This window comes from Candidatus Competibacteraceae bacterium (genome assembly GCA_016713505.1).
In the GTDB taxonomy this organism is placed as follows: domain Bacteria; phylum Pseudomonadota; class Gammaproteobacteria; order Competibacterales; family Competibacteraceae; genus Competibacter_A.
In genome coordinates this window covers 2,338,408-2,394,675 of record JADJPA010000001.1, presented here as the reverse complement: position 1 = coordinate 2,394,675, position 56,268 = coordinate 2,338,408, and the positions used below count along the sequence as shown (strand labels likewise).

The window sequence follows — 56,268 nt, the reverse complement described above, 5'->3', positions numbered from 1 at the left end:
ACGTTGTTTGTCGCCGGAAGCGCAGGAGGAACGGCGCCGTCAGGCGCTGCGGCTGCGGGAAGACTTGCAGTGGAGCTGGAAGGAAATCGCGCGGGTGGTCGGGGTGCATATCAGCACGGTGATCGGGTGGGGCCAACGCTTTGGTCGGGACGGAGAAGCGGGCCTGAAATCGCGGCGGCGGGGACGGCGGTACTTGACGGGCCGGACGCTGACGTTGGCCCAAGAGTGGCGGGTGCGCTCGATTTTGGTGGACGAGACGCCGGGGCGACGGGGATTGCCGTTTGCGCTGTGGAACCGGCGGGCGGTCATGGAATTGATCGAAACGCTGTTTGGGGTGGCGATGCCGATTCGGACGGTGGGCGAGTATCTGTCGCGGTGGGGCTATAGCCCGCAACGACCCCTCAAGCGCGCCTTGGAACAACGGCCTGCCGAGGTGCAACGGTGGTTGGACGAGACTTACCCCTCGATTCTCGCGCGAGCGAAGGCGGAGAAAGCGGTGATTTACTGGGGCGATGAGACGGCCGTGGTGGAAGATGGCCATTGGGTGCGCGGTTATGCGCCTCAGGGGAAAACGCCGGTGCTTGCCACCTCCAGCCGCCGGTCTGGATTGGCGCTGGTGTCGGCCATCAGCAACCAAGGCCTCGTCCGGTTCCGCTTTATCGAGCAGGCCCTGAACGCGGCCTTGTTCCTCGAATTCCTCGGCCAGTTGATCGCCGACCAGCCCCAGAAAGTCTTTTTGATTCTGGACAACCTCAAAGTCCATCACGCGAAGCTCGTCACCGAGTGGGTCGGCGAACACGCCGAGCAAATCGAGCTAGTCTACTTGCCGCCCTATACCCCAGAGCGCAATCCCACCGAATACCTCAATCGCGATTTCAAAACCCAGTTGCGGTTATCGGCCCGTTCCTCCACGCCCCAGGCCTTGCGGCACAAAGCAAACGCCTTCCTCCAATTCCTCATCAATACCCCAGAGCGTATCATGACCTATTTCAATCACCCCGCCGTCCACTACGCCGCTTAATCGCCTATTTCATTGCCGGGTTAATAATGCGAGGGTGAGCCCGCCACCAGCTACGCTCAAACATCTTCCGTAACCAGCCGGCGCAAACCATCGCACAATTTGCCGAAGCTGGGTGATGCATTGCAATCCGGGTCAAGTAAAGGGCCAATCTTCTCTGCCCACTCATGTTTGACTTGTCCCGGTAGCGGCCAGCCCGTTTTCTTGATCGCGGCTGAGCCACCAGGATAAACCGCATCGGCTAATAATTCCCATGTGTCGCAGGCACTATCTTGCACATAGCGGTTCAACACATCAGCCTTGGCGCGTGGATACGCGCTGACCAATGCCTGCCTGTCACCCAGATACCAAGCTTCTATTTCCTCGATGGCCAACCGGAACAGCGTGTGTGGTGCCGGGTTGCAACCCGCAGCCAAGGTTTGGAGCTCAGCTAGAAAATCCACGCAGTTGCGCTTATCGGTATCCAACACAACCACCACTGCATCTATGCCGGGCGTTTTGCCATAGCCCTGCAACAGGCGCGGCAATCGATCAAGCAGAATCCGTTTTGCCGGGTCTGCGCGCGCATCCAAGTTTTTTGGAATGTGGCCTGCCCCTTTGTAGGCATGCACGCGCCAACTATATGGATCACCTTGCGCCCCTAGTAACTTCGGTAACATCGCAGCTAGCAGCTTCTCTCCGGAGCTATCTTCTACCAGTATCTCGATATGCACGCTCACCTCGTATCAAGATAGTCGCTATACCAAAGCCCACCGAGCAGCAACCCCTCGGTAACTAGGTTCTTGACCACTTCCAGCTCGGAAACCCGGCGGATGGTTGAAAAACCATCCTGCTCTTTCTCCAAAATCCACACCTCCTCCGGTGACAGCGCATCCACAAAGTATGGCTGATGGGTGGTCACAAAAATCTGCGGTGCGTTCTTTTTGCCCGTGGCATGAGCGCGGAATTCCTGTGCCAGCGACTCCAATAGCTTGTGATAAAGCCCGTTTTCTGGTTCCTCGATGCAAATGAATGGCGGCGGGTCCGGGTCTTCCAATAGCAACAGATAAGCAAACACTTTCAGTGTGCCATCCGACATTTGCTGCGCGAAGAATGGGTCATTGAAAGCCCCATCGTTGAAGCGCAGCAATACACGCTTGTCCGCTGTCACCTCAGTATCAATTTTGGCAATTCCCGGAATCTTGCTGGCAATACGTTCTAGGATGCTCTTGAAACGATCTTTGTGCTCGCGCTCCATAAACTGCACTACGTTGCCAATGTTGTCGCCGTGTACGTTTAAATGCCGCTGAGGGCCAGCGCTAGGCAGGCTACGCGCTGCATCGGGGTAAAAATAGGAGAGATACCAGCCCTTCAAAAAATCACGGAACCGCTTAATGCGTGGATGCTCTTTCAGCGTCCCTAGAGTGGCAATACCTAGCTGGCGCGGATCGGTCAGCTCAACTATAACCTGTGATCGATCTTCTTCTCCTTCAATTTCTACTGCTTCTTCACCCGCCCAGACTAGCCCCTTGCCGCGATCTAGTCTTAGGAAAGGATAGGGACGGCCATGTGTTTGGCCTTTGCGGCGTTGCTTGAGCAGTTCTGATTCCACATATGGGCGACCCGCGCTATCAAGGTTGATTGACAGCTCATACGTGATGGGCCGCTCGTTGGGCGCTTCACGGTAATATATTTCGAAGCGGATGGACTCATCGATATCTTTCGACCGCAGGCGATCAAAACCTCCTCGCTGTTTCATGTCACAGGCGGTCTCTACATCCGTCGCCAAGCAATCAGCTACAAAACCGAAGGCATCAAACAATGATCTCTTCCCCACGCCATTCTTGCCGATCACGACAGTAAACGGCGTCAGTGATTGGCCGTGAGATTGACCAGAAAGTTTGCCCAGTGAAATATCCCGCAATGCCCGGAAGTTCTGAACACGGAAACCTTCGATAATAGCCATTGAGTGCTCCTTGGTAAGGGGCAGCGCCAAATCATAAAGGGCAACTCTGGCGATGCTGAGTTGTCCTTGAAACGGCTAAATCCTATCAGGTGCACGTTGAAGCCAAAACGTCACCGGGCCGTCGTTGGTCAAGCTGACCTGCATGTGCGCGCCGAAGCGGCCGGCGACGACCGGCGCATGTCGGCGGCGGGCTTGCGCGAGCAGATAGTCAAACAGCCGCTCGCCTTCGTCGGGCGACGCGGCCGGCGTGAAACTGGGGCGCATTCCCTTGCGGGTGTCCGCCGCCAGCGTAAATTGCGGCACTAGCAGCAAACCGCCCTCGATCTCCCGCAATGAGCGATTCATTTTGCCGTCCGCATCCGCGAAAATCCGATAACCTAACAGGCGCTCCAGCAAGCGGTTGGCTTGCGCTTCCGCATCGCCGCGCTCGACCCCGACCAGCACCAACAGGCCGGCATCGATTTCGCCGACCACCGCGCCGTCGACCTCGACCCGCGCCGTGCTGACCCGCTGCAATAGCCCGATCATTTGAAGCGGTCGGCGAAGCTCTGGGTGGCGGTGATCAGCGCGTCCACGATGCCCGGTTCGCTGGCGGCGTGACCGGCCGGAGTGACGATGCGAATTTCCGAGTCCGGCCATGCTTGGTGGAGCGCCCAGGCGTTATCGAGCGGGCAGACCACATCGTAACGGCCGTGGACGATCACGCCCGGAATGCCGCTCAACCGTCCGGCGTCGCGCAGCAGTTGATTCGGCTCCATGAAGCAGTGATTGACGAAATAATGGCACTCGATCCGCGCCAAGCTCAGCGCCATCCGCGCCTCGCCGAAGTGCTCGACCACGCTCGGATTGCTTTCCAGGGTCAGGGTGGAGCCTTCCCACACCGACCACGCCTTGGCGGCCCGCAGTCGCTCCAACTCGTTGGCGCCGGTCAGCCGCCGATAGTAGGCGTTCACCATATCATGCTGCTCCACCGCTGGAATCGGAGCCAGAAAATGTGCCCACAGATCGGGAAACAGCCGGTTGGCCCCGGCCTGATAGAACCAGTGGATATCCTCGTCCCGGCATAGAAAGATGCCGCGCAGGATCAAGCCCAATATCCGTTCCGGATGGGCTTCGGCGTAAGCCAGCGCTAGCGTTGAACCCCAGGAGCCGCCGAACACCACCCAACGGTCGATGCCGAGCCGCTCGCGCAATTTCTCGATATCGGCGATCAAATCCCAAAGCGTGTTATCGCGCAACTCGGCGTGCGGGGTAGATTGACCTGCGCCGCGCTGGTCGAACAGCACGATGTGATAGCGTTCCGGGTCGAAGAACCGCCGGTGCATCGGCTCGCAACCCCCGCCCGGTCCGCCGTGCAGGAACAGCACCGGCAACCCGTTCGGAGTGCCGCATTCCTCGACATGCAAGCTATGCAAATCGTCCACGGGTAACTGAAAGGTGGAATAGGGTTTGATATCGGGGAACAGCACGCGCATGACAACTCCAAAAGCGGTACGAGTCAAAAGGGAGGGAGGCGGATAGAGGATTTTACGCGTAATGGGCGACGAGCCGAGATCGGCCGCACCTTTCAGAGAATGTAATCCACCACGGCGTCGAGATTGTCGAACACCCGCCCGCCCAGTGGTTCGACCTTGGACTCGTCACCGTGACGGTATTTACCGGTCCGTACCAGCGCTCCGCGCAAGCCGGCGGCCAGCGCGCCGCACACGTCCATTTCGGCGTCGTCTCCGACCATCACCACATCTTGCGGCGGGAGTTCCAAACTGTTGACGGCGGCCAGGAAGAACACCGACGCTGGCTTGCCCAGAATCACCGCTTCCAGTTCGGCGGCGTATTCCAACGCCGTAACGAAGGACCCGACATCCAGATTCAAGCCGCTGGAGTCGCGAAAGTAACGGTTGCATCCCATCGCCAGCAGCGGCAGACCCTCCAACAGCAACCGGAAGCACTGATTGAGGGCCTGGTAATCAAATCCCGGTCCGGCATCGCCGATCAACACCACATCCGGCGGCGGACCGAGCAGGTCGGCGAATTCGCTCTGGATATTCGGATGCACCAGCAAATGCGGCGTCAGCTTGCGGGCGATCAGATAATTGCGGGCGGCCACCACGGGAGTGAACAGGTGCTGCGTCGAGACTTCCAGACCCATCGATTCCAGGCTGTTGACAATCGCGCCGCGAGTCATCCGGGTGCTGTTGGTGATGAAACGCATCGGAATGCCGGCCGCGCGCAAGCTGAGCAACGCTTCGCGGGAGCCGGGGAGGGGATAGCCGCCGATGAACAGCACGCCTTCCAGATCGAATAAAACACCGTGGATCATCTTTTCCTCGCCGATTCGCCTGGAACCACATGGAGGCTCGATCATCGGGTGGCCGACTTGGGCCACCCTCGCTTCAGTCAGTATAGAAGGTGCCCTGATAAAGAAAGCGGAGATTTCACCCGGCGGCGGCGGGGCGATGGACCGTGCTGGGGCCTGCCTGATAGCAGGTTTGCGTGACTGAAGCGGCTCGGAATGACTCACGCGTCCGCCCCCAGGGCCAACGCCCGCTGGCGGCGGGTCGCGCGCTCCGCCGCGGCGAGATCGGCAGCGCCAGCGGCGGCGAATTCGGGCCAGCCGGCCGCGTGGCGACCGATCAACTCAGCCAGAAACTCGATGTGGGCCGGGCTGTCGTTCAACGCGGGCAGATAACGGAACCGTTCGCCGCCGGCATTCAGGAACGTCCGCCGGTTTTCGATGGCGATTTCCTCCAAGGTCTCCAGACAGTCAGCGGCGAAACCGGGGCAGGCCACATCCACGCGCTTGATGCCGGCTTCGGCCCAGTCGGCCAGCAGCGCGCTGGTGTAGGGTTGCAGCCATTCAGCGCGGCCGAAGCGCGACTGAAAGGCGATGGCCCATTGCTCGGCGGCTAGGCCCAGCCGTTCGGCCAGCAGTCGAGCGGTTTTCTGGCAGTGACAGTGATAAGGATCGCCGGCCAGCAGATTGCGTTTGGGCAGCCCGTGAAAGGAAAACAGCAACCGTTCGCCCGGCTGCTCGCCGCGGGCGGCGCGAATGTTGTCCGCCAGCGCGTCCAGATAACCGGGTTCGTCATGGTAGTGATTGATGAAGCGTAATTCCGGCAGCCAGCGCCAGGTCCGCAGTTCGGCGGCGACCGCATCGAAGGTCGAGGCGGTGGTGGCGGCCGAGTATTGCGGGTAGAGCGGCAACACCAACAGGCGCTGCGCCCCGGCCGCGCGCAGCTCCGCCAGCGCCGCCGCGATGGACGGGTTGCCGTAGCGCATTCCCAACGCCACCCGCGCCGGACCGGAGCAACGCTCCGCCAACGCGGTCGTGATCGCCGCTTTCTGCCGCTGGCTGATGGCCAGCAGCGGCGAGCCGTCCGGCGTCCAGATCGCTTGATATTTACGCGCCGATCGGGCGGGCCGCAGCCGCAGGATGACGCCGTGCAGGATCAGCCACCACGGCAAGCGGGGGATTTCCACCACCCGCGCATCCCACAGGAATTCCGCCAGATAGCGGCGTAGCGCCTCGGGCGTGGCGGCGTCGGGCGTGCCGAGGTTGGCCAGCAGTACGCCGGTGCAAGCGGCGCGATCGTGCGTGAAGGGCGGTGCGGTCGGTTTCATGGGCGGCGCTTTCCTGTCGGTAGTGCGCTAATTTAAGGGCATCGAGCCGGCCAAAGCCCGGCTGACGGCATTGCTGCCTATAATGAGATGAATCATTGCGCGGAGGTTCATGACTCATGCGGGGTGTTTTTCTCGATCGGGATTCACTGGATTGCGGCGATCTGGATTTCAGCGACCTTGAGGGTATTTTGCCCGATTTGACCTATTACCCGGCCACCGCGCCCGAGCAAATCGCGGCGCGGATCGCGGACGCCGAGGTGGTGATCAGCAACAAGGTGTCGCTCGATGCCGACGCGCTCCAGCACGCCCGGCGCTTGCGGCTGATCTGCATCGCCGCCACCGGCGTCAACAACGTGGATTTGGAAGCGGCGGCGAAGGCGGGGATCACGGTTTGTAACTGTCGGGGCTACGGCGTGGCGTCGGTGGTCCAGCATGTTTTCGCGCTGCTCTTGGCGCTTTACACGCATCTGCCCGACTACCGGCAAGCGGTGCGCGCCGGCCGCTGGCAGCACGCCCGCCAGTTTTGCTTGCTGGATTATCCGATTCGGGAACTGGCCGACAAGACGCTCGGCATCGTCGGTTACGGTCAATTGGGTCAAGGCGTGGCGCGAGTGGCCGAGACCTTCGGAATGCAGGTGTTGCTGGCGCAGCGGCCGGGTACGGTGGAGCCGGAGGAAGCGGGGCGAATCCCGCTGCCGATCCTGTTGCCGCAGGTCGATGTGCTCAGCCTGCACTGCCCGCTGACCCCGGACACCCGGGGCCTGATCGGTCCGTGGGAGCTGGCGCTGATGAAGCGCGACGCGGTTCTGATCAACACCGCGCGCGGCGGTTTGGTGGATGAGGCGATGCTGGCCGATGCGTTGCGCAAGGGGGCGCTGGGTGGCGCGGGCGTGGACGTGCTCAGCCTGGAGCCGCCCGCCGACGGCAATCCGCTGCTGGCGGCCGACATTCCCAACCTGATCGTCACCCCGCACAGCGCCTGGGGCAGCCGCGAAGCCCGCCAGCGGCTGGTCGGGCAACTGGCGCAGAACCTTCAGGGGTTTTTCGGCGGCGAGCCGGTGCGGGTGGTGGGGTGACGCCTACGGCAAATGCGGTCGCTCCAGATACTCGTGCGACTGCATTTCCTGCAAGCGGCTGACGGTGCGCTGGAACTCGAATTTCAGCTTCTCGCCCTGATAGAGCTGTAACAGCGGCGCGGCGGCGGACAGCGCCAGCTTGACGCCCCGGTCGTAAAATTCATCCACCAGATTGACGAAGCGCCGCGCCTGATTTTCCATCTGCCAGTCCAGCACCGGCACGTTGGAAATGAGCACGGTGTGGAAGCAGCGGGCGATTTCGATGTAGTCGGCGGTACCGCGCGGCCCGTCGCAGATCGCCCGAAAACTAAACCAGACGATGCCATCCGCTTCACGCAACGTGGGGATGTAGCGGCCCTCGATTTCCAGATCGCCGCCGCGGTGGCCGGGTTCGGGCGCGATGTGATCGAACAGCTCGTTCAGAATCTGTTCGGCCCGATCATCCAGCGGGCAGTGATAAATCTCCGCCTTTTCCAGATAACGCAAGCGGTAGTCGACGCCGCCGTCCACGTTCAGCACGTCCAGATGCTGTTTGATCAGTTCGATGGCGGGCAGAAAGCGGGCGCGTTGCAGGCCGTCCTTGTACAAGCCGTCCGGTTCGATGTTGGAGGTGGTGATCAGCGTCACGCCGCTGGCGAACAGCTCGCGCAACAAGCCATCCAGCAGCATGGCGTCGGTGATGTCGGCGACGAAGAACTCATCCAGGCAGATGACGCGGGCTTTCTCGGCGAAGCGGCGGGCGACGACCTTCAACGGGTCTGGCTGGTTTTTCAATTCCTTCAATTCGGCGTGCACCATCCGCATGAAGCTGTGAAAGTGAATCCGTAGCTTGCGGTCCAGCGGCAGCGCGTCGACGAAGGTATCGACCAGATAGGTTTTACCCCGGCCCACGCCGCCCCACAGATACAGTCCGCGCACGGCCGCAGCGGCGGTGGTCTCCGCTTTGTCGCGGCCCGACCAGCGGGCGAACAGCCCGGTTTTCTTGGCCGGCGCGGGCGCCGTCGGTTGGGCGAGCAATTGATCGTAGATTTTTTGCAGGCGCTGGACCGCTCGTTCCTGAGCGGGATCGTGTTGAAAACCTTCTTGTTGCAAATCACGGCGGTAGCGTTCGTAGGGCATGATGGGCCTCGAAACTTTATTGTTCTAACAGCGGGACACTCAAACGGGCCATCCTTCCAGGTGGCGTTGCGGCAGATAGCGGGACCAGTCGCGGGTGGCGTCGCCAAACGCGAAAAAATCCGGGTTGATCAATACCGGTCGGGCGTTGTAACGCAGCGGCCGCAACTGCATGTCGGTCATGTAACCGCCGGCCTGCTCCAAGATCACTTGGGCGGCGGCGGTGTCCCACTCTCCGGTCGGACCGAAGCGGGGATAGAGATCGGCCATGCCCTCGGCGACCAGACAGGACTTCAAACCACCGCCCATGCCGAGATGCTGATGCGGCCCGAGCTGGCTGAGATAAGCTTGCAAGCGACGGGTGCGATACGATTCCAAGCTGCTGGTCACCCGAAGCGGGTAATGGAAGACCCGCGCGGCTTGAATGCGTTGGGCCGGCTGGTCGGCGGCCGGTTGCTTGTAAGCGGCGCCACCGCGTTGAGCGTAGTAACAAACGCCGCTCACCGGGACCAGCACTAGCCCGAAAATCGCTTCATGACGGTGGATCAGCGCGATGTTGATCGAAAATTGGTCGTTGCGCTTGATGAATTCCCGCGTGCCGTCCAGCGGATCGACCAGCCACAACCAGTCCCAGCGGCTGCGTTCGCTGAAGCTGGCATCGGGGGCCTCTTCGGACAAGACCGGAATGGCGGGGGTCAGCTGCTTCAGGCCGCGCAAAATACAATCGTGCGAGGCGAGATCGGCGGCGGTGACCGGGCTCTGGTCGGCTTTTTCGGTCACGCCGAACGTCCCGGCATACACGTCCAGGATACGGCGTCCCGCCTCCCTGGCGATGGCCTGAACGGGCCTCACCAGGGCGGACAAGTCGATGTCGGGGGCAGCGGTCATGACGCGGCAGCCTTTTGGTCGGGTCGGATGATGCTGAACGACGCTTTGCGATCAGAATGGCGTTGCCCTGGCGCCGGGCGCTGCGGTCTGTCGCGAGGCAGCAAGCCGGATTCTGAGCAAACCCTCATAAATTTGCTTTAATTTTACACGAGTTTGCTCGTTCTAAGCGTTTACTGTGCGGAGTCCTTGATGAGCGTGCGATTGCCCTGGGCGCAAATTCAGACCATCTTGCTGGATATGGATGGGACTTTGCTGGATTTGCGCTTCGACAATCACTTCTGGCGAGAGCTGGTTCCAGAGCGTTATGCTGATCGCCACGCTCTATCGCTGGAACAAGCCCGCGCCGAGGTGGCGGCCCGCACCCGGGCGGTGGAAGGGACGATGGAGTGGTATTGTCTGGATTATTGGAGTCGGGAACTGGCGTTAGACATCGTGATGCTCAAACGCGAGATCGGGCATCTGATCGCCGTGCATCCGCACGTGCTGGAGTTTCTGGATGCCTTGCGCGCGGCCGGCAAACGCGTGGTGTTGGTGACTAACGCCCATCCGCAAAGCTTGGCGCTGAAAATGGAAAAAACCCGGTTGGCCGAGCGCTTCGATGCGACCGTGTGCGCGCACGCCTTGGGCTCGGTCAAGGAGCAGCCCGGATTCTGGCCGGGCCTGCGCGAAGTGGAGCCGTTCGATCCGGCCACCACGCTGTTGGTAGACGATAATTTAGCGATTTTGCGCGCGGCGCACGCCTTTGGAATTGCTTATCTCGTTTCCGTGCTGCGGCCGGATTCGGCCGATCCGCCCAAGCCGCCGGGTGAATTTTTCGCCATCGGCGATTTTTCCGAATTGCTGCCGGTCGGCTGAACCCGCTAACCGGCCAGGATAGAGCGCGCTCATGCAAGAACTGCAACCCGGACAGAACCGCCCGATCGGCGGCGGCCGGGTCGTGATCGGCGTGAACGGCGAGCCGGAGAACGAGTTCGCCAGCTGCTTGCAGGTCGGCGTTGTGTTGCTGGGCGCCGACGGGCGAATCGGCGGCTCGGCTGACTTGGTCAGCGTCGAGCAGCCGCGCTCCCGCGACGGTGCGGTGGCCTTGCTCAGAGCGCCGGGCGAGTTTCAGGTCGACCTGGACTCATTGCCGGCGACCATCGCCCGGCTGGCGGTCGTGCTGACCGTCAGGCCTACTCTGCCGCGTGGCGCCACCTTCGGGACTTTCAGCGCGATCCGGGCTTGGCTGGCGAGCGGTTCGGGCGAGCTACAATTACTGTTTTCGTTACCGCTGGCCAGCCGCGGTGAGACCGCCATGATCTTGATCGAACTCTACCGCTATCAGGAGCGCTGGAAGTTCCGGGCGGTGGGACAAGGCTTCGCGGCGGGATTACCGGCGTTGGCTGCCCATTTTGGCTTGGACTTGCCGGAAACGGCCCGCGAGCGCCCGGCGGCCGGCGGAACGGAGCAGCGACGGGAGCTGAGTTCTGATGGCGTCTCGTCCAGCGGTACCGGTTTCTGCGTGCATCCTGAAGGTTACATATTGACCAACCATCACGTTATCGAGGATGCTGGCAAGATCCTGGCCCGTTCGCCCCGGTACCGCTGTGCGCTGGAGTTGGTATTCGCCGATCCCATCAATGATCTGGCCTTGCTGCGGGCCGATGCGCCGCCGCCCGGCGTGGCGTTGTTCCGTGATGGGCTATCGGCGCGGTTGGGCGAGTCGGTGGTGGTCGTCGGCTATCCGTTGGGGGGGCTGCTCGGCTCGGGCCCGCAAGTGACCACGGGTAACGTGAGTTCGTTGATCGGTCCGGGTGACGATACCCGCGCTCTGCAATTCACCGCGCCGACCCAAGCCGGTAACAGCGGCGGGCCCCTGCTGGATTCCGAGGGTGCGGTAATGGGCGTGGTCAGCGCCAAACTGAATGCGGTCCGCGTTCATGAGATGACAGGAGACGTGCCACAAAACGTCAATTTCGCCATCAAAGTCGCCTTGGCGCGCGGGTTTCTGGAGGCGGCCGGCGTGGAGTACCAGAGCCGAAAGCCCGGCGGTCCGCGCGCCGCTACCGCCATCGCCGCCGAGGCCCAAGATTTTGTCATGAAAATTGAGTGTCGGGGGTGACCGGAGGTTTAATCTTGATTCCGCCATACGAAGTAAGGAGAAGATCTTGACTATAAAACAAGAGCTTATGGATTTATTCGAGCAATATTTTGAGGTGGTTCACGCGCGCGCGCCGGAGCAATTGCGCGAGTGCTATCGGCTGCGCTATGAAGTGTATTGTAAAGAAGGGCTTATTCCCGGCTTTCACGCTGAAGACTATCCGGAAGGCTTGGAATACGATCAATATGATGAACGGTCGGCGCATAGCCTGCTCGTGCACAAACAGACCGGACACATCGCCGGCACAGTGCGGGTGATATTACCCGATTACGCCGAGCCGGAAGCCCAGTTTCCCCTTGAAAAATTCGCCGGCGCGTCTTTTTATGCCGATGGTTTAGCGTTAGAGCGTCTTCCTCGCACGCGGCTGGGTGAAATTTCTCGCTTGATCCTGACGCCGCAATTTCGTGGAAGGCGGGGGGAGAGACAACACCCCTATGGTCTGCCGGATGATTTGGAGCCCTTGTTACAGTCGGATGACCGCCGTAAAGCCAGCCCTTCGGGAATTGATTCCGAGCGCCGCAGGAACGCACGGCGGCGCGTGTTTCCTCATACGGTCTTGGGCTTGCTCGTTGCGGTCGCACAAATCAGTGTCCGCTATCGATTGGCTTATTTATATATGGGAATGGAACCCTCATGTGCGAGGCTGTTGCAAGGATTCGGAGTCTGCTTCACTCCGATTAGCCCGCTCATCGATTATTACGGTCCGTGCCGGAGTTACTTAGGCTCGGTTTCAGAGATTGAGGATAGCACGCATCAGACTAACCCAGAAATATGGAAGCTGCTGACCAACGATGGCGCACTCCAGCCGAGTTAATTTCCTATAGGCTATATGACTGACCATGGCAAACCAGCCAGGCTGATTTTCAGTCGAGCGCTAAGATTGATTTCATGCCAAATAGATTTTTAAGGGAATGAGTACTCGCGACATCAAACGTCTGATCGGTATTCTCACGCTTTGTATCGCCAGTGCAATACCCGATATTGGCGATGCGGTGCCCATGGAAACCTCTCCCGTTATAATCGTCAACCCCACCGCTCACTCCAAGGCATTGCTTTCGAAAACGATGTTGAGCGCCATCTTCGGGATGCGATTGAGAAAATGGGAGGATGGCTCGCCGATCAAAGTTTTCGTCTTACCCGACGACGATCTTTTACATATCGAGTTTTCAAAGTATATCCTTCATGTTTTCCCTTATCAATTACGTGCGGCCTGGGACCGCCTGGTTTTTTCGGGTACGGGTGAAGAACCGATCAAAGTCAATTCAGAACAGCAGATGCGAATGCTGGTCGGTTCGACGCCTGGAGCAATCGGTTATTTGCGGGGCTCGATGCTCGATGAAACCGTTAAGGCCGTGGTCTTGAAGTAATCAGAAGTTGAATGGTTTTCTCTAAATTACTTTCTAAGCTTTGCCATTATGAACTGGATAAAAATACATTGGATTGTTTTTCGGTGTGCGATTCATCTAATGGGCTATTTGCCGCTAACTTCAACCCAAAGTCATCGGGCTGTTATTGGGGTTTTGTGTCTTGTTCTAGGCGGGATTTCACCCCAGCAAGCGCGGAGCCTTAACGTCGGGGACAGCATTCAAGTCCATGGCTTCTTGACTCAGGGCTATTTTTTAACCTCCGATAACCGGTTGTTCGGGACCAGCGATACCGGCGGTAGTTTTGATTATACCGAGGCGGGATTGACCGGGTCTTGGACGCCTGCTTCCGATCTTCGCTTGGCGTCGCAGGTGTTGTTTCGGCGCGCTGGCGTAGGCCATGAGAACGATGTCGAGCTGGATTTTGGGCTGCTCGATTACACCGTTCTTTCGACGCCAGACTATCGCCTTGGGCTGCGTCTCGGGCGCGTCAAGATTCCTTTTGGACTTTACAACGACACGCGCGATGTCTTGTTCACCAGACCGACGATCTTGTTGCCCCAGTCGATTTATGCGGATGCCCAGCGCGATTTGAGCCTGTCCGCCGATGGTGGGTTGTTATACGGTGAATATCGAAACGACTGGGGCAATCTATCGTTCGAATTGGGTGTGGGAATCCCTAGAAGCACCAGCGTCGATACCGAATTGGGAATCTTGGGTTTTAATTATCCGGGACGTACTGATCCCAACCGCTCTTACATAGGCCGGTTGAGCTATGACCTACAGGGTGGTAAATACCGTCTCAGCGTCAGCTCGGCCCGGGTGGACACCCGCTACGATCCCTCGTCTGAGCCAGGCGATTTACTGGCCGGAAGAGATCTATTTTCCCCGGTTATTTTTTCGGCTCAGTATAATTTGGAAAAGCTCAGCCTGACGGCTGAATATGCGCTACGGCCGGTTAAAGATAAGGGCTTTGGAGAAGAATTTGATCGAGAGATCATCGGAGAAAGCTATTATTTGCAAGGCGAATACCGATTCGATGAAAAATGGCAGGCAACTTTGCGTTACGACGTGTTTTATAATGATCGCGAAGATCGTCATGGTAAAAAATTTGCTACAAAAGGCTTATACCCATCCCACACCCAATTCGCTAAAGATTGGACTTTCGGAATTCGCTATCACCTTAATTCTTCTTTCTTGATAGCCACGGAATATCATTATATCGACGGCACGGCTTGGATAGTGCCGCTTCAGGATAACGCTGATCGTCAAGGTTTGGAAAGGCGGTGGCATTTATTTGCCGTGGTGGCAGGGTTTCGCTTCTAGCATTCCTGCGATTTCGAACAGGGTGCTTTTCGCTGAGCGATGTTTTCTTGGTTCGGTTATTGATAAGGTTTGCAGCCCGTAACGATGATCTGCAATACCGTGGCAAAATACCGACCTTCAGAATCCGCTTTCTCAAGTTCCGCATGGAATTCTTCAAGCTCTTTTTCTGAGAGGATTCCCGCTTCCAAGGCCGATTTTTCAGTCACATCATACCAAGTGACGAGGCGGCTGACTTGGTAATCAGTTACAAAGGTCGGCGCGAGCTCGACACGAACATCGTCCAAGCCGCTTTGAAGGAACAGCCGGTATAGCTTCCTTCCTGAAAAACCGTTTTTAATGACGGTTTCGACATGAAACTTCTTTAGTTTTTGTTCGATATCGATTAAATCGGTATCGATGGACATCGTGCTCCAATCGGTATCGACCACCACCACCCGGCAGCCCGGTTTTGTGACTCTTATGATCTCTTTCAGAAGCCGTTTGGGGTCGGTGTTATGTTGAAAAACCCGCTCGCTGCGCGCGGCATCAAAATAATTGGGGTCGAAAGGAAGCTGCTGGCCATCAACGGATAGATGGGTCACCCACTGTTCCACACCCGCTTCGGCCGCTCTTTGTTGTGCGCGGGCAATTTGCTCCTCATCGATATCGACGCCGACCACTTTTCCCGCTTCCCCAACGAGGGACGCTAAAAAGATGGTATCGGTTGCCGGCCCGCAGCCCATATCCAGCACTTTATCGCCGGCTTGTATTTGCATTAATTCATAAGTGCGTTGTTTATAGGCGGAAACCATTTTGGCTATTAATGCAAGATAATCTGATTGTGAATGACCATGCTCATTTTGCATGGTAAACCTCCTCGACGTTTAATGGGTGGCGGCCCCTGCTGGCCGGATCAGCCTTCGCTCATCAGCTGACGCGTTGAGTTGGCTCCCTTGCCCTGCATTCGAAAGATACTGTCACCTTAACATACTCTTGATCTGGCGGTGTTAGTTTAAAGGAGTAACTGTATAAATTATGAAAATAATTGGCGGCCTTATGTTGAAAATATCAACCCCATTCTAATAAAAAAATGTAATTAAATTATTACTATAATTCCTTAAACGCCTTAATTAAGTTGATATTTTGTTCCATCTTGGCGATGGTATCGAGATAAGCTATTCTGTAAATTAAATTTATCGGAAATTCTGTGGGCGGCTCGGCCATTGTGCCGAAAAGGTGGCCGCCCAGAACGCTGTTTGAATGGGTTTATTTGTATAACTTCATGATTTTATAATAAAAATAGGCGCTGTGCGGCAGTTGGTTTAAGCCGCTCAGCCAAGTTGCCCGTTTCCTTTAGGAAATTATCCGTATGCAGGCTTTCTCCATCCGCTAGCTAGTTGGAAAGTACAGGCGTTGTAGCAAATGCTCCCACCCCCACGCTTCGGCTTTTTTCTGAGCCTCAAGTGGAAAGCGCTGTTGTTAAGCAGTATTGCGCTGATCGCCGTGACCGGCACGCTGGTGACTCTCAATTACGTTGAGTTGCGCAATCAGTTCGAGCAGCGGCGGGCGGAGCTGCAAATCCAATACGTGCGCCAGGTCCAGGGCTTGTTGGATCAGTCGGACAAACGCTTGCGGCAGTGGGGTACGGCGGTGGCTTCCTTGCTCGGCGCTCGGAACGCCGAGCAAAAGTCGGTTCGGGGGAAGATCGCTGAATTCGAGCGCTTGGCGGCGATTCTGGAATTGGACATGGGGGTGGAAAACGTCGCGCTCATCGCCGCCGATGGCCAGCCTTTGGCCACGCATGGCTTGGACGCCCAATTCGACCGACGGGCCGCCTTGGCGGAAGCGAAGCGTCGGGTCTTGGCCGCGGAAAGTCCGGCCAGCTTGATCGATTGCTTCGATACCTGTCTGCAATATGCCATCGCGCCGGTTTTAGGGACCGGTGATGCGTTGCTGATGGGAGTATCGCTGGCGGATGTGGTCCTGGATTTTCAGCGGGTTTCTGGAACGGATCTGGGGTTGCTGGTCGGAAAAAGCGGGACCGCGCTTCAGACCGACGGCGATGACGGTGACGAGCACCGCCTCCAGCCGTGGAACGCCAAAGTGGCGGCGCTGAGCAACGCCCAGGCCAACCTCGAAATCCTGCGGCTGGCCGCTCGGGGCAAGACGCTTGCGGAGAGCGCGCGCCAGTCGATTTACGTCGGTCTCAACGAGCGAGAGTACGATATCCGGTTGTTTCCCCTGGCCGGTTTCGACGAGCGTGAGGATGCGTATTTGGTCGTCGTGGCGGATATCAGCGACGCGATGAAGCGAATCCGCACCGCGCTCCGGCGCAATTTAGCGCTGGGCGCCATCGGTTTGGTGCTGTCGGAACTGCTGTTGCTGACCATTCTGTGGCCGCCGATGTCGCGGTTGCGGCGCGCGGCGGCCAATCTGCCCTGGCTGGCCGAAGGTGCGTTCACCAAAATACGCGCGGCGGTCTCGGAATCTCGGCTCACCCATTTTTTTCGGGACGAGGTGGACGTTTTAAACGATACGGCGGTCGCGCTTTCGCACCAACTGGAAGCGCTGAATACCGAAGTGGCGAAGCAAACCCAGGACCTCTCCGAGCGCGTGAGCGAGATTATCCAGCAGCGTAACTTCGTCACCCACATTCTGGAAACCGCTCAAGCCATCATCCTGACCCAGAATCGAAGAAATGAAATCTTGATGATCAATCCGTACGGGCTGGCGATCACCGGTTATACGTTTGCGGAATTGCAAGGACAGCCTTTCGTCACCCTGCTGCTTCAGGATGAGAGCGCCGATAAAGCCAGGGATCATTTGGCGGAACTGGTCACGGGCGATCTGGCGCACCTTGAGGAAGAATGCGACATTCGCTGTAAGGATCACGGTTCGCTCAAGGTCGTCTGGCAGCATTCGCGCCTCAAGGGCGAGGGGGACGCCGCCGCTTTGATTTTATCGGTCGGCATGGATATCACGGCCCGCAAGAAAGCCGAGCTGCGGCTGGCGTGGCTGGCGGACCACGATCCGCTGACCGGGCTCTTCAACCGCCGCCGTTTCACCCAGGAGCTGAACGATGCGGTGGCCGCGGCCAGACGGTATCGCCGCTCCGGCGCGCTGCTGTTTCTCGATCTGGACCAGTTCAAGTACATCAACGATACCAGCGGCCATCATGCGGGGGATCGCCTGTTGCAGCGGCTGGGTGAGCTGCTGCCCTCCATTTTGCGCGAAGTCGATGTGATCGGCCGCTTGGGAGGGGACGAATTCGCGGTGATCCTGAACCAGGCCACGGCCGAGGAAGCGGTTCAGGTGGCCAAAAAAATTCTGGCGCATATTTGCGAAATCGAGTTTTCCGTGGAGGAACGCATTCACAAGCTGTCGGCCAGCATCGGCATCGCGCTTTTTCCAGAGCATGGCATCAGGATTGAGGATCTATTGTCGCGGGCTGATCTGGCCATGTACCAGGTCAAGGACAGCGGCCGGGGGAGTTGGTATCTGCTCTCCAGCGAAGATCAAAGCCAGCGGCTGATGCGCGAGCGGGTGTTTTGGAAACAGCAAGTCGAACATGCTTTGAAGGACAAGCGCTTTTTGCTGTTCGTGCAACCGATTGTTGGGATTCAAAGCCAAACGGTTTCGCATTATGAGGTTTTGCTGAGAATGCAGGGGAACGATGGCGAAATCATCGGCCCGACCCAGTTCATCGAAGTGGCCGAGCGCTCCGGGCTCATTCATTCGATCGACCGCATGGTCATGGCCGAAGCCATCCGTTATCAGGCCTTGGCCATGACCCAGGGGGTGCGAATTACCTTGACGGTGAATTTGTCCGCTCATGCGTTCAACAATCCCGATCTGTTGGAGCAGCTCAAACAGCTTTTGAAAGACACCGGACTCGACCCCAAGCAACTCATTTTTGAAATGACCGAAACGGCCGCGCTGGCGGACATGGTGGCTGCCCAGCAACTGATGGAAGCGATCAACGATATCGGTTGCCAGTTCGCGCTCGACGATTTCGGAACGGGATTTTCCTCGTTTTATTACTTGAAAAAGCTGCCGTTCGAATTCATCAAAATCGATGGCTCCTTCATCAGCAAGCTCGCCGAACGGGTGGACGATCAGGTTCTGGTCAAGGCCATGGGAGAGATCGCCAGGGCTTTCGGCAAAAGAACCATCGCCGAGCAGGTGGAGGATGAAAAAACCTTGGCTTTACTGGCCCACTATGGCATCGATTACGCCCAGGGCTATTACGTGGGACGGCCGGTGCCGATTACGGACATGCTGGAAGTCAGAGCCGCGCGCGTCGTCGATGCGTTATCGACACGGTGAGCACAAGGTATAATCGGCCGGCCGACCGGCCAGAGCGCCTAAAGCGAGCGAGCTCTGGTTTTCCAGGGTAGGGATACTATCCTTAGTCAACGCCGGAAGGGGCACGGGTGACGCGACAGGCGGTTGCTCCCGCACTCAGATCGATCTGAACGCTTGTGCCGTGTCCGCTGCCTCTCCCGCCAAGCACTCCACCATTCTGAGAATCTAACCATGACTACTTCAGCAATCGTCGACCGTCCGGCGGCGCGCACCCAACCACCGGCGGTCCATCCCGCGCCGGCCTGGACCGTCGATGCCGTGCTGGCGCTGTTTGAACTACCGTTTGCCGATTTGCTGTTTCGGGCGCAAGAGGCGTTGCGCGCCCATTTCGACCCCAACGCGGTGCAACGCTCCACGCTGTTGTCGATCAAGACCGGCAACTGTTCCGAGGATTGCGGTTACTGCTCGCAGTCCAAGCGCCACCAAACCGGCTTGGAAGCGCAGCGGTTGCTATCGACCGACGAGGTGCTGGCGGCGGCCAAGGCGGCCAAGGCGCAGGGCGCCGGCCGGTTCTGCATGGGCGCGGCCTGGCGCGGTCCCAAGGAAAAAGACATGGCCGCCGTCGCCGAGATGGTGCGCGAAGTCAAGGCACTCGGTTTGGAAACCTGCGTCACGCTAGGCATTCTCAAGGACGGTCAGGCCGAGGCCTTGAAGGTCGCCGGACTGGATTACTACAACCACAATCTTGATACCGCCCCGGAGTTTTACGGCGATATCGTCACCACTCACACCTACCAGGATCGGCTCGATACCTTGCAAAGCGTGCGCGAGGCGGGCCTGAAGGTCTGTAGCGGCGGCATCGTCGGCATGGGCGAGACGCGCCGGCATCGCGCCGGGTTGATCGCCAAGCTGGCCAGCCTCGACCCGCCGCCGGAATCGGTGCCGATCAACAATCTGGTGCCGGTTCCCGGCACGCCGCTGGCGGACAGCGATCCGGTGGACATCTTCGAATTCGCCCGCACCATCGCCGCCGCCCGCATCACCATGCCGCGCAGCTACGTGCGCCTGTCGGCCGGTCGCGAGCAGATGAGCGAAGCGGAGCAGACCCTGTGCTTTCTGGCCGGCGCCAATTCGATTTTCTACGGCGATCAGTTGCTGACCACCCGCAATCCCCGGATCGAAGGCGATAACGCGCTGTTCGAAAAATTGGGCCTGCGCGGCGTTTGAACGATCCGCGTCGAATGAGCAACCGTGAGTGGCTCGACCGCAGCCGCGCCGCCGTTTGGCATCCCTGCACCCAGATGAAGCAGCACGCCAGCGGCGCGTTGCCGCTGGTGCCGATCGCGCGCGGCGAGGGCGCGTGGCTGTACGATTTCGACGGCCGGCGCTATCTGGACGCGATCGGCTCGTGGTGGGTCAATCTGTTCGGCCACGCCAACCCGCGCATCAACGCCGCGCTCAAGGACCAACTGGACCGGCTGGAGCACGTCCTTCTGGCGGGTTTCACCCACTCGCCAGCGGTGGAACTGTCGGAGCGATTGGCGGCGCTGACCCGAGGTGAACTGGGCCATTGCTTCTACGCCTCGGACGGGTCGTCGGCGGTAGAAATCACCCTCAAGATGTCGTTCCACTATTGGCGCAACAGCGGCCAGCCTGAGAAAAATCAATTTCTGTGTCTGGCCGGCGGCTATCACGGCGAAACGCTGGGTACGTTGAGCGTGGGCGATGTCGGGCTGTATCGGGATGCCTACGCGCCGCTGTTGCGACCGGCCTTTGCGGTGCCTTCGCCCGATGCCCGCGCGGCGAAACCGAGGGAGACAGCGACCGATGTGGCCATTCGGGCGGCGGCGGCGCTAGAGACCTGTTTAGCGGAACACCATGGGACCATCGCCGCATTCATCCTTGAGCCGCTGGTTCAAGGCGCGGGCGGCATGGTGATGTACGATCCGCACTATCTGCGGCTGGCCCGCGAGCTGTGCGACCGTTACCGCGTCCATCTGATCTGCGATGAAATCATGGTCGGCTTCGGGCGCACCGGCACCTTCTTCGCCCACGAACAGGCCGGCATCCGTCCCGATTTTCTCACGCTGTCCAAAGGGCTGACCGGAGGCTATTTACCGTTGTCGGCGGTTATGACGACGGAGCGCGTTTACGCCGCTTTTTACGACGATGCCGTGACGCAGGCTTTTCTTCACTCCCATTCCTACACCGGCAATCCGCTGGCGTGTCGCGCGGCGCTGGCGACTTTGGATATTTTTGCCAGAGATGACGTCATCGCGCGCAACCGGCGGTTCGCCAAACAGTTCCGCGCGCTGTTGGCGCCCTTGGCCAAGCACCCGCGGGTACGCCATTTCCGTCAGTGCGGCATGATCTGGGCGGTCGATATCGACACTCAGGACCCGGAGTTTCGGCTGCGGTTCTATCGCGAAGCCTTGAGTCGCGAAGTGCTGCTGCGGCCCTTGGGGACCACGGTTTATTTCATGCCGCCCTACATTCTGAACGATGAGGAAGCGGCTTTACTGGCGGAGCGCGCGGTCGCGGCCCTGGATGCGGCCCTGCCATGATCTGGGAAGAACTGGAAACGGGCCTCGCCGGGCTGGCGACTGAGGGATTGCTGCGCCGTCGCCGTACCCTGGACGCGCCTTGCGGTCCCGATGCCGTGGTCGACGGCCGGCGCGTGGTGGCGTTTTGTAGCAACGATTATCTTGGTTTGGCCAATCACCCGGCCATCGTCGCGGCGGTTCGGGAAGCGGCCGAACGCTGGGGGGTGGGCAGCGGCGCTTCACATGTGGTGAGCGGTCATCTGCGCCCGCATGAGGAGCTGGAGGAGCGGCTGGCGGCTTTCGTCGGACGGGAGCGAGCGCTGTATTTCACGACGGGCTATCTGGCCAATCTGGCCATCGTGCCGGCGCTGGTGGGGCGCCATGACGCCGTTTTCGCCGACCGATTGAACCACGCTTCGTTGATTGATGCCGCCTTGCTGGCGCGCGCCGAGCACGTCCGCTATCCGCACAACGACGTGGACATGCTGGCCGCGCGCTTGGCGCAAAGCCGCGCCCGCCGCAAGCTGATTTTGACCGATGCGGTGTTTAGCATGGACGGCGATCTGGCGCCATTGCCAGCATTGTTCGCCTTGGCCGAACGCTTCGATGCTTGGCTGGTGATCGATGACGCGCACGGTTTCGGCGTGCTCGGCCCCGGCGGTCGCGGCAGTAGCGCCCATTTTGGGCTGCCGCCGTCGCCGCGCCTGATTCTGATGGGGACGCTCGGCAAGGCGGCCGGCGTGTCCGGCGCGTTCGTCGCGGGCGACCGGCGCGTCGTCGGTTGGCTGATGCAGCGGGCGAGGCCCTACATCTTCACCACGGCCGCCAGCCCGCTGCTCGCCGCCGCCTTGTTGGTCAGCCTTGATTTGATCGAAACGGGTGAGGAGCGGCGGGTGCGGCTACGCCGTCTGATCGAGCGTTTGCGGTCTGGGCTGTCGGGCTTGCCGTGGCGGTCGCCGCCGTCGCCGACGGCGATCCAGCCGCTGTTGATCGGGGGTAATGAGGAAGCCGTACGGCTGTCGGAGCGCTTGTTCTCGCGAGGTTTGTGGGTGCCGGCCATCCGGCCGCCGACGGTGCCGGCCGGTACGGCCCGCTTGCGGATTTCGCTTTCGGCGGCGCACAGCGACGGTCAGATCGATGCGCTCAGCGCGGCGCTCCATGAGTGAGTTGCCCGTGGCCGAATGGGCTCCATCCGTCGGCTTGCCCGCCAAACAGCGCGTCCGTCAGGCCTTCGATCAGGCGGCGTCGACCTATGACGCCGCCGCCGACGTGCAACGAGAAGTCTGCGACCGGCTGGCGGCCTACTGGCAGCAAAGCGGGATCGAGCTCGAACCGGACACTGTTCTGGATGCGGGCGGCGGCACCGGCTACGGCGGGCGTTGGTTGGCGGAGCGCTGGCCGCAAGCGCGGCTCGCCTTGATCGATTTCGCGCCCGGCATGTTAATAGCCGCACGGATGCAGGCGTCCAGAGCGTTATTGGTGTGCGCCGACATCGAAGCCTTGCCGCTTCCCGACCGTTGCTGCGAGCTGTACTGGTCCAGCCTGGCTTGGCAATGGAACGATCCCCGGCGGTGCTTACAGGAGGCAAAACGGGTGCTCAAATCAGGCGGCAGCGCGCTGGCGGTCGCGACCTTGGGCGCGGATAATTTTCTCGAATTGCGCCACGCGTTCGCGGCGGTCGATGATTACTCGCATGTCTTGACCGTGCCTCCTCCGGAGCGCTTGCTGGCGGAATGCCAATCAACGCACTGGCGGGTGCGGGTTTGGGAGCGGAAACCGGTACGCCGGCATTATGCGGATTTGCCGAGCTTGTTGAGGAGTGTCAAGGACGTTGGCGCGCGCGAAGTCGAACAGCGTCGTCCCGCCCCGTTAAGCCGCGCGGCCTGGCGGACGATCACCGCGCGTTACGAGCAATTGCGGGAGCCGGCGGGCTTACCGTTGACCTATGATGCAGTCTGGTTGATCGCCACGCGCTAGCGATCTCTCGGACGCTGAACCATGCCGCACGCCTTCTTCGTCGCCGGCACCGACACCGGGGTCGGCAAAACCCATGTCACCTGCGCCTTGCTGCGCGCCACGCGGCAGCGGGGTTTGACGGCGATCGGCATGAAACCGATTGCGGCGGGCGTCGGAGCCGATGGCGCAAACGACGATGTGACGCGGCTGATGGCCGCCAGTTCGGTTTCGGCGCCGCTGGAATGGATCAATCCCTTTCTCTACACTCCCGCCATCGCCCCCCACATCGCCGCCCGCGAAGCCGGCCGACCCATCGAGCTCGCGCCGATTGTTCGAGCCTTCGAGCGGTTGCGTCAGTTGGCCGACGTGGTTTGGGTAGAGGGGGTTGGCGGGTTTCGGGTACCGCTCGACGAGCGGTATGACACGGCGGATTTGGCCCAACGGTTGGCTTTGCCGGTGGTGTTGGTGGTCGGGATGCGACTCGGCTGCCTCAATCATGCACTGCTGACGATGGAGGCCATTGCGGGCCGGAGCTTGCGTGTGGCCGGTTGGGTCGCCAATCGCATCGATCCCGCCATGGAGCGTTTTGCGGCGAATCTTGAAAGCCTGGAACATCGCCTCGCCGCGCCACTGCTCGGAGTGGTCCCCCATGACGCCAGGTTCGAGCAGGCCGCGCGCGCGCTCGACGTGTCGGTTCTACCCGACTTTGGCGATCTTTTTCCGAACTCTGCACGGGGTCGTCGCCAGTAGCCGGATGAAGCCAGCAGGCAACAAAAAAGCCCGTGAAGCCGGGCTTTCTGGAGCAAAGGCGGGCTGAGGCTCAGCTTTGATCCAACGGGCGGATGTTGGTTGCTTGCTTGCCTTTGGGGCCGGTCGTCACATCAAAGGAAACTTTTTGATTTTCCTTCAGCGTCTTGAAACCGCGCGCCTGAATGGCTGAAAAGTGCGCGAACAGGTCTTCTCCGCCGTTGTCGGGCGTGATGAAGCCGAAGCCTTTCGATTCGTTAAACCACTTGACGGTACCAGTGACCATAAATTCGGTGTTTCCTGAAAACAAAAAATTGAAAACGATAGGGGCCTAAGCCCAGGAAGCCGTAGCAGAATCAAGTCAGGGAAAATGACGGACTCAGTATCAACTTGAAAAAGGGTGACCACAGAGAACGAACAGATTCACCAGCCTGGAAATCATACACCTTGGCACTATATGCCAACTGCATAAGTGGAGCAAGCACAATCGCGCCGCTTAAAGCTCCTTGGCCAGCACCCAACCGTCTTCTCTACCCTTGCTGGCGGGGTAGTAGCCGCGCCGCAAGCCGACCTCGCAAAAGCCGACGCTGGCGTAAAGCCGCAGAGCGCGCTGGTTGGAAAGGCGCACTTCCAAAAATACCGTTTGCGCTTGCAGGGAGATAGCCAGCTCCAGCAGATGGTCCAACAATTGGCGCGACAAGCCACGTCCCTGCAATTCCGGTCGCACGCAGAGGTTGAGGATGTGCGCCTCGCCGACCGCCACCGACATCACTCCATAAGCTTGAATGAAGCTGTGCGGGGTTTCCAGAACCCGGCATTGATAACCGACCCGAAGGCAATCCCGGAAAATGCCTTCGGTCCAGGCGAATTCGTAAGCACGCCGCTCGATCGACAGGATTTCCTTCAAGTCGATAGGGAGCATCTGCCGAAACCGACCGACGCAGGGTTCCCGCAAGGCGCTCATGAAAAGTCCTTTTAAGTCGCTTTAAGAGGGAGGCTCAGGGCGCGTCGCGCCAAGCGCAAATCATCCCAGGCTTTGCGCTTCTCGCGCGGCGAGCGCAGAAGATAAGCGGGATGGTAGGTGACCACGAGCGGGAGCTGCTCCGGCCCGACATGGTGGATTCGGCTGCGTAATTTGCCGATGGGCACGTCAGTATTCAGCAAGTTTTGGGCGGCGATGCGACCGACCGCCAGAATGATCCGCGGCTGGATCAAGGCGAGCTGCCGTTCCAGAAACGGGCGACAGCTGGCTGCTTCAGCGGGCGTCGGGTCGCGGTTTTCCGGCGGGCGGCATTTGAGGATGTTAGTAATAAAGACCTGTTCGCGTTGTAAGCCGATGGCTTGCAACATGGGATTCAACAACTTGCCAGCCCGACCGACGAAGGGTTCGCCCTGCCGGTCTTCGTCAGCGCCGGGCGCCTCGCCGATCACCAGCCATTCGGCCTGACGGTCGCCGACGCCGAACACGGTCTGGGTGCGGGAATGGCACAAACCGCAAGCGGTGCACTGTCGGACTGTTGCTTGCAAATCGCTCCACTCCAAATGCGCGATCCGCGCTTCCCGGCTCTCGTCAGCCGGCGGAGTAGCCGCCCTCTCCCCAGCACCAGCCTCGCTCGACAGTCCCCAATCATCGTCCATCAGCGCCCTCTCATCATCGTCGGCTAATGATTCATCAGTAACTGGCTCGCTATCAGTCGCCCGATCGGCCTCCACGGCGGGCGGCGGATCGACCGCCGCGCCGGACGGCGCCTGCTGTTTCGCCAAAGGCTGGCGTGGCAGCCAGAGCGGAATCCCCAACGCATCCAGGTAACGGCGGCGCAGCTCCTCGTCCATACCCGACGGTTACAGCAATTGCGGGTGCGCCCGCTCGCTCGGTTGCAGCACCTTGTTCAGCGCGTTGATATAAGCCTTGGCCGAGGCGATCACGATATCGGTATCCGCGCCCTGGCCGTTGAAGATGCGCCCGCCCTGAGCCACTCGCACCGTGACTTCGCCTTGGGCATCAGTGCCGCTGGTGATGTTGTTGACCGAATACAGCAGCAGGTCGGTGTCGGTTTTCAGAATGCTTTCGATGGCCTTGAACGCGGCATCCACCGGCCCGCCGCCCTCGGCGGTGGCGTTGCGCTCTTCGCCGTCCACCGTCAGCGTGACCTGAGCGGACGGGGTTTCGCCGGTTTCCGAACACACCCGCAGGTAGCGCAGTTGCGCCCGTTCGTTTTCCGCCGTCAGGTTGGTGTCGGTGACCAGCGCCTGCAAGTCCTCGTCGTAAATCTCGTGTTTCTTATCGGCCAGCTCCTTGAAGCGGGCGAAGGCGGCGTTCAGGTCTTCCTCGGAAGCGAAGCTGGCACCCAATTCTTCCAAGCGGGTGCGGAAAGCGTTACGGCCGGAATGCTTGCCGAGCACCATGCGGTTGGTGGACCAACCCACGTCCTCGGCCCGCATGATCTCGTAAGTTTCGCGATGCTTGAGCACCCCGTCTTGATGGATGCCGGATTCATGGGCGAAGGCGTTGGCCCCGACGATGGCCTTATTGGGCTGCACCGGGAAGCCGGTGATATTGGCGACCAAGCGGGAGGCCGGCACGATCTGGGTGGTGTCGAGGCCGGTTTCAAGCTGGAACACGTCGCGGCGGGTGCGCACCGCCATCACGATTTCCTCCAGGGAAGCGTTGCCGGCCCGTTCGCCGAGGCCGTTGATAGTGCATTCCACTTGCCGCGCGCCGGCCCGCACCGCCGCCAGCGAATTGGCGACCGCCAGACCCAGGTCGTTGTGGCAATGCACCGAAAAGATGGCCTTGTCGGCGTTCGGCACCCGTTCGAGCAAACTGCGGATGGTGTGGGCGAACTGCTCGGGGACGTTATAGCCGACCGTGTCGGGGATGTTGATGGTACGCGCCCCGGCATCGATGGCGGCCTCGACGATCCGGCACAAAAAATCCAGTTCGGAACGGCCGGCGTCCTCGGCGGAGAATTCCACGTCGTCGGTCCAGCGCCGGGCGCGGCGCACCGCCTCGACCGCTCGTTCCACCACCTGATCCGGCTCCATCCGCAATTTCATCTTCATGTGGACCGGCGAGGTGGCGATGAAGGTGTGAACCCGGCAGGCCGCCGCGTCCTTCAAGGCTTCGCCGGCCCGGTCGATGTCGGCGTCGGCGGCGCGGGCCAGCCCGCAGACCACGCTGTCCTTGACCGCTCGCGCCACCGCCCGCACCGCCTCGAAATCGCCGGGGCTGGCGACGGGGAAGCCGGCTTCGATCACATCCACCCGCATCCGCTCCAACATCTTGGCGATGCGGACTTTTTCTTCCTTGGTCATGGACGCGCCGGGGCTTTGTTCACCGTCGCGCAGCGTGGTGTCGAAAATGATCAGTTGGTTCATGTGGCGCTCTCCAGGTGGGGTTCTCCCACCGTGCCGGATGGGGTGGTGGATCACAGTGATCGATGGTGGCGATTATGGCGATTTTGCAGGCTTTGTCAGCCGAATCTTGCTGGGGTCACGGTGGCTGAACGGGCGTCACATCCCGTTAAATCGGGGTTGTAACGCCGGGAGTCGAACGAATGGGTTTCAGTAAACCGTTATAAATGTTATAATTTTACTATGTTCTGGCCTAAACCGTTAAAAAACTTCAGCTTTCGACCGGACTGATTTGCGCCATCAACACGTTCGAGACGGCCGAGTAAAGGACTGCGACAGCCCGTTGGATTGATACTGCGGGCAGGGCAGCGGAGATTGTTTCGCCACCGTGCGCCGCGCGCGACAGAACCGCATGGAATTCTGCATTTTGCTCGATTTTCTGCAACCTAAAGTAGGGCAGACCGAGCGCGTGCCGCTCGGTTCCGCTGTTTGCGGCGCAATCACCAGAACCGCGCCGATTCAACCGCGCCGGCATTGAGCCGGGCGCTGCCGATTTTTCAAACGAACGCCGAGTTCGATCGCTTTTAAAACTCATGTGTGGGCGTGGTGCATGGCCGCGCGGTCGCTGGCCATGCTATTCCGACACGGAAGGCAGCAAGCTTATGAATGACCTCACGCCAGGATCCCATTATCTCGGCAACCGTCAATGCGCCTTCACGCTTTGGGCTCCGTTGCTGAAACAAGTGGCGCTGCATCTGGTTGCACCCCAGGACCGCCTGATTCCCATGGCCCGCGACACCTGGGGTTATTGGCGGACCACCGTGACCGGCATCGACCCCGGCGCGCTGTATTGCTATCGCTGGGACGGGGCAATCGACCGCCCCGATCCGGCCTCGTATCATCAGCCCGATGGCGTGCACGGCCCCTCGCAAGTGGTGGATCAAGCTTTCAGCTGGAGCGATGGCAACTGGCGACCGCCGCCGCTGGAACGGTGGGTCATCTACGAATTGCATGTCGGCGCCTTCACCCCCGAAGGCACGTTTGCCGCCATCATTCCCCGTTTGCCGGAACTGCGCGAATTGGGCGTCACCGCGCTGGCGCTGATGCCGGTGGCGCAATTTCCCGGCGACCGCAACTGGGGTTATGACGGGGTTTATCCCTACGCCGTGCAGGCGTCTTACGGAGGCGTGAACGGCTTGAAACGGCTGGTGGATGCCTGCCATGGTCAAGGCTTGGCGGTGATCCTGGATGTGGTCTACAACCATCTCGGCCCCGAAGGGAATTATCTGTGGGGCTTGGGAACCTATTTTACCGACCAGTACCGCACGCCGTGGGGCGATGCCATCAATTACGATGGCCCTTACAGCGCCGGCGTGCGCGATTACGTGGTTCAAAACGTCCGCTATTGGTTGGAGACCTGTCACTGCGACGCCTTGCGGCTGGATGCGGTCCATGCCATTTACGATTTTGGGGCGCGGCATATTTTGGCGGAACTGGCCGTTGTCGCCGCCGATTGCGGACGGCGGCTGGGCCGGTTCTGTCATCTGATCGCCGAAAGCGATCTGAACGACCCGCGCTTGATCCGCCCGCCTCAGGTCGGCGGTTACGGCCTCGACGCCCAATGGAGCGATGACTTCCATCACGCCTTGCATACGGTGTTGACCGGCGAGCGGCATGGCTATTACGCGGATTTCGGCACCATCGACCAATTGGCGCAAGCTTACCGGCACCCCTTTGTTTACGCCTGGCACTATTCTCCGCACCGCCGGCGCTGGCACGGTGACGATGCGCGTGATTGTCCGGCCTGGCGGTTCGTCGCGTTCGGCCAGAATCACGATCAAGTCGGCAACCGGCCGCTGGGCGAGCGGTTTTCTGCCCTGTTGCCGTTTCCGGCCTTGAAGCTGGCGGCCGCCGCGGTGCTGCTGTCGCCTTATCTGCCCTTGCTGTTCATGGGCGAGGAATACGGCGAACCCCGACCGTTTCTTTATTTCATCAGCCACGGCGATCCGGCCTTGATCGAGGGGGTGCGGCAGGGGCGGCGCGAGGATTTCCTGGAGTTTGGCGCCGGGGGCGAAGCGCCGGACCCGCAAGCCGTCACGACCTTCGCCGCCTCCAAGCTGCAATGGGAGCTGGGTAAAACCGGCCGACACGGCCAGTTGCGCGCTTTCTATCGCGAGCTGTTGCGCTTGCGCCGGGAAACGCCGGCGCTGGCCCGGCTGGACAACGCTAGTTTGGCCGTTGCGGTGCTCGCCCCGACGGTGCTGGAGTTAAAGCGCTGGTGCGATACGAGCCGGATCAGCGCTTGGCTCAATTTTTCCGACCGGCCAGCGACCGTCACGGTGGTTCCCGGCGCGGGACCGTGGCGGCGCCAGCTCGATGCCGCCGATCTCGCCTGGGGCGGCGCGGGGTCCGAGCTACCGGCGACCCTCGCCGAAACCGAGCACCCGTTGGTGTTGCCTCCCTACGCTGTGGCGGTCTATGCCGCCGATCTTTTCGCTGGATCGCCGCACTCGGAGGCTCTCCCATGATGCGTGTTCCCGTTGCGACTTATCGTTTGCAATTCACTCCTGACTTCGGTTTTGACGCCGCCACCAGCATCGCGCCCTATCTGGCCGAATTGGGGATATCCGACATTTATGCCTCGCCGATTTTGACGCCGCGCCGTGGCAGCCAGCACGGTTACGATGTGGCGGACCCCCGCGCAATCAACCCCGAATTGGGCGGCGCGGAGCGGTTCGAGCTGCTGGCGCAGCATTTAAAACAACTGGGGATCGGCTGGGTACAAGATATCGTCCCCAATCACATGGCCTTCGACAGCCAGAACCCGATGCTGGTGGACGTGCTGGAAAACGGCCCGGATTCACGCTACCACGAATTTTTCGACATCCACTGGAACCACCTGTACGAAGGGATCAAGGGACGGGTGCTGGCGCCGTTTCTCGGCAAGTTTTACGGCGATTGTCTGGAAAGCGGCGAACTGCAATTGCGCTATAACGAAGCAGGACTCGCCGTCTACTACTACGAGTTCCGGTTTCCGATCCGCATCGAATCCTATTACCGGGTGCTGACCTATGACTTGGGCCGGCTGCGCGCCCAGCTCGAACGCACCCACCCGCATTTCGTCAAGTTTTTGGGCGTGCTTTACCTGCTCAAATACATCCCTGCCGGCGAGGAGGGACGGGAGCGTTACGATCAGATCTCCTTCATCAAGCAAATGCTGTGGGAGCTGTGGAACGGCAGCTCCGAAGTGCGCGAGTTCATCGAGGAAAACATCCGCATCTTCAACGGCGAGGCCGGTAAGCCAGAGAGTTTCGACCTGCTGGAAAGCCTGCTCGACGAGCAATTTTTCCGGCTGTCTTACTGGAAGGTCGGCAACGAGGAACTCAATTATCGGCGCTTCTTCACCATCAACGATTTGATCTCGCTGCGCATCGAGGACCCTAGGGTCTTCGAGTCCACCCACGAACTGATTCTGAAGCTGGTGGCTGAGGAAAAGATCAACGGGTTGCGGATCGATCACATCGACGGCCTCTACGATCCGGCGGAGTATCTCAACCGGCTGCGCGAGCAGGCTCCCTACGTCTATCTGGTGGTGGAGAAGATTCTCGAACACAACGAGGAGTTGCCGGTCAGCTGGCCGTGCCAGGGTACCAGCGGTTACGACTTTCTCGGCATCAGCAACGGTCTGTTCTGCGATCCGGCCGCCGAGCAAGACTTTACCGCCTTGTACCACGCCTTCACCGGCGACGCTACCGCCTGCGAAACGCTAATCGAGCGCAGCAAGCGGATGATCGTGGCCCGACATCTGGCCGGCGACATCGACAGTCTGGCGCATGTGCTCAAGCGCATTTCCGAGCGTTACCGCTACGCCAGCGACTTCACGCTCTACGGGCTGAAAGCGGCGCTGGTCGAAATTCTGGTGCTGTTCCCGGTCTATCGTACCTACATCGACCGAACCGGCGCCAGCCGGGCCGATCAGGACTGCATGCGGCGGGTGATCGCCCAAGCCCGGCTGAACCTTCCCAATTTCCGCAACGAATTGGAATTCGTCGAACGCTTTTTACGGCTGGAGTTCGATGAGAACATGGCGGCCGAGGGCAAGGATCAGTGGCTGCATTTCATCATGCGCTTGCAGCAGTTCACCGGTCCCCTGATGGCCAAGGGCGTGGAAGACACCGTGTTCTACGTTTACAACCGGCTGCTGTCCTTGAATGAAGTAGGCGCGGGACCGCTGCATTTCGGCATCGACCTCGACGAGTTTCATGCCTTCAACCAGCATCGGGTCGCCTGCTGGCCCCATGCGATGAACGCCAGCGCGACCCACGACACCAAACGCGGTGAGGATTCCCGCGCCCGGCTGAACGTGCTGTCGGAACTGCCGGCCGAGTGGGAAGAACACGTGCGACGCTGGCACGAGATCAACTTGGCCCACAAGGTGCAAATCGGCGAGCGGCTGGCGCCCGCGAACGACGATGAATACCTGTTCTATCAAACCCTGCTGGGGGCGTATCCCTTCGATCTGGCCGAATACCCGGCCTTTATCGAGCGGATCAAAGCCTATCTGATCAAGGCCGTGCGCGAGGCGAAAGTGCACACTCATTGGTTGGAGCCGGACAACCAATACGAGAATGCCTTGCTCGCTTTCGCCGAGCGGGTGTTGGAACCCGGCAGGGACAATCCTTTCCTTCAGGCGTTCCTGCCGTTTCAGCGCAAGATCCAGCATCACGGCATCCTCAATTCGCTGGCTCAGACCCTGCTCAAACTCACCACGCCTGGCCTGCCGGATTTTTATCAAGGCACGGAACTGTGGGATTTGAGCTTGGTGGACCCCGATAACCGGCGCCCGGTGGATTTCGAGCGGCGCGGCGCGCTACTGAAGGCGCTGCAGAGCCACGCTAGCGAAAATCTTGCTGGCTTGCTTAAAGAACTGGTGGCGGCGCCCGAAGATGGCCGCATCAAACTGTTTTTGATCTATCGGGCGCTCCAGGCGCGACAGGCGGAGCGAGAATTGTTCCAGCATGGGGCTTATCAGAAGCTGACCGTCATCGGTAGTCTCAAGGCGCATGTGGTGGCCTTCGCGCGCGAGCTGGGCGAGCGGCGGGCGTTGGTGGTGGCGCCGCGTTTTTCGACCGGTCTGGTCAAGGATGGCGAGTGGCCGCTGGGTGAAGCGGTCTGGCATGAAACCAGGGTGCTGCCGCCGGCCGGTTCGCGCCTGCGCTGGCGCGATGCCTTGAGCGGACAACTGGTGCAGGGAGAGGAAGCGTTGTGGTTGCGGGAAGCGCTGAAACATTTCCCGGTGGCGCTGCTGTTCAACGAGCCTGGCTCGGGTGGTTGACCGGACGGTCCGGGGTTCGGTCCACAGCGGCATCTATTTGGAGCCGGCGGGCTCGTTGGGAGACCGAGCGCGCCGTCGCGCCCGCTGGCGCAGCCGGAACAGGAACAACACCGGACCCGACAAAACATACACCAGGAAGCCGCAGAACAGCACCTTGGGCGGGTCGATCGAGATGACCACCAGGGTGAGCACCACCAGCAGCACGGAAGCGAACGGGACCCGCTTGTGCAGGTCGACCTGTTTGAAGCTGAAGTAAAGAATCTTGCTGAACATCAAAGCGCCAGCGCCGATGGTGATCACCAGCGCCGGCCACAGCAGTTGTGAGCCGGTCAACCCCAAATCGGTGCCGAACCAGACCGTGCCGCTGACAATGGCGGCGGCCGAAGGGCTGGGCAGCCCGATGAAGTAGCGTTTGTCGGTGCTGCCGTGCTGGACGTTGAAGCGGGCCAACCTTAATGCGGCCATCACCGTATAGAAAAAAGCCGTGAGCCAGCCGAGCTTGGACAGGAACGGACCCATGCCGATCATGGAGGTGAGCGCCCATTCGTACATGATCAGAGCGGGGGCCAGCCCAAAGGAAATCAAATCCGCCATGCTGTCGTATTCCGCGCCAAACTCGCTTTCGGTGTGGGTCAGGCGGGCGACCCGCCCGTCCAGGCCGTCCAGCACCATAGCCACGAACACCGCGATGGCGGCCGGCTCGAAGCGGCCTTGCAAGGCGGCGATGATGGCGTAGAAGCCGCAGAACAGCGCGGCGGTGGTGAACAGGTTGGGGAGCAGATAGACGCCGCGCCGGCGGCGCTTTTCGGGTGCTGGTTCGCTAATCATTAGGCTTGCCTTGGAAGCTTTAATGCGATCAGTTCGAGTGATCGGAACTGCGTTATTTCTTGCGTTTGTCGCGGATATAAAGACCTTTTGCCCGACTGGAGCCGTGCTGGCGCTCTTCAAGATCAAAAAGACCGATGGCCAATACGAGGTCGCTGAGCTTTCCATAGCCATAATTTCGAGGGTCGAACTCTGGAGACTGCTGGGCGATGTGATGGCCGACACTGCCAAGGTTGGCCCAGCCGCTATCGTCCGATACGGCTTCAACAGCGCTGCGAACAAGGTTCACCAGCTTAGTGTTCGCTTTGAGTTGATTGGTTTCTTGTTTGCGGTTGCTCGCTTCCGATTCTGGCTGGGGCAGCAGAACTTTGGTGAAGATGAACTTATCGCAGGCATGAATGAAGGCTTTCGGGGTTTTCTCCTCGCCGAAGCCGTAAACCAGCAGACCTTCTTCTCGGATGCGGGAAGCCAGGCGCGTGAAATCACTGTCGCTGGAAACCAGGCAGAATCCTTCAAAACGGCGCGTATAAAGCAAATCCACCGCGTCAATGATCATGGCGCTATCGGTGGCGTTCTTACCCACCGTGTAACGAAATTGCTGGACAGGCTGGATCGAGTGGTCGAGCAGGACTGATTTCCAGCCGCTCAAATTCGGCGTGGTCCAGTCGCCATAAATTCGTTTGACGCTCGCAACCCCGTATTTGACGATCTCTCTAGCAAGTCCCTCGATGATGGCGGGCTGAGCGTTGTCCGCATCGATCAAAACTGCAAGCCGATGCTGGAGCGGTGGATCGTTGTTCATTTTTTGACAGCCGCCTTCCGAGTCGGCTTAAAAAATTGGAGCGCGGATCGGGAGTGAAAATTCCGCGCCCCGGTTGCGCCTGTTTTGCCGGGCGAGCCTCAGTTCTTGGTGGTATCCACCAAGCGGTTGGCTTTGATCCACGGCATCATGCCGCGCAGTTTTTCGCCGACCTGCTCGACCGGATGCTCGCGGCTGATGCGACGGTTGGCCCGCAGCACCGGCGCGCCCGCCTGATTTTCCGCGATGAATTCGCGGGCGAACTGGCCGGTCTGGATTTCCTTGAGGATCTTGCGCATCTCGGCCTTGGTCTGCTCGGTGACGATGCGCGAGCCGCGAGTGAAGTCGCCGTATTCGGCGGTGTTGGAAATCGAGTAGCGCATGTTGGCGATGCCGCCCTCGTAAATCAAATCCACGATCAGCTTCACCTCATGCAAACACTCGAAATAGGCCATCTCCGGCGCGTAGCCCGCTTCGATCAGCGTTTCGAAGCCCGCTTGAATCAGCGCGGTCAACCCACCGCACAGCACCACCTGCTCGCCGAACAGATCGGTTTCGCACTCCTCGCGGAAGCTGGTCTCGATCACGCCGGCCCGGCCGCCGCCGTTGGCCGATGCATAGGAGAGGGCCAACTCTTTGGCCTGACCGCACGCGTCTTGCGCCACCGCGATCAGACAGGGTACGCCGCCGCCCTGGGTGTAGGTCGAGCGCACCAGGTGGCCCGGACCCTTGGGCGCGATCATGATCACGTCGAGGTCAGCGCGCGGCACCACCCCGCCGAAATGGATGTTGAAGCCGTGGGCGAAGGCCAGCGCCGCGCCTTTTTTCAGCTTGGGTTCGATTTCCTTATAAATCTGGCTTTGATGCTCGTCGGGCGCCAGGATCATGACGACATCGGCCGCCGCCGCCGCGTCCGCCACCGGTTTGACCGTCAGGCCGGCTTTCTCGGCCTTGACCGCCGACGCCGAGCCGGGCCGCAAGCCGACGAGCACGTTCACGCCGGAATCGCGCAGGTTGAGGGCGTGGGCGTGACCCTGGGAGCCATAGCCGATGATGGCGACTGTCTTACCCTTGATCAGGGACAGGTCGGCGTCTTTATCGTAATAGATGTTCATGGGCGAGTTCCTGAAAAGTTAAACTCCCGATCCCCGGCCGAAAGCGACGGCGGGGATGGGGTTGCGGGGAGAAAGTCAGGCGTGTAACGCTTTTTGACCGAGCGCGATCCCGGTGGCGCCGGAGCGGACCACTTCGAGGATCGCATCTCGCTCGATGGCGCGCAGGAAGTTATCCAGCTTGGTGCCGGTGCCGGTCAGTTCGATGGTGTAGGTCGCATCGGTGACGTCGAGGACGTGTCCGCCGAAAATATCGGCCAGCCGTTTCATTTCGGCGCGCAGTTCGCCGTTGGCCTTGGTCTTGACCAGCATCAATTCGCGTTCGATGGCCTCGGTTTCGCTGAGATCGATCAGCTTGACCACATCGATCAGCTTGTTGAGCTGCTTGACGATCTGCTCGACGATCTGCTCGTTGCCGTAGGTGACCAGAGTCAGCCGCGACAGGGTCTCATCGTCGGTCGGAGCCACCGACAAACTTTCGATGTTGTAACCGCGCGCCGAAAACAGATTGGCCACCCGCGACAGGGCGCCGGCCTCGTTCTCCAGCAAAATCGAAATCATGTGACGGTTATTATTGCTCACAGCAGCACCATGCCTTCGTCGTGGGTCGAAATCATCTCGTCGCGCTCGGCCAGCAACATTTCATTTTGGCTGCCGCCGGAAGGGATCATCGGAAACACGTTTTCACCCTGATCGGTCAGGAAGTCGAGGAACACGGTCCGGTCCTTCATGGCGAAGGCTTCGCGCAGCGCGCCTTCGACATCGCCCGGTTTCTCGACCAAGATGCCCGAATGACCGTAGGCTTCGGCCAGTTTGACGAAGTCCGGCAGCGCCTCGAAGTAGGTCATGCAGTAGCGCTTCTGATAGAAAAATTCTTGCCACTGCCGGACCATCCCGAGATAGCCGTTGTTCAAGTTGACGATCTTGACCGGCGTTTGATACTGCTTCATGGTCGACAGTTCTTGCAGCATCATTTGGATGCTGCCGTCGCCGGTGATGCACGCCACGTCCCGGTCGGGAAAGGCCAGCTTGGCCCCCATCGCCGCCGGCAGGCCGAAGCCCATGGTGCCCAAGCCGCCGGAGTTGATCCACTGGCGGGGTCGGTCGAAATGGTAATACTGCGCCGCCCACATTTGGTGCTGGCCGACGTCCGAGGTGATGATGGCCTTGCCTTCGGTCACCTCATAGAGCTTCTGGATCACGAATTGGGGTTTGATCACCGTCTCGCTGGAGCGATAGCTTAAGGATTTGACCGCCCGCCACTCGTCGATCTGCCGCCACCAGCGCGCCAGCGCCTCGGTGTCGGGCTTGAGCTTCTCGTCGCGGATGACGTTGATCATCGCCCGCAGCACGTTCGGCACCGAACCGACGATGGGAATATCGACCCGGACGTTTTTGGAAATCGAGGAGGGGTCGATGTCGACGTGAACGATCCGCGCCTCCGGACAGAATTTATCGAGCTTGCCGGTCACGCGATCGTCGAAACGAGCGCCGATGGCGATCAGCACGTCGCAATGGTGCATCGCCAGATTGGATTCATAAGTGCCGTGCATCCCCAACATGCCGACGAACTGCTTGTCGGTGGCCGGATAAGCGCCCAAGCCCATCAGGGTGTTGGTGATCGGATAACCGAGCAGTTGGGTCAGTTCGACCAGTTCCGGCGAACCGTCGCTCAAAATCACCCCGCCGCCGGTGTAAATCATGGGGCGCTTGGCCGACAGGATCAGGTCCACCGCCTTGCGGATTTGGCCGGCATGGCCCTTGACGGTTGGATTGTAGGAGCGCAGCTTGACCTTTTTGGGATAATGAAATTCGCCCTTGGCGATGGTCACGTCTTTCGGCACATCGACCAGGACCGGACCGGGCCGGCCGGTGCTGGCGATATAAAAGGCTTGCTTGATGGTTTCAGCCAGCTTGGTGATGTCCTTGACCAGGAAATTGTGCTTGACGCAGGGCCGGGTGATGCCGACCGAATCCACCTCCTGAAAGGCGTCGTTGCCGATCAGCGCGGTGGGCACCTGACCGGAGATGATCACCATCGGAATGGAGTCCATATAGGCGGTGGCGATGCCGGTGACCGCGTTGGTCACGCCGGGGCCGGACGTGACCAGGACCACCCCTGTTTTGCCGCTGGCGCGGGCATAACCGTCGGCGGCGTGCGCCGCGCCTTGTTCGTGACGGACCAGCACGTGCTTGACATCGTCCTGAACGTAGATCGCATCATAAATATGTAAAACAGCGCCGCCTGGGTAGCCGAACAGGTATTCAACACCTTCCTCCTTCAGACAGCGGATCAGGATTTCGGCGCCTGTCATGAGTTCCATACTGTTGATTCCTCATGGTAGATTGGGTTAAGGATCGCGAAGCGGCAAGACGGATCGGCGCAGGTGATCGACACATCATCGACGGGGCTGGTGGGTGGCCGGGCCGGGATTGCGGTCGGGCGGGGTGACCGCCGCGCGCGGGGGTGGTTCCCGGTGGCGCAACTCGTCGCAAAAGCCGTCGATACATGCTGGGCGCGGGTCTTGCGGGCTGGTTATACTACACGACATTTATTTCGAGCAAAATCCCGTTACGATACTGGGGGAGTATCGCCTGAACGGCATGGTTCTCCCGTGGTTCAGGTCTTTTTGGAGGAATGGCATGTCGAAGCGAGCGTTGTGGTGGGGGTTGATGATCGGTTGCTGGGGTTTCACGCTGGCGGCCCAAGCCCAGCAATTCATCTACAAGTGGACCGATTCGCAGGGGCAGGTCCAGTATTCCGAGCTTGCGCCGCCGACCGGCGTGCAATATGAAATGGTGCGCAAACCGGCTGGAGCGGAACAAAATCCGGAAGCCGCCACCCGCGATTTGAACAAGGAACAGGCCGATCTGGCCAAGCAGGTGGCCGAGCAGGAACAAAAAGACAAACAGCAGGCGGAACAGGCGCAAAAGGAATCCGAAGACGCGCGGACCAAGAATTGCGAAGCCGCCAAGAAAAATCTCAAGATCCTGCAAAGCGACAGTCCGGTGGTCAAGACCGATGCCAAGGGCAACAAGGTCGCGCTCGATCCCCAGCAGCGCGAAGCCGAGCTCAAGAAAGCGCAGAAGGACCAGGACTATTTCTGCAACCCCTGATCGAACGACTGTTGCCCGAGACCGACTTCATGCGCGTATCCCGCTTTCCGCTGTTCACCGTCAAGGAAACTCCGGCCGACGCCGAAGTCGTCAGCCACCAATTGATGCTGCGAGCGGGCCTGATCCGCAAGCTTGCCGCCGGCATTTATACCTGGCTGCCCTTGGGGTTGCGGGTGCTGCGCAAGGTCGAGACGGTGGTGCGCGAGGAGATGGACCGGGCCGGCGCGCTGGAGTTGTTCATGCCCGCGGTACAGCCGGCCGAGCTGTGGCAGGAGTCCGGCCGCTGGCAACAATATGGCCCGGAACTGTTGCGGATCGCAGACCGACACAAACGCGATTTCTGTTTCGGCCCGACTCACGAGGAAGTCATCACCGAACTGTTCCGGCGCGAGATCAAAAGCTACAAACAGCTACCGGTCAACTTCTATCAGATTCAGACCAAGTTCCGCGATGAAATCCGGCCGCGCTTCGGGGTGATGCGAGCGCGGGAATTCTTGATGAAGGACGCTTATTCCTTCGACCTCGATCAGGCGTCCTTGCAGGCCAGCTACCAGGCCATGTACGACGCCTACGTCCGCATTTTCACCCGGCTGGGCTTGAAATTTCGGGCGGTGCTGGCCGATTCCGGCAGCATCGGCGGCAGCCGCTCGCAGGAATTTCACGTGCTGGCGGATTCCGGCGAGGACGCCATCGCCTTTTCCACCGCGAGCGATTATGCCGCCAACGTCGAACTGGCCGAGGCGCTGCCGCCGGCGGGAGCGCGGCCGGCGCCGGGTGAGGCGCTGACGCGGGTGCGGACGCCTGGCGTCAAGACCATCGCCGAACTGTGCGACTTTCTGAAACTGCCGGCCGAACGGACGGTAAAAGCCATCGTCGTGGATGGGACGGACGGGCGGCCGGTGTTGCTGTTGGTCCGGGGCGATCATGAATTAAACGCTATCAAGGCGGCGAAATTGCCTCAGGTCGAGGTTCCGCTGGCGTTTGCCAGTCCTGAGGCCATCCGCGCCGCCTTCGGCGCCAGCCCCGGCTCGCTGGGACCGGTCGGCTTCACCGGCGCGATCGTCGCCGACCGCACCGTCGCGAAGATGGCCGATATGGCGGTCGGCGCCAATACCGATGACTGGCATCTGACCGGCGTCAATTTCGGCCGCGACTGCCCGGAACCCGAAGTCGCCGATCTGCGCAACGTGGTCGAAGGCGATCCCAGTCCCGACGGGCGCGGCGTGCTGGCCATCGCGCGCGGCATCGAAGTCGGCCACGTTTTTCAACTGGGTCAGAAATACAGCACCGCCATGAATGCGGTGGTGTTAGGTGAAGACGGCCAGCCGACGACAGTGACCATGGGGTGCTACGGTATCGGGGTGTCGCGGGTGGTGGCGGCCGCCATCGAGCAGAATCACGACGCGCGCGGCATCATCTGGCCCGCCGCGATGGCGCCGTTTCAAGTCGCGTTGCTGCCCGTGGGCGCCAACCGCTCCGACCTCGTGCGCGAAACCGCCGCAACGCTTCATCGAGAATTGCTGGCCGCCGGGATCGAAGCGTTGCTGGATGATCGGGATGTCCGACCCGGCGTCATGTTCGCCGATATGGAGCTGATCGGCATTCCGTATCGGGTGGTGATCAGCGAACGCAATTTGGCCAATGACCAATTAGAGTGTCGCGGCCGGTGTGATGCTGAGCCCGTGCTGGTCGCTCGAAGGCAATTGCTGGAGTGGTTGACGGCGCGCTTGACGCCGGCGCGCGACGCCTAAGCTTGTCGGAGAGCGAAGGCTGTCAGCGCCAAGCCTGTGGATAACTTTGTGGATAACTTCTGGCCGTAGTGTCTAACTCCATGTCGCCATTGCCAAAATAGTGATGGGCCGCTTTATTTGTCGTCTTTATTATTATGATATTTATCAATGAGTTAATCATAAACATTGGAATTTTACCCAGTTTTTGGCGACGGCGAGCCGTTAGGGTATCATAAATTAGACAGTTTATAAGCCTGTGGATAATTCAAGGGTCGCTCCGAAATTTTTGCAGCAAGGCGCTCAGTCGATTCGGAAGTCGTGAAAATTCTGATGGGGTAGGGTATCGCAGCGAACGTCGCTGACCCGCGCCAGTTGGGGGCCTTGCCAGAGCCAGTCGCGCAAGGCGGTCACCGCTCTTTCTTCGCCGCAGGCCAGCACCTCCACCCGGCGGTCCGGCAGATTGCGGACATAGCCGGTCACGCCAAGCGCGGAGGCTTTTTCAGCGGTGGCATAGCGAAAGCCGACGCCCTGGACGCGGCCGGACACATAACAGCGCATACACAGCGTTTTCACGAACTCTCCTCGACGCTCGAAGTGATGGCATGGTGACTGGCGAGCGCCGCGCCAGGGATTAAGGGGCGGCAGCGCCCGCTTTTTCTTGAGCGGCCAGACGCTCGGCCAGCATGGTGGCGTTTACGGAACCCAAGTGGCTATCAACCAGTTTGCCGGCGGGCGAAATCAAAAAGGTGGTGGGCAGACCTTTCAGATCGAACCCCGGAATGGGGTTGCCGCCGCTCAACGCAATAGGGAAAGTGACGGCGAGCTGATCGGTGAAGACACGGACTTCGTTAGGGCCTAGATTTTCGAAATTGATGCCGACCACCGTGGCGCGGTTGCGGTTCTTCTCATAAAACTCTTGTAATTCGGGCATTTCCAGCAGACAGGGCGAACACCAAGAAGCCCAAAAATTGACGATGACCCACCGGCCACGAAAATCGGCCAAGCGCACGGGCTGTTGGTTCAAACCCGGCAGGGAGAAATCCAGCGCTTGAGCGAGGGCGGAGCCAAGCACCGCCGATAGCAACATCGGCACCAGCAGCGCCCGAAAAACCAGCGGGTTATGGAAGGGAGCGAGAGTGGCGAGCATGTCAGACGTCTGAATTATGGTGGGAGCCAGCGCCGGAACGGAAGCCTAGGGAGGCGCGAGCTGAATCGGACTGGGTTGCAGGGCCTTCTCTCGGGCTCTGATCGCCTGATCGCGCGCTTCCAGAGCAAACTGTTTGGCGGCGTCATAAGAACCGGCTCTCAAACGTTTCTGTGCTTCCTGCAACAGACGCTGGGACGCTGCAAGACTGTCTGGGGAACGCTGGGCCGCACCCGCCGCCTCGGCCGAGCGGATGGCCTGACGGGCGTCGCTCATCTCTTGTACTGGGGCGACCGCACAGGCCGTCAACCATAGAGTGGCAATGGCAAGTGGCGTGAGTTTGATGGTCAAGAGTCTGAAAAAACAGCAAGGTTACCGCATTCAGCGGCTGATCGGTGGTTTGAGACGCAAGCTAGCATCGGTGGCCGAGGCCGTCAAGATGGTAGGCGACAGCGGCCGGCAAACCGTAGTGTCGAACGGATTTTCCAAAATCGCCGCCGGCTCGATATCAGGAGAAACACAAGACGATGCCCGAAATACTGATCCTGTACTACAGCCGCACCGGAGGGACCGCTGCAATGGCGCGGCAGGTCGCGCGGGGGGTCGAGGAGGTGGAGACCATGACCGCGCGCTTGCGCGCCGTACCGCCGGTTTCGGCCGTCTGTGAGGCGCTGGAGGAGGAGATTCCGGCGGCCGGTCCCCCCTATGCCAGCCTGAATGACTTGCGCGAGTGCGCCGGGTTGGCGCTGGGCAGTCCGACCCGCTTCGGCAATATGGCCGCGCCGCTCAAGTATTTTTTGGACGCCACCGGCAGCCTCTGGTTGGCGGGCGCGCTTTCGGGCAAGCCGGCGGCGGTTTTTACCTCGGCCTCGACCCTGCACGGCGGTCACGAATCGACCTTGTTGAGCATGATGCTGCCGCTGTTGCATCACGGCATGATGGTGGTCGGCCTGCCGTATACCGAACCGGCGCTGAGCGCCACGCGCGGCGGCGGTACTCCTTATGGCCCCAGCCATTGGTCGGGTTTGGAGGCTGGAAATGTCCTCGGCGCCGAAGAAAAGCAGTTATGCCGCGCCCTGGGGCGTCGGCTGGCGGACATCGCGCGCCGCTTGGCGGGCGCATGAGCCGCTTCTGGCACGCGGTTACGCTGGTGGGCTATTTTGGCCTGTTTGCGCTGCTGCTGCTGTGGTTTGCTTGGCTGGAACCTTCGAAGCGGGTTCCGGTCTCACTGGTTCTGGTGTTGTTGGTCGGGCCGTTATTGCTGCCGTTGCGCGGCTTGTTGTACGGTCGGCCTTATACTTGCGCTTGGAGCAGTTTTCTCGCGCTGTTCTATTTCTCGGCGGGGGTTTTCAGCGCGGCCGGGCCGATGCGGCGGCCTTGGTTGGCTTGGTTGGAAATCGGTTTTAGCCTCTTGCTGTTTTGGGGCGCGGTTTTCTATGTGCGGGCGCGCCGCGTTCGGAAGGCGGATACGTCGCGGAGCGAGGCCGCCGTCACCCTCCAAGGCACCGATCGCGATTGACCGGCCGAGTGGGACCCTAAAAACCTCGTTATGCCCTTGCTTGCAAGGGGTACGCGATGTTATCCTAGCAAGCTCAGATGCGGGGTGGAGCAGTCCGGTAGCTCGTCGGGCTCATAACCCGAAGGTCGTAGGTTCAAATCCTGCCCCCGCTACCATGTTTCAAGGAAGCCCGAAGAGGGCTTTTTTTATGCGGTCGACTCCATCGGCTTCGCGCTAGCCGGCGAAGGCTGGAGCACCGGCCGGAGTTGCGGCAGCGGCCAGCAGCATAGAGCGTCGAATGTCGATGCTGTCTGTGCCCCGAAGTTCAACAGAGTTGGCGAACGAGTGGGCCGCGGGCCCATTTTTTGTTTCCGGTGTTCGAGATGCGCCAGGACCTGCAAAAGCTGAGACGGGTGTTAGCGGCCGTGGTCGAAACCTTAGGTTATGAACTGGTCGGGATAGAGTTCCATCCCCGGCGTGATGGTTCCCTGTTGCGGGTCTATATCGACGGTGAGAACGGTATCGGTTTGGCGGACTGCCAGCGGGTCAGCCATCAGCTCAGCGGCGTGTTGGATGTCGAGGATCCGATCGCGGAACGATATACCCTGGAGGTTTCCTCACCCGGATTGGATCGCCCCCTGTGCGAACCTGGGCACTTTGTCCGCTTTGCCGGTTCGCAGGTGCGGATTCAACTGCGGGAGCTGCTGGACGGACGGCGAAAACTGCTCGGACGCCTGCTGGGAATGCAAGCCGACGACGTGGTGATCGTTGACAGCGAGGGACGGGAATGGCGGGTGCCACTGGAGCGAATTGAAAAAGCGCGCCTGGTCCCCGAACTTTAAAGCGGGATGGCGGGATCCGGCTAGGAGGCAGAACGACATGCGCGTTAAAGACAGCAAAGACAGCAAAGACAGCAAAGACAGCAAAGAAGGCAACAAGGAGATCCTGCTGGTGGTGGACGCCGTCTCCAATGAAAAAGGAGTCGGCAAGGAAATCATTTTCGGCGCCTTGGAGCTGGCGTTGGCTTCGGCCGCGAAAAAGCGCTATGAGGGCGATCCCGACGTGCGGGTGGTCATCAACCGGCGAACGGGCAATTATGAGACCTTCCGGCGCTGGCAGGTGGTGGCCGACGGCGCGCAGATCGAGAGTCCGGACCGGCAAGTGATTTTGGCCGAGGCGCGCGGCATCCAAGCGGATGTCGAAATCGGCGGCTACATCGAAAGTCTCTTGGAAAACGCCGATTTCGGCGGTCGCATCGCCGCCCAGACCGCCAAGCAGGTGATCGTCCAGAAAGTGCGAGACGCCGAGCGCGCGCAGATTGTGGAAGCTTACCTGCACCGGAAAGGCGAACTGATCAGCGGCATGGTCAAGCGGCTGGAGCGCGGCGATGTGATCATCGACGTCGGCGGCAACGTCGAGGCCAAGATCGCGCGCGAAGACCTCAATCCTCGCGAGTCGTTTCGCAACGGCGAGCGAGTGCGGGGCTATCTCAAGGATGTCCGCATCGAGAGTCGCGGCCCCCAGCTCTTCATCAGTCGGGTGGCGCCGGAATTTTTGATCGCCCTGTTCACCTTGGAGGTGCCCGAAATCAACCAGGGCATCATCGAAATCAAAGGCGCGGCCCGCGATCCTGGTTCGCGCGCCAAGATCGCCGTCAAGAGCAAGGATGCCCGCATCGATCCGGTGGGGGCCTGCGTGGGCATGCGCGGCGCGCGGGTGCAAAGCGTGACCAACGAATTGAGCGGCGAACGCATCGATATCGTGCAATGGGACGACGATCCGATCCGTTTCGTCATGAACGCCATGGCGCCGGCGGAGGTCGATTCCATCATCGTCGACGAGGATACCCACGGCATGGATATCATCGTCTCCGATGAAAAGCAGCTGGCTCAGGCCATCGGGAAAGGCGGCCAAAACGTGCAACTGGCCAGCCGGCTCACCGGTTGGACCTTGAACGTGATGACCAAGGCCCAGTCTCAGGCCAAGCGCGGCCAGGAAGACGAAGCCTTGCAGCACATGTTCGTGGAGCAGCTGGGCGTGGACGACGAGATTGCCGGGATTTTGGTGCGCGAAGGTTTTGCGGGTTTGGATGAGGTGGCCTACGTGCCGGCGCATGAGATGCTGGAGATCGCGGAATTCGATGAAGAGATCGTGGAAGAGTTGCGGGGGCGGGCGCGCGACGTGCTGCTGACGCGGGCGATCGCCGCGGAAGAGCAGTTCAGCAGCACGCCTCCGGCCGAAGATTTATTGCGGATGGAAGGAATGGACGAAGAGTTGGCTTTTTTGTTGGCAAGCCGTGGCATTGCAACGATGGACGATTTGGCCGAACTTTCGGTCGACGATCTCAATGAGATTGCGGGACTGGATGACGAGCGAGCAGCGAAATTGATCATGACGGCGCGGGCGCCTTGGTTTTCGAAGAACGAACGGTAGGACCGGCTCGTCCTGGGGGTGGTAAATGACGCAAGTAACGGTCAAGCAGTTTGCGACGGATGTGGGGATACCGGTGGATCGCCTTTTGGAGCAATTTACCGAAGCCGGGATCGCGGTTGTCGGGGTGGACGCCACGATCACGGAAAAACAGAAAGTGGATTTGCTGGCGCACCTGCGGAAAAGTCATGGGAGTCGGTTAGTGCAAGGCGCGGCGGAGCCCAGGAAGATCACGCTCAAGCGCAAGACCCACAGCGAAATTAAAATGTCGGGCGGCATGGCCGGTCAGGTCAAGACCGTCAGCATCGAGGTGCGCAAGAAGCGTACCTATGTCAAGCGCAGCCTGATGGAAGAAGGAGCACCCCGCCTGCGTGAGCTTGAGGAGCCAGCCGTTGCGCCGGTCGCGAGCTCGGATGAGGCCGGCGAGGAGCGCCGTCACGACGAGATCGCGTTGGACCAGAGCCCGCTGGAAGCACCGGCGCTTCACGAACAGCAGGAAGCAACGCATCGGATCGAGGAAGAAGCCCGCCGGCTGCAAGCCGAGGAAGAGGCCCGTCGTCTCCAGCTTGAGGCGGAAGAACACGCGCGTCAGCTTGAAGAAGAGCGCGCCCGTCGCCGGCCCGAGGCCGTTGTCGAGCCTCAAGCCGAACGGCGCGATCGCCCGTCGGTGGAACCGCTCGTGGACGCTCAGCCGGTTGAAAGCCCGACCTATCGCGCGCCCGATGCAGGTTCAGCAAGTCCCCAGACCCTCCAGCGCCCTGTCGAGGCCGGAGCATCCGCCGCCGCCGCCAGAACCAAAAAGCAGTCTGGACCCATCCTCGAAACCAAGGTGGGAAAGAAGCGTGCCGAACCCCCTCGGGCTGCGGGCAAACCGCGTGGCGACATCCCTGGTATTGCGAATGCCTCGGCGCCGCGCCGGGAAGAAGGGCAGGACGACGAGCGGTTTGCGCCGCAGCGGCGTGGCGACGTGCAGCAGATTTTGGATAAGGCGGACCGGCGCAAGCCTAAAAAAGGCAAGGGCGGCAAGACTCCCGCGTCGGCGCTGGCGCCGCGCCACAGCTTCGCCAAACCCACCGCGCCGATGGTGCGCGAGGTGATCATTCCTGAAACGATCAGCGTCGCCGATCTGGCGCAGAAGATGTCGGTCAAGGCGACCGAGGTCATCAAGGCTTTTCTGAAGATGGGGTTGATGGTCACCATCAACCAGATGATCGATCAAGATACCGCCGCGCTCGCCGTGTCTGAAATGGGCCACTCCTATAAGCTGTTGAAGGAAAACGCCCTGGAAGAGGAGCTGGCCGCCGAGACCAACCGTGGAGAAGCGCTGCCGCGACCGCCGGTAGTGACGATCATGGGCCATGTGGACCACGGCAAGACCTCGCTGCTCGACTACATTCGCCGCACGCGGGTGGCCGCTGGCGAGGCTGGGGGGATTACCCAGCACATCGGCGCCTATCACGTGCGCACGCCCAAAGGCGTGATCACCTTTCTCGACACGCCCGGTCACGCCGCCTTCACCGCCATGCGCGCGCGCGGGGCCAAGGCCACCGATGTGGTGGTGCTGGTGGTGGCGGCCGATGACGGCGTGATGCCGCAAACCGTGGAAGCGATCCAGCACGCCCGCGCCGCGGCCGTGCCGGTGGTGGTGGCGGTCAACAAGATGGATAAGTCCAGCGCCGATCCAGAGCGCGTCAAGAGCGAGTTGTCGGCGCAGGGCGTCATCTCGGAAGAATGGGGGGGCGATACGCTGTTTACCTACGTATCGGCCAAATCCGGTGCCGGCGTGGATGATTTGCTGGATCAGATCCTGGTGCAGGCCGAGGTGCTGGAGCTGAAAGCGCCGGTCGAAGGCGCCGCCAAAGGCGTGGTGATCGAGTCGCGGTTGGATAAGGGCCGTGGTCCGGTGGCGACGGTCTTGGTGCACGGCGGCACCTTGCGCAAGGGCGATATGGTCTTGAGCGGCCTCGAATACGGCCGGGTGCGCGCCATGCTCGACGAGACCGGCCAGAACGTCGGCGAGGCCGGGCCCTCGATTCCAGTCGAGGTGCTCGGTCTGTCCGGGGCGCCGCGGGCCGGCGACGAGCTGGTGGTGGTCGCCGACGAACGCAAGGCGCGCGAAATCGCCTTGTTCCGGCAGAACAAGGCGCGCGAGGAGCAGGCCAGGAAGCCCGCCATCAGCCTGGATGACATTTCCAAACAGTTCGAAGCCGGCCAAGTCAACGTGCTGAACGTGGTGCTCAAGGCCGACGTGCAAGGCTCCACCGAAGCCATCGTCGATGCCTTGGCGCGCCTGTCCACCGAGGAGGTGCAGGTCAAGATCATCGCCAGCGGGGTCGGCGGCATCAACGAATCGGATGTCAACTTGGCCCGCAACGCCAAAGCCATCATCATCGGCTTCAACGTGCGCGCCGACAGCCTCGCCAAGAAGCTGGCCGAGGAGGAAGGACTCAAGCTGCACTATTACAGCGTCATCTACGAACTCATCGACGATGTGAAACGGGCGATGGTGGGGATGCTCAAACCCGAATTCAAGGAGGAAATCATCGGTTTGGCCGAGGTCCGGCAGGTGTTCCGCTCGCCCAAGTTCGGCGTGGTGGCCGGTTGCATGGTGGTCGAGGGGACCGTCCGCCGCAACAACCCGATTCGGGTGCTGCGCCATAACGTAGTGATCTTCGAAGGCGCTTTGGATTCGTTGCGTCGCTTCAAGGACGATGTGGGCGAGGTGCGCGCCGGCATGGAGTGCGGCATGGGCGTGCGCAATTACAACGATATCCACGAAGGCGATCACATCGAGGTCTTCGAGCGGGTGCAGGTGGAGCGCACGCTCTAGCGCCAGTTTTTGCCTCGGATGGAACGAGCATGAAAGCATTTCCCCGCACCCGGCGGATCGGCGAGCAAATCCGGCGCGAGCTGGCCGAGCTGATCCGCGACGAACTGCGCGACCCGCGGTTGACCTTGATTTCCATGACCAGCGTCGAGGTGAGCCGCGATCTGGCTCATGCCCGAATTTACGTTACGCTGATGGGCGATCCGGCCGAACGCGCCGAACGGGTGGCCGATTTGAACCACGCCGCGCCGCTGTTGCGGCGGGAACTGGGCCGGCGGATGCGCATTCGCACCGTGCCGAAACTGGAGTTTCGCTACGATGAGGTGGTGGAGCACGGCGCGCGGCTGTCGGCGTTGATCGACGCGGCGGTGGCCGCCGATGCGGGCCGGCATCACGACGGTTCAGACGCGGCCACCGATCCAGCGGCTTCAGAGGACCCCGCGTGACGGAGCGTATCCGTCGTTCGGTCGACGGCGTGCTGTTGTTGGACAAGCCGGTCGGTCTGACCTCCAACGCTGCGTTGCAAACGGTCAAGCGGTTGTATCAGGCCAAGAAAGCGGGCCATACCGGCAGCCTCGACCCGTTGGCCAGCGGCCTGTTGCCGATTTGCCTGGGCGAGGCGACCAAACTGTCCGGCTTGTTGCTGAATGCGGATAAGACCTACCGGTTCACCTGTCGGTTGGGCGTCACCACCACCACCGGCGATGCCGAAGGCGAGATCATCGCCAGCCGGCCGGTCGGCTCGTTGGACCGCGCGCGGATCGACGCCGCGTTGCGCCAGTTCGTCGGACCGATCCAGCAGATCCCGCCGATGTATTCGGCGGTGAAACGCGACGGCCAGCCGCTCTACAAGCTGGCGCGCCGGGGCATCGAGGTCGAGCGGGCGCCGCGCGAGGTCACCGTCCATGAATTGCGCTTGTTGCGCCAGGATGCCGAGGAGCTGGAATGCGAGCTGCGCTGCTCCAAGGGAACCTACGTGCGGACGCTGGCGGCCGATCTCGGCGCGGCGCTGGGATGCGGCGGGCATGTTTCGGCCTTGCGGCGGATTGCGGTGGAGCCGTATGACGCCGCGCGAATGATAGCGCTAGAGGCGCTGCGCGAGTGCGCCGAACGGGAAGGGCCGACGGCGTTGGATTGCTGGCTGTTGCCGTTGGACAGCACCGTGGCCCACTGGCCGGCGATTCGGGTTGCGGGCGATTCCGCCTTTTACCTGCGACAAGGTCAGGCGGTGCTGGTGCCGCGCGCGCCCGCTCAGGGCTGGGTGCGTTTATACGAGGGAGAACAGCGGTTTCTGGGGATCGGCGAGATTCTTGACGACGGCCGGGTCGCGCCGCGCCGCTTGGTGAAATGTCGGGACGCTTGAGATGAGCGATGGGCTTGCTTGTTGATTGTTCTCAGTGCGGTTACCATTCATCATTTAACTTTATGACTTGTTTGAATCTGAATTGGAGAGTTTTATTCGATGCCGCTCACTACCGAACTAAAGGCCCAAGTCGTGCAGGGATACCAGCGCGGCCCCGGCGATACGGGTTCGCCGGAAGTGCAGGTTGCGTTGCTGACCAATCGCATCAACGGCTTGCAGTCGCATTTCGGCGATCACAAGAAAGACCATCATTCGCGGCGCGGACTGCTGAAAATGGTCAACCAGCGCCGCAAGCTACTGGATTATCTCAAGAAAAAGGATCTACAGCGCTATCAGGAGCTTATCGGTCGCCTCGGCCTGCGCCGCTGAGCCTTTCGCCTTTTATCGTCGGTCTTTCGTTGCAAAGGACGCTTTCGTGACGCCTATCAAGAAGACATTTCAGTACGGTCAGCATACGGTAACCTTGGAAACCGGCGAAATTGCCCGGCAGGCCAGCGGTGCGGTGCTGGTGAACATGGCCGATACCGTGGTGCTGGTCACCATGGTGGCCGCCCAGGACACCGAGGAGGGCCGGGATTTTCTCCCGCTGCGCGTGGATTATCAGGAGCGCAGCTATGCGGCGGGCCGGATTCCGGGCGGCTTTTTCCGGCGCGAGGGCCGCCCCTCCGAAAGCGAGACCTTGACCGCCCGGCTGATCGACCGGCCGTTGCGGCCGTTGTTTCCGCACGGTTTCACCAACGATTCCCAGATCGTCGCCACCCTGGTTTCTCTCAACAGCCAGGTCGATCCAGAGATTCCGGCGCTGCTTGGCGCTTCGGCGGCGGTGGCGTTGTCAGGCGTGCCGTTTCAAGGCCCGATCGGAGCGGCGCGGGTCGGCTATCTCGACGGTCAATACCTGCTGAACCCTACCCGTCGCGAGTTGAAAAGCTCGCAATTGGATTTGGTGGTGGCCGGCACCGAGCGCGCGGTGTTGATGGTCGAATCCGAGGCCGAGCAGTTGTCCGAGGAGGTCATGCTGGGCGCGGTGATGTTCGGCCACGAACAGATGCAGGTCGCCATTCGCGCCATCAAGGAATTGGTGGCGGAAGCTGGCGTCCAGCCCTGGAACTGGCAGCCGCCGGCTGACGATGAGGCGCTGGCCGGCGCGGTGCGCGCCGCCGCCGAGGCCGAGCTGCTAGAAGCCTATAAAATTCCTGAGAAACTGGCTCGCCAGCAGCGGGTGCACGAGGTCCAGAACCAACTGACCGCGCGCCTGAACGAGCAGGAACCCGGACGCTGGCCGGCATCGGCTATCGGCAACGCCTTCTCGGCGTTGGAAAAGAGCTTGGTGCGGGGCCGCATCCTGTCGGAGCAGCCCCGCATCGACGGCCGCGACACGCGCACGGTGCGGCCGATCACGGTTCGGGTGGGCGTGCTGCCGCGCACCCATGGTTCGGCGCTGTTCACGCGCGGCGAAACGCAGGCCCTGGTGGTGACCACGCTCGGCACCGACAAGGACGCCCAGATCATCGACGCCATCGAGGGCGAGTACCGCCAGCCGTTTCTGTTTCACTACAATTTCCCGCCGTACTCGGTCGGCGAAACCGGCATGGTCGGTAGCCCCAAGCGCCGGGAAGTCGGTCACGGGCGGTTGGCCAAACGCGGCGTGCAGGCGGTGATGCCGGAACCTGCCGCGTTTCCTTACACGGTGCGGGTGGTCTCGGAAATCACCGAATCCAACGGCTCCAGTTCGATGGCCTCGGTCTGCGGCGCCAGTTTGTCGCTGATGGATGCCGGCGTGCCGATCAAGGCCCCGGTGGCCGGCATCGCCATGGGCCTGATCAAGGAAGCCGACCGCTTTGCGGTGCTGACCGACATCATCGGCGACGAAGATCATCTGGGCGATATGGATTTCAAGGTGGCGGGCACCACCACCGGCGTCACCGCTTTGCAAATGGACATCAAGATCGACGGCATCACCCGCGACATCATGGAGCGGGCGCTGGCGCAGGCCCGTGAAGGCCGCTTGCACATCTTGGGCAAGATGGCCGAAGTCATCACCCAGTCGCGCGGTGAGCTGTCCCAGCACGCGCCGCGTTTCACCACCTTGCGCATCAACCCCGAAAAGATTCGCGACGTGATCGGCAAGGGCGGCGTGACCATCCGCGCCATCACCGAAGAAACCGGCACCACCATCGACATCGCCGACGACGGCACCATCAAGATCGCCGCGGTGGACAAGGAGGCCGGCGACGAAGCGCGCCGCCGCATCGAGCAGATCACCGCCGATGTCGAAGTAGGTCAGATCTATGAGGGTAAGGTGGTCCGTATCATGGATTTCGGCGCGTTCGTGGCGATTCTGCCCGGTCGCGACGGCATGGTGCACATCTCGCAGATTTGCGACGAGCGCGTGCAAAGCGTCAGCGATAAGTTGGCGGTGGGCGATACCGTCAAGGTCAAGGTGCTGGAGATCGACAAGCAGGGCCGCGTCCGTTTGAGCATGAAGGGGCTGAACTGAGGCGGGAAGCGGCGGTTCGAGGCGTTCTTGCTTCAGCGCGGCCGATTCGGGTAGTCTTAGCCGCCTTGTGGTAGGAGAAATCAAGACAGTTTGGAGAGATGGCCGAGCGGTCGAAGGCGCAGCACTGGAAATGCTGTTTAGGGGTGACTCTAACGAGGGTTCGAATCCCTCTCTCTCCGCCAAAAAGTCTTCCGTAGCCGTCCGCTGCGGATCTGAGAACCCGCCAAGCGCGGGTTTTTTGATGCCCTTTCAAAGGCATCAAAAAATAGGCGACCCATCGAAAATTGAAGCGACAATCGAACCATGAGATATATCGCCATCGCCGTGCTATTGGCTATCCTGGTGGGAGCCGTCATGCAGTACCTTAACGCTGACGGTAGCCCGCCGCCTTCCGAGCAAAAGTCAGGTTGGATGCAGCGCTGATCCTGCGGTGCCCCTCTATCGACACCTCATGGCCTGATCAACTATCATGAAGCCACCGAACGGCGGGGTGAACCGAAGTCGGGTTTTCCAGGATCACTGACGGTCTCCGGTGGCGGAGTCAAGCAGCGACTGCCTTGGACTCTTTAACCGCCTCTCCCGCCGATTTTCCGCGAGGCGCCGAACGCTCCTTCAATCGGTTTCAATGGTGGCCCGTATCGGTCCCCCCGCGACGACAAGCTGTGAACCCCGTCAGGCCCGGAAGGGAGCAGCGGCAGCAGTGGCCTCGGGCGCCGGGGTGTGGCTGGTAGGGGCCGCCACCCTTTCCAAAACACCCAGTGCTTCACACCAAGCGGAACCTTCATCGATGCCCCGCTGTTTTTGTTTCCAACTTTCCTTATCCAGCCGAGCGCGAGTCGCTCTTTCAACGCGGCGGGCCGGTGCATGAGCTATCAGGTTTTGGCCCGCAAATGGCGGCCCCGAACCTTTCATGAACTGGTCGGCCAGGAGCACGTAGTCCGCGCCCTGACCAACGCCCTCGACCGCCAGCGCTTGCATCATGCTTTCTTATTCACCGGCACCCGCGGGGTGGGCAAGACCACCATCGCCCGAATTTTCGCCAAGTCGTTGAATTGCGAAACGGGCATCTCTTCCACGCCCTGCGGTAAATGCGGCGCTTGCCGGGAAATCGACGGTGGCCGGTTCGTGGACTTAATCGAAGTGGACGCCGCGTCCCGCACCAAGGTCGAGGACACTCGCGATCTGTTGGAAAACGTGCAGTACGCACCCAGCCGGGGCCGTTTCAAGGTGTACCTGATCGACGAGGTGCACATGCTGTCCACCCACAGCTTCAACGCGCTGTTGAAGACGCTGGAAGAACCGCCGCCGCATGTGAAATTCCTGCTGGCGACCACCGATCCCCAGAAGCTGCCGGTCACCGTTCTGTCGCGCTGTCTGCAATTCAGCCTCAAACGGCTGCCGGCGGCGCTGATCGCCGCTTATCTCGCCAAGGTGTTGGCGGATGAAGAGATTCCATGCGAAGCAGAGGCGTTGCGGCTGATCGCTCGCGCCGGCGATGGCAGTATGCGCGATGCGTTAGGCTTGTTGGATCAGGCCATCGCGTTCGGCGCGGGCCGAGTGGAGCGGAGCGCGGCCGCCGTCATGCTGGGTGATATCGACCGGCGCTGGGTGGTGAGCTTGCTGGAAGCGCTGGCGGTTAACGATGCCGCGGTGCTCCTACAACGGGTGGCGGAACTGGACGAAGCCGCGCCCGATTACGCAACGGTGCTAGCCGACTTGCTGTCGTTGCTGCAACAGGTGGCGCTGGTCCAGGCCGTACCTGATGCCGCACCCACGGATGGGATGGCCGATGCGGAGACGCTGGCGCGGTTGGCTAAAACGCTGTCGCCGGAAGATATCCAGCTCTTTTATCAGATCGCTTTGCTGGGACGGCGCGATTTGCCGTTGGCGCCTGAGCCGCGCGGCGGTTTTGAGATGGTACTGTTGCGGATGCTGTGTTTTCGGCCGACAGCTTTGGAGACGAAGCCGTCGGCAGCCGCGCCTGAAACTCGCAACATGTCGCGGCGCGCGATTCAGCCTTCCACGCCGCTCGCGGCGGCATCCACCCCGTCCGCCTCGCTCGCGGCGGTGCCCGCACTAGCGATTTCGGAATGGGAGACGTTGATAAAACAATTAAATTTGAACGCCAGGGAAAAGAGCTTGGCGTCAAATTGCGAGTTGATAGCGCATGAAGGCAGTCGTTTTGAATTGAAATTGGAGCCCAGCCTTCAGCCGATGTTGAACGCGCATGTCAAGGAGCGCTTGAAAAATGCCTTGGAACAGCACTTCGGCGGTGTCATCGATCTAAAGTTCCAGTTTGGCAAGGTCAATGCGACCCCTGAAATCCAACGCCAACAACAGCAAGACGAGCGGCAAAAAGCGGCTGCCGAACGCGTCGATGAGGATCCGCACATGCGGGACATGCAGGAAATCTTCGGCGCGCGCATCATGGCGGTTCGCCCGCTCGACGATGCCGGTGGCTGACGGATCCGCAGCTTGCGGCGGTCAATAACGATTGAAATGAAACTGGAGCGATTGGAGGAGAGATGATGAAAGGTGGTTTGGGCAATATCATGAAGCAGGCGCAAAAGATGCAGGAAAACCTGCAAAAAGCGCAGACCGAGATCGCCGCGATGGAAATTGACGGCGAGGCGGGAGGCGGATTGGTCAGCGTCACCATTACCGGCCGCTACGAGGTCAAACGGCTTCGAATCGACGACAGCCTAGTGGGCGATGACAAGGACATGCTGGAAGATTTAGTGGCGGCCGCGTTCAACGACGCCGTTCATAAAGTCGAGCGGACCGTGCAGGATAAAATGTCGGGCTTGACCTCCGGGATGGGGTTGCCGCCGGGCATGTTGGGCGATTTTAAGCTTCCGTTCTGACGGCGTGCTGTGGCTGCGTCGCCGTTATTAAACCAACTGATCACCGCGTTGCGCTGTTTGCCGGGCGTCGGGCCGAAATCCGCGCAACGGCTGGCTTTACACCTGTTGGAGCGAGACCGCGACGGTGCCCGGCGGCTGATTGAGTCCTTGCGGGAGGCGTTGGAAGGCATCGGCCGTTGCCGGCGCTGCCGCGATTTGAGCGAAACCGAGCTTTGCGCCTTGTGCGCTAATCCCCGCCGCAATCAGGCGTTGTTATGCGTGCTCGAAACCCCCGCCGACGTGCTGGCGGTGGAACAGGCGACCGGTTTTCAAGGCGTGTATTTCGTGCTGATGGGCCATTTATCGCCCCTGGACGGCATCGGTCCGACCGAACTGGGATTGGACGTTCTGGAAACCCGGCTGAACGAGGGTCAGATTCAAGAGATCATTCTCGCCACCAACCCGACCGTCGAGGGTGAGGCCACCGCCTACTATATCGGAGAACTGGCCCGCGAGCGCGGCATTCGCGCCACTCGCATCGCCCACGGCGTGCCGCTGGGCGGCGAACTGGAATACGTGGACGGCGGCACCTTGGCGCACGCCTTCGCGGGTCGGCGGGATTTGTGAGGCCCAAACCGGAGCAAATAGTGATGAGCGACTGTCTCTTCTGCAAGATCGCCGCCGGCGAGATTCCCGCCGCGAAGCTCTACGACGACGGCGAAGTACTAGCGTTCCGCGACATCAATCCCGAAGCGCCCGTGCACGTGTTGCTGGTTCCTCGGCGGCATATCGCCACGCTCAACGATCTGGAGGCGGCGGACGCATCGCTCGTCGGTCGGTTGTATCTGGCCGGCAAGCAGGTGGCCGTCGATTTGGGCGTGGCGGAAAGCGGCTACCGAACCGTGATCAACTGCAACCGCGACGCCGGCCAGATCGTGTTTCACATTCACATGCACCTGCTGGCGGGCCGCGAACTGGGCTGGCCACCGGGTTGATGGAAGGCTCGGAACGCCCGCTGGTCTCGTTTTGGCCGGCGGCTTACCACTGCTTGAGAAACTGGCGGACCAGCGGCAAATGCCGCCGGCTGACTTCCAGCCGATCAGGGATGAGGTCGAACATCAGATTGACGCCACCATCGGCGGTTTTCTCCAGACCGGCAATACGCGCCGCCATCGCCAGCCCGTTGCGATGGACCCGGATCACGCGCGCTCCCAACTCCGTTTCCAAGGCTTTCAGCGGCTCTTCGATCAGCGCTTCGCCGTTACGGTGGCGGACCGTGACGTATTTTTGATCGGCCTGGAAATAGCACACCTCGCTTAACGGGATCAATTCCAGACGTGACCCGAGCCGAACCCGAAGATGAGTGCGTC

54 protein-coding genes, 2 tRNA genes and 1 other RNA gene (2 of these 57 cut by a window edge) are annotated in these 56,268 nt (G+C 60.6%); 33 read left to right on the top strand and 24 right to left on the bottom strand.

Going from position 1 to position 56,268, the window contains the following annotated elements; all coding sequences use genetic code 11:
• Positions 1-1,021, top strand: the 3' portion of a protein-coding gene (locus tag IPK09_10915; GenBank protein MBK7984125.1) for an IS630 family transposase. It extends 17 nt beyond the left edge of the window; only the last 1,021 of its 1,038 coding nucleotides appear in the window; the start codon falls outside the window, past its left edge; its stop codon occupies positions 1,019-1,021.
• A gap of 56 nt (positions 1,022-1,077) precedes the next feature.
• Here IPK09_10915 and IPK09_10910 read toward each other — a convergent pair whose 3' ends face one another.
• The 6 genes from IPK09_10910 to IPK09_10885 form a co-directional block, all read right to left on the bottom strand.
• Positions 1,078-1,737 carry a hypothetical protein gene (locus tag IPK09_10910; GenBank protein ID MBK7984124.1) on the bottom strand — a complete coding sequence of 220 codons (660 nt, stop codon included), beginning with the start codon at positions 1,735-1,737 and terminating at the stop codon, positions 1,078-1,080.
• The gene (locus IPK09_10905) at positions 1,734-2,963 is read right to left on the bottom strand and encodes an AAA family ATPase (GenBank protein MBK7984123.1); all 1,230 of its coding nucleotides are present in this window, start codon (positions 2,961-2,963) and stop codon (positions 1,734-1,736) included. The genes IPK09_10910 and IPK09_10905 overlap by 4 nt, the downstream gene beginning before the upstream one ends.
• Positions 2,964-3,038: 75 nt before the next feature.
• Positions 3,039-3,491 (bottom strand): D-tyrosyl-tRNA(Tyr) deacylase, encoded by a 453-nt coding sequence (locus IPK09_10900; GenBank protein ID MBK7984122.1) that lies wholly within the window; start codon positions 3,489-3,491, stop codon positions 3,039-3,041.
• Complete coding sequence (pip, locus tag IPK09_10895; GenBank protein MBK7984121.1) at positions 3,488-4,438, bottom strand: prolyl aminopeptidase; 951 nt, start codon at positions 4,436-4,438, stop codon at positions 3,488-3,490. Before pip ends, IPK09_10900 begins: the two co-directional genes overlap by 4 nt.
• A gap of 92 nt (positions 4,439-4,530) precedes the next feature.
• Positions 4,531-5,283: a TIGR01458 family HAD-type hydrolase gene (locus IPK09_10890; protein ID MBK7984120.1), complete on the bottom strand. Its 753-nt coding sequence runs from the start codon at positions 5,281-5,283 to the stop codon at positions 4,531-4,533.
• Between the two features lie 197 nt (positions 5,284-5,480).
• Positions 5,481-6,584: a ferrochelatase gene (locus IPK09_10885; GenBank protein MBK7984119.1), complete on the bottom strand. Its 1,104-nt coding sequence runs from the start codon at positions 6,582-6,584 to the stop codon at positions 5,481-5,483.
• Between the two features lie 116 nt (positions 6,585-6,700).
• On the opposite strand from IPK09_10885, the gene IPK09_10880 reads away from it, so the two are divergent.
• Positions 6,701-7,660, top strand: a complete 960-nt coding sequence (locus IPK09_10880; protein ID MBK7984118.1) for a 2-hydroxyacid dehydrogenase — start codon at positions 6,701-6,703, stop codon at positions 7,658-7,660.
• A 3-nt stretch (positions 7,661-7,663) separates the two neighbouring features.
• On the opposite strand, the gene IPK09_10875 is transcribed toward IPK09_10880, so the two are convergent.
• Positions 7,664-8,779, bottom strand: a complete 1,116-nt coding sequence (locus tag IPK09_10875; protein MBK7984117.1) for an AFG1 family ATPase — start codon at positions 8,777-8,779, stop codon at positions 7,664-7,666.
• A gap of 39 nt (positions 8,780-8,818) precedes the next feature.
• Complete coding sequence (gene cysQ / locus IPK09_10870) at positions 8,819-9,664, bottom strand: 3'(2'),5'-bisphosphate nucleotidase CysQ (GenBank protein MBK7984116.1); 846 nt, start codon at positions 9,662-9,664, stop codon at positions 8,819-8,821.
• A 189-nt stretch (positions 9,665-9,853) separates the two neighbouring features.
• Here cysQ and yrfG point away from each other — a divergent pair, with 189 nt between their 5' ends.
• From yrfG to IPK09_10845, 5 genes are all read left to right on the top strand, one after another.
• The gene (yrfG, locus tag IPK09_10865) at positions 9,854-10,519 is read left to right on the top strand and encodes a GMP/IMP nucleotidase (GenBank protein ID MBK7984115.1); all 666 of its coding nucleotides are present in this window, start codon (positions 9,854-9,856) and stop codon (positions 10,517-10,519) included.
• A gap of 31 nt (positions 10,520-10,550) precedes the next feature.
• Positions 10,551-11,765 carry a trypsin-like peptidase domain-containing protein gene (locus tag IPK09_10860; GenBank protein ID MBK7984114.1) on the top strand — a complete coding sequence of 405 codons (1,215 nt, stop codon included), beginning with the start codon at positions 10,551-10,553 and terminating at the stop codon, positions 11,763-11,765.
• Positions 11,766-11,811: 46 nt separating this feature from the next.
• Positions 11,812-12,618: a PEP-CTERM/exosortase system-associated acyltransferase gene (locus tag IPK09_10855; protein MBK7984113.1), complete on the top strand. Its 807-nt coding sequence runs from the start codon at positions 11,812-11,814 to the stop codon at positions 12,616-12,618.
• Between the two features lie 97 nt (positions 12,619-12,715).
• Complete coding sequence (locus tag IPK09_10850; GenBank protein ID MBK7984112.1) at positions 12,716-13,171, top strand: hypothetical protein; 456 nt, start codon at positions 12,716-12,718, stop codon at positions 13,169-13,171.
• 99 nt (positions 13,172-13,270) lie between these two features.
• Positions 13,271-14,494, top strand: coding sequence for a hypothetical protein (locus tag IPK09_10845; GenBank protein MBK7984111.1), 1,224 nt, complete (start codon positions 13,271-13,273; stop codon positions 14,492-14,494).
• Between the two features lie 56 nt (positions 14,495-14,550).
• Here IPK09_10845 and IPK09_10840 read toward each other — a convergent pair whose 3' ends face one another.
• Positions 14,551-15,339, bottom strand: coding sequence for a methyltransferase domain-containing protein (locus IPK09_10840; protein ID MBK7984110.1), 789 nt, complete (start codon positions 15,337-15,339; stop codon positions 14,551-14,553).
• 556 nt (positions 15,340-15,895) lie between these two features.
• Between IPK09_10840 and IPK09_10835 the strand changes: the two genes are divergently transcribed.
• The 6 genes from IPK09_10835 (at position 15,896) to bioD (ending at position 24,027) form a co-directional block, all read left to right on the top strand.
• On the top strand, positions 15,896-18,799 hold the full coding sequence (locus IPK09_10835) for an EAL domain-containing protein (GenBank protein ID MBK7984109.1): 2,904 nt from the start codon (positions 15,896-15,898) through the stop codon (positions 18,797-18,799).
• Positions 18,800-19,009: 210 nt separating this feature from the next.
• Positions 19,010-20,005, top strand: a complete 996-nt coding sequence (bioB, locus tag IPK09_10830) for a biotin synthase BioB (GenBank protein MBK7984108.1) — start codon at positions 19,010-19,012, stop codon at positions 20,003-20,005.
• A gap of 14 nt (positions 20,006-20,019) precedes the next feature.
• Positions 20,020-21,342 carry an adenosylmethionine--8-amino-7-oxononanoate transaminase gene (locus tag IPK09_10825; GenBank protein MBK7984107.1) on the top strand — a complete coding sequence of 441 codons (1,323 nt, stop codon included), beginning with the start codon at positions 20,020-20,022 and terminating at the stop codon, positions 21,340-21,342.
• On the top strand, positions 21,339-22,487 hold the full coding sequence (gene bioF / locus IPK09_10820) for an 8-amino-7-oxononanoate synthase (GenBank protein ID MBK7984106.1): 1,149 nt from the start codon (positions 21,339-21,341) through the stop codon (positions 22,485-22,487). The genes IPK09_10825 and bioF overlap by 4 nt, the downstream gene beginning before the upstream one ends.
• Positions 22,480-23,298 carry a malonyl-ACP O-methyltransferase BioC gene (gene bioC, locus IPK09_10815; GenBank protein MBK7984105.1) on the top strand — a complete coding sequence of 273 codons (819 nt, stop codon included), beginning with the start codon at positions 22,480-22,482 and terminating at the stop codon, positions 23,296-23,298. The genes bioF and bioC overlap by 8 nt, the downstream gene beginning before the upstream one ends.
• A gap of 21 nt (positions 23,299-23,319) precedes the next feature.
• Positions 23,320-24,027 carry a dethiobiotin synthase gene (gene bioD / locus IPK09_10810; GenBank protein ID MBK7984104.1) on the top strand — a complete coding sequence of 236 codons (708 nt, stop codon included), beginning with the start codon at positions 23,320-23,322 and terminating at the stop codon, positions 24,025-24,027.
• Positions 24,028-24,097: 70 nt separating this feature from the next.
• On the opposite strand, the gene IPK09_10805 is transcribed toward bioD, so the two are convergent.
• The 5 genes from IPK09_10805 to IPK09_10785 form a co-directional block, all read right to left on the bottom strand.
• Positions 24,098-24,310 (bottom strand): cold-shock protein, encoded by a 213-nt coding sequence (locus IPK09_10805; protein MBK7984103.1) that lies wholly within the window; start codon positions 24,308-24,310, stop codon positions 24,098-24,100.
• Positions 24,311-24,520: 210 nt separating this feature from the next.
• Positions 24,521-24,988 carry a ribosomal protein S18-alanine N-acetyltransferase gene (gene rimI, locus IPK09_10800; GenBank protein MBK7984102.1) on the bottom strand — a complete coding sequence of 156 codons (468 nt, stop codon included), beginning with the start codon at positions 24,986-24,988 and terminating at the stop codon, positions 24,521-24,523.
• An 11-nt stretch (positions 24,989-24,999) separates the two neighbouring features.
• A complete protein-coding gene (locus tag IPK09_10795) occupies positions 25,000-25,857 on the bottom strand; it encodes a uracil-DNA glycosylase (protein MBK7984101.1) in 858 nt (285 codons plus the stop codon).
• A 9-nt stretch (positions 25,858-25,866) separates the two neighbouring features.
• A complete protein-coding gene (locus IPK09_10790; protein ID MBK7984100.1) occupies positions 25,867-27,402 on the bottom strand; it encodes a 2-isopropylmalate synthase in 1,536 nt (511 codons plus the stop codon).
• A 247-nt stretch (positions 27,403-27,649) separates the two neighbouring features.
• The gene (locus IPK09_10785; GenBank protein ID MBK7984099.1) at positions 27,650-27,973 is read right to left on the bottom strand and encodes a hypothetical protein; all 324 of its coding nucleotides are present in this window, start codon (positions 27,971-27,973) and stop codon (positions 27,650-27,652) included.
• Between the two features lie 67 nt (positions 27,974-28,040).
• Between IPK09_10785 and treZ the strand changes: the two genes are divergently transcribed.
• Both treZ and treY read left to right on the top strand, forming a co-directional pair.
• On the top strand, positions 28,041-29,906 hold the full coding sequence (gene treZ, locus IPK09_10780; GenBank protein MBK7984098.1) for a malto-oligosyltrehalose trehalohydrolase: 1,866 nt from the start codon (positions 28,041-28,043) through the stop codon (positions 29,904-29,906).
• Positions 29,906-32,713, top strand: coding sequence for a malto-oligosyltrehalose synthase (treY, locus tag IPK09_10775; protein MBK7984097.1), 2,808 nt, complete (start codon positions 29,906-29,908; stop codon positions 32,711-32,713). Before treZ ends, treY begins: the two co-directional genes overlap by 1 nt.
• Before the next feature lie 33 nt (positions 32,714-32,746).
• Here treY and pssA read toward each other — a convergent pair whose 3' ends face one another.
• The 6 genes from pssA to IPK09_10745 form a co-directional block, all read right to left on the bottom strand.
• Positions 32,747-33,541 (bottom strand): CDP-diacylglycerol--serine O-phosphatidyltransferase, encoded by a 795-nt coding sequence (gene pssA / locus IPK09_10770; GenBank protein MBK7984096.1) that lies wholly within the window; start codon positions 33,539-33,541, stop codon positions 32,747-32,749.
• A 52-nt stretch (positions 33,542-33,593) separates the two neighbouring features.
• Positions 33,594-34,340: an NYN domain-containing protein gene (locus IPK09_10765; protein MBK7984095.1), complete on the bottom strand. Its 747-nt coding sequence runs from the start codon at positions 34,338-34,340 to the stop codon at positions 33,594-33,596.
• A gap of 98 nt (positions 34,341-34,438) precedes the next feature.
• Complete coding sequence (gene ilvC, locus IPK09_10760) at positions 34,439-35,452, bottom strand: ketol-acid reductoisomerase (protein MBK7984094.1); 1,014 nt, start codon at positions 35,450-35,452, stop codon at positions 34,439-34,441.
• A 75-nt stretch (positions 35,453-35,527) separates the two neighbouring features.
• Positions 35,528-36,010, bottom strand: a complete 483-nt coding sequence (gene ilvN, locus IPK09_10755) for an acetolactate synthase small subunit (protein MBK7984093.1) — start codon at positions 36,008-36,010, stop codon at positions 35,528-35,530.
• A gap of 17 nt (positions 36,011-36,027) precedes the next feature.
• On the bottom strand, positions 36,028-37,773 hold the full coding sequence (locus IPK09_10750; protein ID MBK7984092.1) for an acetolactate synthase 3 large subunit: 1,746 nt from the start codon (positions 37,771-37,773) through the stop codon (positions 36,028-36,030).
• Positions 37,774-37,848: 75 nt separating this feature from the next.
• A complete protein-coding gene (locus IPK09_10745; GenBank protein MBK7984091.1) occupies positions 37,849-38,001 on the bottom strand; it encodes a hypothetical protein in 153 nt (50 codons plus the stop codon).
• Between the two features lie 91 nt (positions 38,002-38,092).
• Between IPK09_10745 and IPK09_10740 the strand changes: the two genes are divergently transcribed.
• Together IPK09_10740 and IPK09_10735 are read left to right on the top strand one after the other, a co-directional pair.
• Positions 38,093-38,566 carry a DUF4124 domain-containing protein gene (locus IPK09_10740; GenBank protein ID MBK7984090.1) on the top strand — a complete coding sequence of 158 codons (474 nt, stop codon included), beginning with the start codon at positions 38,093-38,095 and terminating at the stop codon, positions 38,564-38,566.
• Between the two features lie 29 nt (positions 38,567-38,595).
• A complete protein-coding gene (locus tag IPK09_10735) occupies positions 38,596-40,317 on the top strand; it encodes a proline--tRNA ligase (protein ID MBK7984089.1) in 1,722 nt (573 codons plus the stop codon).
• A gap of 279 nt (positions 40,318-40,596) precedes the next feature.
• On the opposite strand, the gene IPK09_10730 is transcribed toward IPK09_10735, so the two are convergent.
• From IPK09_10730 to IPK09_10720, 3 genes are all read right to left on the bottom strand, one after another.
• The gene (locus IPK09_10730) at positions 40,597-40,854 is read right to left on the bottom strand and encodes an acylphosphatase (protein MBK7984088.1); all 258 of its coding nucleotides are present in this window, start codon (positions 40,852-40,854) and stop codon (positions 40,597-40,599) included.
• Positions 40,855-40,927: 73 nt separating this feature from the next.
• On the bottom strand, positions 40,928-41,443 hold the full coding sequence (locus IPK09_10725) for a TlpA family protein disulfide reductase (protein MBK7984087.1): 516 nt from the start codon (positions 41,441-41,443) through the stop codon (positions 40,928-40,930).
• A gap of 45 nt (positions 41,444-41,488) precedes the next feature.
• Positions 41,489-41,716, bottom strand: coding sequence for a DUF4398 domain-containing protein (locus tag IPK09_10720; protein MBK7984086.1), 228 nt, complete (start codon positions 41,714-41,716; stop codon positions 41,489-41,491).
• A gap of 251 nt (positions 41,717-41,967) precedes the next feature.
• Between IPK09_10720 and wrbA the strand changes: the two genes are divergently transcribed.
• From wrbA to IPK09_10640, 16 genes are all read left to right on the top strand, one after another.
• The gene (gene wrbA / locus IPK09_10715) at positions 41,968-42,564 is read left to right on the top strand and encodes an NAD(P)H:quinone oxidoreductase (GenBank protein MBK7984085.1); all 597 of its coding nucleotides are present in this window, start codon (positions 41,968-41,970) and stop codon (positions 42,562-42,564) included.
• A complete protein-coding gene (locus tag IPK09_10710; protein MBK7984084.1) occupies positions 42,561-42,959 on the top strand; it encodes a DUF2069 domain-containing protein in 399 nt (132 codons plus the stop codon). Before wrbA ends, IPK09_10710 begins: the two co-directional genes overlap by 4 nt.
• Positions 42,960-43,037: 78 nt before the next feature.
• A tRNA-Met gene (locus IPK09_10705) sits at positions 43,038-43,114 on the top strand.
• Positions 43,115-43,321: 207 nt separating this feature from the next.
• Positions 43,322-43,780, top strand: coding sequence for a ribosome maturation factor RimP (gene rimP / locus IPK09_10700; protein MBK7984083.1), 459 nt, complete (start codon positions 43,322-43,324; stop codon positions 43,778-43,780).
• Positions 43,781-43,817: 37 nt separating this feature from the next.
• Complete coding sequence (gene nusA, locus IPK09_10695; GenBank protein ID MBK7984082.1) at positions 43,818-45,371, top strand: transcription termination/antitermination protein NusA; 1,554 nt, start codon at positions 43,818-43,820, stop codon at positions 45,369-45,371.
• 25 nt (positions 45,372-45,396) lie between these two features.
• Positions 45,397-48,198, top strand: coding sequence for a translation initiation factor IF-2 (gene infB / locus IPK09_10690; GenBank protein ID MBK7984081.1), 2,802 nt, complete (start codon positions 45,397-45,399; stop codon positions 48,196-48,198).
• 29 nt (positions 48,199-48,227) lie between these two features.
• Positions 48,228-48,641 carry a 30S ribosome-binding factor RbfA gene (gene rbfA, locus IPK09_10685; protein ID MBK7984080.1) on the top strand — a complete coding sequence of 138 codons (414 nt, stop codon included), beginning with the start codon at positions 48,228-48,230 and terminating at the stop codon, positions 48,639-48,641.
• Positions 48,638-49,558 carry a tRNA pseudouridine(55) synthase TruB gene (truB, locus tag IPK09_10680; protein ID MBK7984079.1) on the top strand — a complete coding sequence of 307 codons (921 nt, stop codon included), beginning with the start codon at positions 48,638-48,640 and terminating at the stop codon, positions 49,556-49,558. Before rbfA ends, truB begins: the two co-directional genes overlap by 4 nt.
• Before the next feature lie 99 nt (positions 49,559-49,657).
• Complete coding sequence (gene rpsO, locus IPK09_10675; GenBank protein MBK7984078.1) at positions 49,658-49,927, top strand: 30S ribosomal protein S15; 270 nt, start codon at positions 49,658-49,660, stop codon at positions 49,925-49,927.
• Positions 49,928-49,973: 46 nt separating this feature from the next.
• A complete protein-coding gene (gene pnp / locus IPK09_10670; protein ID MBK7984077.1) occupies positions 49,974-52,055 on the top strand; it encodes a polyribonucleotide nucleotidyltransferase in 2,082 nt (693 codons plus the stop codon).
• 92 nt (positions 52,056-52,147) lie between these two features.
• Positions 52,148-52,237 (top strand) — tRNA-Ser (locus tag IPK09_10665).
• A gap of 454 nt (positions 52,238-52,691) precedes the next feature.
• Positions 52,692-52,788: signal recognition particle sRNA small type (ffs, locus tag IPK09_10660), an RNA gene on the top strand.
• A gap of 131 nt (positions 52,789-52,919) precedes the next feature.
• A complete protein-coding gene (gene dnaX / locus IPK09_10655) occupies positions 52,920-54,518 on the top strand; it encodes a DNA polymerase III subunit gamma/tau (protein MBK7984076.1) in 1,599 nt (532 codons plus the stop codon).
• Positions 54,519-54,580: 62 nt separating this feature from the next.
• Positions 54,581-54,919 (top strand): YbaB/EbfC family nucleoid-associated protein, encoded by a 339-nt coding sequence (locus tag IPK09_10650; protein MBK7984075.1) that lies wholly within the window; start codon positions 54,581-54,583, stop codon positions 54,917-54,919.
• Positions 54,920-54,928: 9 nt separating this feature from the next.
• Entirely contained in the window at positions 54,929-55,525 is a 597-nt protein-coding gene (gene recR / locus IPK09_10645) for a recombination protein RecR (GenBank protein MBK7984074.1), read from the top strand.
• Between the two features lie 23 nt (positions 55,526-55,548).
• Positions 55,549-55,893, top strand: a complete 345-nt coding sequence (locus tag IPK09_10640; GenBank protein MBK7984073.1) for a histidine triad nucleotide-binding protein — start codon at positions 55,549-55,551, stop codon at positions 55,891-55,893.
• Positions 55,894-55,936: 43 nt separating this feature from the next.
• Here IPK09_10640 and IPK09_10635 read toward each other — a convergent pair whose 3' ends face one another.
• A protein-coding gene (locus IPK09_10635) for a response regulator transcription factor (GenBank protein MBK7984072.1) crosses the window boundary here: on the bottom strand, positions 55,937-56,268 show its end. It continues 400 nt past the right edge of the window; the window shows 332 of its 732 coding nt (coding positions 401-732); its start codon lies off the right edge, out of view; its stop codon occupies positions 55,937-55,939.

What these genes read in the sequence shown, in the direction of transcription:
- IPK09_10905 (MBK7984123.1), bottom strand. Translation starts at nt 2,963, where the DNA reads ATGGCTATTATCGAAGGTTTCCGTGTTCAGAACTTCCGGGCATTGCGG.
- IPK09_10900 (MBK7984122.1), bottom strand. Translation starts at nt 3,491, where the DNA reads ATGATCGGGCTATTGCAGCGGGTCAGCACGGCGCGGGTCGAGGTCGAC.
- pip (MBK7984121.1), bottom strand. Translation starts at nt 4,438, where the DNA reads ATGCGCGTGCTGTTCCCCGATATCAAACCCTATTCCACCTTTCAGTTA.
- IPK09_10890 (MBK7984120.1), bottom strand. Translation starts at nt 5,283, where the DNA reads ATGATCCACGGTGTTTTATTCGATCTGGAAGGCGTGCTGTTCATCGGC.
- IPK09_10885 (MBK7984119.1), bottom strand. Translation starts at nt 6,584, where the DNA reads ATGAAACCGACCGCACCGCCCTTCACGCACGATCGCGCCGCTTGCACC.
- IPK09_10880 (MBK7984118.1), top strand. Translation starts at nt 6,701, where the DNA reads ATGCGGGGTGTTTTTCTCGATCGGGATTCACTGGATTGCGGCGATCTG.
- IPK09_10875 (MBK7984117.1), bottom strand. Translation starts at nt 8,779, where the DNA reads ATGCCCTACGAACGCTACCGCCGTGATTTGCAACAAGAAGGTTTTCAA.
- cysQ (MBK7984116.1), bottom strand. Translation starts at nt 9,664, where the DNA reads ATGACCGCTGCCCCCGACATCGACTTGTCCGCCCTGGTGAGGCCCGTT.
- yrfG (MBK7984115.1), top strand. Translation starts at nt 9,854, where the DNA reads ATGAGCGTGCGATTGCCCTGGGCGCAAATTCAGACCATCTTGCTGGAT.
- IPK09_10860 (MBK7984114.1), top strand. Translation starts at nt 10,551, where the DNA reads ATGCAAGAACTGCAACCCGGACAGAACCGCCCGATCGGCGGCGGCCGG.
- IPK09_10850 (MBK7984112.1), top strand. Translation starts at nt 12,716, where the DNA reads ATGAGTACTCGCGACATCAAACGTCTGATCGGTATTCTCACGCTTTGT.
- IPK09_10845 (MBK7984111.1), top strand. Translation starts at nt 13,271, where the DNA reads ATGGGCTATTTGCCGCTAACTTCAACCCAAAGTCATCGGGCTGTTATT.
- IPK09_10840 (MBK7984110.1), bottom strand. Translation starts at nt 15,339, where the DNA reads ATGCAAAATGAGCATGGTCATTCACAATCAGATTATCTTGCATTAATA.
- IPK09_10835 (MBK7984109.1), top strand. Translation starts at nt 15,896, where the DNA reads ATGCTCCCACCCCCACGCTTCGGCTTTTTTCTGAGCCTCAAGTGGAAA.
- bioB (MBK7984108.1), top strand. Translation starts at nt 19,010, where the DNA reads ATGACTACTTCAGCAATCGTCGACCGTCCGGCGGCGCGCACCCAACCA.
- IPK09_10825 (MBK7984107.1), top strand. Translation starts at nt 20,020, where the DNA reads ATGAGCAACCGTGAGTGGCTCGACCGCAGCCGCGCCGCCGTTTGGCAT.
- bioF (MBK7984106.1), top strand. Translation starts at nt 21,339, where the DNA reads ATGATCTGGGAAGAACTGGAAACGGGCCTCGCCGGGCTGGCGACTGAG.
- bioC (MBK7984105.1), top strand. Translation starts at nt 22,480, where the DNA reads ATGAGTGAGTTGCCCGTGGCCGAATGGGCTCCATCCGTCGGCTTGCCC.
- bioD (MBK7984104.1), top strand. Translation starts at nt 23,320, where the DNA reads ATGCCGCACGCCTTCTTCGTCGCCGGCACCGACACCGGGGTCGGCAAA.
- IPK09_10805 (MBK7984103.1), bottom strand. Translation starts at nt 24,310, where the DNA reads ATGGTCACTGGTACCGTCAAGTGGTTTAACGAATCGAAAGGCTTCGGC.
- rimI (MBK7984102.1), bottom strand. Translation starts at nt 24,988, where the DNA reads ATGAGCGCCTTGCGGGAACCCTGCGTCGGTCGGTTTCGGCAGATGCTC.
- IPK09_10795 (MBK7984101.1), bottom strand. Translation starts at nt 25,857, where the DNA reads ATGGACGAGGAGCTGCGCCGCCGTTACCTGGATGCGTTGGGGATTCCG.
- IPK09_10790 (MBK7984100.1), bottom strand. Translation starts at nt 27,402, where the DNA reads ATGAACCAACTGATCATTTTCGACACCACGCTGCGCGACGGTGAACAA.
- IPK09_10785 (MBK7984099.1), bottom strand. Translation starts at nt 27,973, where the DNA reads ATGAGTTTTAAAAGCGATCGAACTCGGCGTTCGTTTGAAAAATCGGCA.
- treZ (MBK7984098.1), top strand. Translation starts at nt 28,041, where the DNA reads ATGAATGACCTCACGCCAGGATCCCATTATCTCGGCAACCGTCAATGC.
- treY (MBK7984097.1), top strand. Translation starts at nt 29,906, where the DNA reads ATGCGTGTTCCCGTTGCGACTTATCGTTTGCAATTCACTCCTGACTTC.
- pssA (MBK7984096.1), bottom strand. Translation starts at nt 33,541, where the DNA reads ATGATTAGCGAACCAGCACCCGAAAAGCGCCGCCGGCGCGGCGTCTAT.
- IPK09_10765 (MBK7984095.1), bottom strand. Translation starts at nt 34,340, where the DNA reads ATGAACAACGATCCACCGCTCCAGCATCGGCTTGCAGTTTTGATCGAT.
- ilvC (MBK7984094.1), bottom strand. Translation starts at nt 35,452, where the DNA reads ATGAACATCTATTACGATAAAGACGCCGACCTGTCCCTGATCAAGGGT.
- ilvN (MBK7984093.1), bottom strand. Translation starts at nt 36,010, where the DNA reads ATGATTTCGATTTTGCTGGAGAACGAGGCCGGCGCCCTGTCGCGGGTG.
- IPK09_10750 (MBK7984092.1), bottom strand. Translation starts at nt 37,773, where the DNA reads ATGGAACTCATGACAGGCGCCGAAATCCTGATCCGCTGTCTGAAGGAG.
- IPK09_10745 (MBK7984091.1), bottom strand. Translation starts at nt 38,001, where the DNA reads ATGTCGTGTAGTATAACCAGCCCGCAAGACCCGCGCCCAGCATGTATC.
- IPK09_10740 (MBK7984090.1), top strand. Translation starts at nt 38,093, where the DNA reads ATGTCGAAGCGAGCGTTGTGGTGGGGGTTGATGATCGGTTGCTGGGGT.
- IPK09_10735 (MBK7984089.1), top strand. Translation starts at nt 38,596, where the DNA reads ATGCGCGTATCCCGCTTTCCGCTGTTCACCGTCAAGGAAACTCCGGCC.
- IPK09_10730 (MBK7984088.1), bottom strand. Translation starts at nt 40,854, where the DNA reads ATGCGCTGTTATGTGTCCGGCCGCGTCCAGGGCGTCGGCTTTCGCTAT.
- IPK09_10725 (MBK7984087.1), bottom strand. Translation starts at nt 41,443, where the DNA reads ATGCTCGCCACTCTCGCTCCCTTCCATAACCCGCTGGTTTTTCGGGCG.
- IPK09_10720 (MBK7984086.1), bottom strand. Translation starts at nt 41,716, where the DNA reads ATGAGCGACGCCCGTCAGGCCATCCGCTCGGCCGAGGCGGCGGGTGCG.
- wrbA (MBK7984085.1), top strand. Translation starts at nt 41,968, where the DNA reads ATGCCCGAAATACTGATCCTGTACTACAGCCGCACCGGAGGGACCGCT.
- IPK09_10710 (MBK7984084.1), top strand. Translation starts at nt 42,561, where the DNA reads ATGAGCCGCTTCTGGCACGCGGTTACGCTGGTGGGCTATTTTGGCCTG.
- rimP (MBK7984083.1), top strand. Translation starts at nt 43,322, where the DNA reads ATGCGCCAGGACCTGCAAAAGCTGAGACGGGTGTTAGCGGCCGTGGTC.
- nusA (MBK7984082.1), top strand. Translation starts at nt 43,818, where the DNA reads ATGCGCGTTAAAGACAGCAAAGACAGCAAAGACAGCAAAGACAGCAAA.
- infB (MBK7984081.1), top strand. Translation starts at nt 45,397, where the DNA reads ATGACGCAAGTAACGGTCAAGCAGTTTGCGACGGATGTGGGGATACCG.
- rbfA (MBK7984080.1), top strand. Translation starts at nt 48,228, where the DNA reads ATGAAAGCATTTCCCCGCACCCGGCGGATCGGCGAGCAAATCCGGCGC.
- rpsO (MBK7984078.1), top strand. Translation starts at nt 49,658, where the DNA reads ATGCCGCTCACTACCGAACTAAAGGCCCAAGTCGTGCAGGGATACCAG.
- dnaX (MBK7984076.1), top strand. Translation starts at nt 52,920, where the DNA reads ATGAGCTATCAGGTTTTGGCCCGCAAATGGCGGCCCCGAACCTTTCAT.
- IPK09_10650 (MBK7984075.1), top strand. Translation starts at nt 54,581, where the DNA reads ATGATGAAAGGTGGTTTGGGCAATATCATGAAGCAGGCGCAAAAGATG.
- IPK09_10640 (MBK7984073.1), top strand. Translation starts at nt 55,549, where the DNA reads ATGAGCGACTGTCTCTTCTGCAAGATCGCCGCCGGCGAGATTCCCGCC.